54 protein-coding genes and 3 pseudogenes are annotated in these 57414 nt (G+C 42.7%); 31 read left to right on the top strand and 26 right to left on the bottom strand.

The genetic code is table 11. From position 1 onward, the window contains the following. The 8 genes and pseudogenes from Q384_RS13880 to Q384_RS12515 form a co-directional block, all read left to right on the top strand. Positions 1 to 326, top strand: a pseudogene (locus Q384_RS13880) (IS5/IS1182 family transposase); the annotation flags it as partial. A gap of 162 nt (positions 327 to 488) precedes the next feature. Then, positions 489 to 1553 (top strand): class II fructose-bisphosphate aldolase, encoded by a 1065-nt coding sequence (gene fba / locus Q384_RS02065; protein ID WP_037585643.1) that lies wholly within the window; start codon positions 489 to 491, stop codon positions 1551 to 1553. A gap of 316 nt (positions 1554 to 1869) precedes the next feature. Further along, positions 1870 to 2571, top strand: a complete 702-nt coding sequence (locus tag Q384_RS02060; protein WP_084224359.1) for a Bax inhibitor-1 family protein — start codon at positions 1870 to 1872, stop codon at positions 2569 to 2571. Between the two features lie 154 nt (positions 2572 to 2725). After that, positions 2726 to 3838: a methyltransferase gene (locus Q384_RS02055; protein ID WP_037585662.1), complete on the top strand. Its 1113-nt coding sequence runs from the start codon at positions 2726 to 2728 to the stop codon at positions 3836 to 3838. Positions 3839 to 3855: 17 nt separating this feature from the next. After that, the gene (ribBA, locus tag Q384_RS02050; RefSeq protein WP_156956400.1) at positions 3856 to 4959 is read left to right on the top strand and encodes a bifunctional 3,4-dihydroxy-2-butanone-4-phosphate synthase/GTP cyclohydrolase II; all 1104 of its coding nucleotides are present in this window, start codon (positions 3856 to 3858) and stop codon (positions 4957 to 4959) included. A gap of 357 nt (positions 4960 to 5316) precedes the next feature. Beyond that, positions 5317 to 5487, top strand: a complete 171-nt coding sequence (locus tag Q384_RS13095; RefSeq protein WP_156956398.1) for a hypothetical protein — start codon at positions 5317 to 5319, stop codon at positions 5485 to 5487. Positions 5488 to 5518: 31 nt separating this feature from the next. Further along, positions 5519 to 6115, top strand: a complete 597-nt coding sequence (locus Q384_RS12520) for a hypothetical protein (protein WP_211251065.1) — start codon at positions 5519 to 5521, stop codon at positions 6113 to 6115. Positions 6116 to 6546: 431 nt separating this feature from the next. Next, positions 6547 to 7131, top strand: a complete 585-nt coding sequence (locus tag Q384_RS12515) for a hypothetical protein (protein WP_051940302.1) — start codon at positions 6547 to 6549, stop codon at positions 7129 to 7131. 228 nt (positions 7132 to 7359) lie between these two features. On the opposite strand, the gene mutS is transcribed toward Q384_RS12515, so the two are convergent. The 3 genes from mutS to ruvB all read right to left on the bottom strand — a co-directional run bounded on the left by mutS (position 7360) and on the right by ruvB (position 11551). Further along, positions 7360 to 9972 carry a DNA mismatch repair protein MutS gene (mutS, locus tag Q384_RS02035; protein ID WP_037585642.1) on the bottom strand — a complete coding sequence of 871 codons (2613 nt, stop codon included), beginning with the start codon at positions 9970 to 9972 and terminating at the stop codon, positions 7360 to 7362. A 64-nt stretch (positions 9973 to 10036) separates the two neighbouring features. Next, positions 10037 to 10429 (bottom strand): hypothetical protein, encoded by a 393-nt coding sequence (locus tag Q384_RS02030; protein WP_156956396.1) that lies wholly within the window; start codon positions 10427 to 10429, stop codon positions 10037 to 10039. 78 nt (positions 10430 to 10507) lie between these two features. Next, positions 10508 to 11551 carry a Holliday junction branch migration DNA helicase RuvB gene (ruvB, locus tag Q384_RS02025; protein ID WP_037585641.1) on the bottom strand — a complete coding sequence of 348 codons (1044 nt, stop codon included), beginning with the start codon at positions 11549 to 11551 and terminating at the stop codon, positions 10508 to 10510. A gap of 271 nt (positions 11552 to 11822) precedes the next feature. Between ruvB and Q384_RS02020 the strand changes: the two genes are divergently transcribed. Next, positions 11823 to 13208 (top strand): SLC13 family permease, encoded by a 1386-nt coding sequence (locus Q384_RS02020; protein WP_037585640.1) that lies wholly within the window; start codon positions 11823 to 11825, stop codon positions 13206 to 13208. A 245-nt stretch (positions 13209 to 13453) separates the two neighbouring features. On the opposite strand, the gene metF is transcribed toward Q384_RS02020, so the two are convergent. The 6 genes from metF to Q384_RS01990 all read right to left on the bottom strand — a co-directional run bounded on the left by metF (position 13454) and on the right by Q384_RS01990 (position 18324). Next, positions 13454 to 14287, bottom strand: a complete 834-nt coding sequence (metF, locus tag Q384_RS02015; RefSeq protein WP_037585639.1) for a methylenetetrahydrofolate reductase [NAD(P)H] — start codon at positions 14285 to 14287, stop codon at positions 13454 to 13456. A gap of 258 nt (positions 14288 to 14545) precedes the next feature. Next, the gene (locus Q384_RS02010; RefSeq protein ID WP_245608490.1) at positions 14546 to 14917 is read right to left on the bottom strand and encodes a DMT family protein; all 372 of its coding nucleotides are present in this window, start codon (positions 14915 to 14917) and stop codon (positions 14546 to 14548) included. Positions 14918 to 14921: 4 nt separating this feature from the next. Then, entirely contained in the window at positions 14922 to 16139 is a 1218-nt protein-coding gene (argJ, locus tag Q384_RS02005) for a bifunctional glutamate N-acetyltransferase/amino-acid acetyltransferase ArgJ (protein WP_037585637.1), read from the bottom strand. A 299-nt stretch (positions 16140 to 16438) separates the two neighbouring features. Next, positions 16439 to 16951, bottom strand: a complete 513-nt coding sequence (locus tag Q384_RS02000) for an FKBP-type peptidyl-prolyl cis-trans isomerase (RefSeq protein ID WP_051940298.1) — start codon at positions 16949 to 16951, stop codon at positions 16439 to 16441. A gap of 48 nt (positions 16952 to 16999) precedes the next feature. Continuing rightward, on the bottom strand, positions 17000 to 17737 hold the full coding sequence (locus Q384_RS01995) for an SAM-dependent methyltransferase (RefSeq protein ID WP_037585636.1): 738 nt from the start codon (positions 17735 to 17737) through the stop codon (positions 17000 to 17002). Beyond that, positions 17734 to 18324 carry a Maf family protein gene (locus Q384_RS01990; protein ID WP_037585634.1) on the bottom strand — a complete coding sequence of 197 codons (591 nt, stop codon included), beginning with the start codon at positions 18322 to 18324 and terminating at the stop codon, positions 17734 to 17736. The genes Q384_RS01995 and Q384_RS01990 overlap by 4 nt, the downstream gene beginning before the upstream one ends. 51 nt (positions 18325 to 18375) lie before the next feature. Between Q384_RS01990 and Q384_RS01985 the strand changes: the two genes are divergently transcribed. From Q384_RS01985 to plsX, 3 genes are all read left to right on the top strand, one after another. Beyond that, positions 18376 to 18879, top strand: a complete 504-nt coding sequence (locus Q384_RS01985) for a YceD family protein (RefSeq protein ID WP_051940296.1) — start codon at positions 18376 to 18378, stop codon at positions 18877 to 18879. A gap of 54 nt (positions 18880 to 18933) precedes the next feature. Then, entirely contained in the window at positions 18934 to 19113 is a 180-nt protein-coding gene (rpmF, locus tag Q384_RS01980) for a 50S ribosomal protein L32 (protein WP_037585632.1), read from the top strand. A gap of 456 nt (positions 19114 to 19569) precedes the next feature. Then, positions 19570 to 20601 carry a phosphate acyltransferase PlsX gene (plsX, locus tag Q384_RS01975; protein ID WP_037585653.1) on the top strand — a complete coding sequence of 344 codons (1032 nt, stop codon included), beginning with the start codon at positions 19570 to 19572 and terminating at the stop codon, positions 20599 to 20601. 304 nt (positions 20602 to 20905) lie between these two features. Here the strand turns inward: plsX and Q384_RS01970 are convergent, their stop codons facing one another. The 4 genes from Q384_RS01970 to Q384_RS01955 all read right to left on the bottom strand — a co-directional run bounded on the left by Q384_RS01970 (position 20906) and on the right by Q384_RS01955 (position 26809). Continuing rightward, a complete protein-coding gene (locus Q384_RS01970) occupies positions 20906 to 22363 on the bottom strand; it encodes a M20 family metallopeptidase (RefSeq protein ID WP_037585630.1) in 1458 nt (485 codons plus the stop codon). Positions 22364 to 22480: 117 nt separating this feature from the next. Then, positions 22481 to 24013, bottom strand: coding sequence for an amidase (locus Q384_RS01965; RefSeq protein WP_051940294.1), 1533 nt, complete (start codon positions 24011 to 24013; stop codon positions 22481 to 22483). 52 nt (positions 24014 to 24065) lie between these two features. Then, positions 24066 to 25211, bottom strand: coding sequence for a porin (locus Q384_RS01960; protein WP_084224360.1), 1146 nt, complete (start codon positions 25209 to 25211; stop codon positions 24066 to 24068). A 278-nt stretch (positions 25212 to 25489) separates the two neighbouring features. Continuing rightward, positions 25490 to 26809, bottom strand: coding sequence for an anaerobic C4-dicarboxylate transporter family protein (locus tag Q384_RS01955; protein ID WP_037585629.1), 1320 nt, complete (start codon positions 26807 to 26809; stop codon positions 25490 to 25492). 356 nt (positions 26810 to 27165) lie between these two features. On the opposite strand from Q384_RS01955, the gene Q384_RS01950 reads away from it, so the two are divergent. From Q384_RS01950 to Q384_RS01925, 6 genes are all read left to right on the top strand, one after another. Next, positions 27166 to 28086 carry a LysR substrate-binding domain-containing protein gene (locus tag Q384_RS01950; RefSeq protein ID WP_037585626.1) on the top strand — a complete coding sequence of 307 codons (921 nt, stop codon included), beginning with the start codon at positions 27166 to 27168 and terminating at the stop codon, positions 28084 to 28086. A 599-nt stretch (positions 28087 to 28685) separates the two neighbouring features. Continuing rightward, a complete protein-coding gene (locus Q384_RS01945) occupies positions 28686 to 28955 on the top strand; it encodes an oxidative damage protection protein (RefSeq protein WP_037585625.1) in 270 nt (89 codons plus the stop codon). Between the two features lie 93 nt (positions 28956 to 29048). After that, positions 29049 to 31313 (top strand): polyphosphate kinase 1, encoded by a 2265-nt coding sequence (gene ppk1 / locus Q384_RS01940; RefSeq protein ID WP_084224357.1) that lies wholly within the window; start codon positions 29049 to 29051, stop codon positions 31311 to 31313. Between the two features lie 263 nt (positions 31314 to 31576). Next, positions 31577 to 31795: a SlyX family protein gene (locus tag Q384_RS01935; RefSeq protein WP_037585624.1), complete on the top strand. Its 219-nt coding sequence runs from the start codon at positions 31577 to 31579 to the stop codon at positions 31793 to 31795. Positions 31796 to 31987: 192 nt separating this feature from the next. After that, positions 31988 to 32869, top strand: a complete 882-nt coding sequence (gene ygfZ, locus Q384_RS01930; RefSeq protein ID WP_037585623.1) for a CAF17-like 4Fe-4S cluster assembly/insertion protein YgfZ — start codon at positions 31988 to 31990, stop codon at positions 32867 to 32869. Further along, positions 32866 to 33372: a DUF4442 domain-containing protein gene (locus Q384_RS01925; protein WP_037585622.1), complete on the top strand. Its 507-nt coding sequence runs from the start codon at positions 32866 to 32868 to the stop codon at positions 33370 to 33372. Before ygfZ ends, Q384_RS01925 begins: the two co-directional genes overlap by 4 nt. Positions 33373 to 33456: 84 nt before the next feature. On the opposite strand, the gene Q384_RS01920 is transcribed toward Q384_RS01925, so the two are convergent. After that, a complete protein-coding gene (locus tag Q384_RS01920; RefSeq protein WP_037585621.1) occupies positions 33457 to 34398 on the bottom strand; it encodes a formate dehydrogenase accessory protein FdhE in 942 nt (313 codons plus the stop codon). Between the two features lie 4 nt (positions 34399 to 34402). Further along, positions 34403 to 35215 carry a formate dehydrogenase accessory sulfurtransferase FdhD gene (gene fdhD / locus Q384_RS01915; RefSeq protein ID WP_084224356.1) on the bottom strand — a complete coding sequence of 271 codons (813 nt, stop codon included), beginning with the start codon at positions 35213 to 35215 and terminating at the stop codon, positions 34403 to 34405. Between the two features lie 298 nt (positions 35216 to 35513). Between fdhD and Q384_RS14465 the strand changes: the two are divergent. From Q384_RS14465 to Q384_RS01905, 3 genes and pseudogenes are all read left to right on the top strand, one after another. Then, positions 35514 to 35600, top strand: a pseudogene (locus tag Q384_RS14465) (hypothetical protein); the annotation flags it as partial. A gap of 3 nt (positions 35601 to 35603) precedes the next feature. After that, a complete protein-coding gene (locus Q384_RS01910; RefSeq protein ID WP_051940291.1) occupies positions 35604 to 35909 on the top strand; it encodes a DUF6980 family protein in 306 nt (101 codons plus the stop codon). Positions 35910 to 36142: 233 nt separating this feature from the next. Then, positions 36143 to 36418 (top strand): annotated as a pseudogene (locus tag Q384_RS01905) (transposase); the annotation flags it as partial. 101 nt (positions 36419 to 36519) lie between these two features. Here the strand turns inward: Q384_RS01905 and Q384_RS01900 are convergent. Both Q384_RS01900 and Q384_RS01895 read right to left on the bottom strand, forming a co-directional pair. Next, positions 36520 to 36897 carry a hypothetical protein gene (locus Q384_RS01900; protein ID WP_037585619.1) on the bottom strand — a complete coding sequence of 126 codons (378 nt, stop codon included), beginning with the start codon at positions 36895 to 36897 and terminating at the stop codon, positions 36520 to 36522. A 94-nt stretch (positions 36898 to 36991) separates the two neighbouring features. Then, on the bottom strand, positions 36992 to 37375 hold the full coding sequence (locus Q384_RS01895; protein WP_037585618.1) for a hypothetical protein: 384 nt from the start codon (positions 37373 to 37375) through the stop codon (positions 36992 to 36994). An 857-nt stretch (positions 37376 to 38232) separates the two neighbouring features. Between Q384_RS01895 and Q384_RS01890 the strand changes: the two genes are divergently transcribed. The 8 genes from Q384_RS01890 (at position 38233) to Q384_RS01855 (ending at position 46093) form a co-directional block, all read left to right on the top strand. Next, positions 38233 to 38682, top strand: coding sequence for a hypothetical protein (locus tag Q384_RS01890; RefSeq protein WP_156956395.1), 450 nt, complete (start codon positions 38233 to 38235; stop codon positions 38680 to 38682). 83 nt (positions 38683 to 38765) lie between these two features. Next, on the top strand, positions 38766 to 39023 hold the full coding sequence (locus Q384_RS01885; RefSeq protein WP_037585615.1) for a hypothetical protein: 258 nt from the start codon (positions 38766 to 38768) through the stop codon (positions 39021 to 39023). 150 nt (positions 39024 to 39173) lie between these two features. After that, positions 39174 to 39611: a hypothetical protein gene (locus Q384_RS01880; protein WP_037585612.1), complete on the top strand. Its 438-nt coding sequence runs from the start codon at positions 39174 to 39176 to the stop codon at positions 39609 to 39611. A gap of 169 nt (positions 39612 to 39780) precedes the next feature. Further along, positions 39781 to 40263, top strand: a complete 483-nt coding sequence (locus tag Q384_RS01875; RefSeq protein WP_037585611.1) for a hypothetical protein — start codon at positions 39781 to 39783, stop codon at positions 40261 to 40263. Between the two features lie 420 nt (positions 40264 to 40683). Then, positions 40684 to 41730: a threonine aldolase family protein gene (locus Q384_RS01870; protein ID WP_037585610.1), complete on the top strand. Its 1047-nt coding sequence runs from the start codon at positions 40684 to 40686 to the stop codon at positions 41728 to 41730. 239 nt (positions 41731 to 41969) lie between these two features. After that, positions 41970 to 43694, top strand: coding sequence for a biotin--[acetyl-CoA-carboxylase] ligase (locus Q384_RS01865; protein WP_037585609.1), 1725 nt, complete (start codon positions 41970 to 41972; stop codon positions 43692 to 43694). After that, positions 43691 to 44446, top strand: a complete 756-nt coding sequence (locus Q384_RS01860; RefSeq protein WP_037585608.1) for a hypothetical protein — start codon at positions 43691 to 43693, stop codon at positions 44444 to 44446. Before Q384_RS01865 ends, Q384_RS01860 begins: the two co-directional genes overlap by 4 nt. 588 nt (positions 44447 to 45034) lie before the next feature. Further along, positions 45035 to 46093, top strand: coding sequence for an Ldh family oxidoreductase (locus tag Q384_RS01855; protein WP_211251064.1), 1059 nt, complete (start codon positions 45035 to 45037; stop codon positions 46091 to 46093). Positions 46094 to 46351: 258 nt separating this feature from the next. Here Q384_RS01855 and Q384_RS12510 read toward each other — a convergent pair whose 3' ends face one another. From Q384_RS12510 to Q384_RS01815, 8 genes are all read right to left on the bottom strand, one after another. Beyond that, positions 46352 to 46741 carry a tautomerase family protein gene (locus tag Q384_RS12510; RefSeq protein WP_051940281.1) on the bottom strand — a complete coding sequence of 130 codons (390 nt, stop codon included), beginning with the start codon at positions 46739 to 46741 and terminating at the stop codon, positions 46352 to 46354. Between the two features lie 34 nt (positions 46742 to 46775). Further along, the gene (gene zapE / locus Q384_RS01845; RefSeq protein WP_037585607.1) at positions 46776 to 47819 is read right to left on the bottom strand and encodes a cell division protein ZapE; all 1044 of its coding nucleotides are present in this window, start codon (positions 47817 to 47819) and stop codon (positions 46776 to 46778) included. After that, positions 47816 to 48421, bottom strand: coding sequence for an FMN-binding negative transcriptional regulator (locus Q384_RS01840; RefSeq protein ID WP_037585606.1), 606 nt, complete (start codon positions 48419 to 48421; stop codon positions 47816 to 47818). The genes zapE and Q384_RS01840 overlap by 4 nt, the downstream gene beginning before the upstream one ends. A 181-nt stretch (positions 48422 to 48602) precedes the next feature. Continuing rightward, positions 48603 to 49883 carry a SidA/IucD/PvdA family monooxygenase gene (locus Q384_RS01835; protein WP_037585604.1) on the bottom strand — a complete coding sequence of 427 codons (1281 nt, stop codon included), beginning with the start codon at positions 49881 to 49883 and terminating at the stop codon, positions 48603 to 48605. A gap of 11 nt (positions 49884 to 49894) precedes the next feature. Then, a complete protein-coding gene (locus Q384_RS01830; RefSeq protein ID WP_037585602.1) occupies positions 49895 to 51229 on the bottom strand; it encodes a diaminobutyrate--2-oxoglutarate transaminase family protein in 1335 nt (444 codons plus the stop codon). Positions 51230 to 51269: 40 nt separating this feature from the next. Beyond that, positions 51270 to 52274, bottom strand: coding sequence for an aromatic ring-hydroxylating dioxygenase subunit alpha (locus Q384_RS01825; RefSeq protein ID WP_037585600.1), 1005 nt, complete (start codon positions 52272 to 52274; stop codon positions 51270 to 51272). Positions 52275 to 52300: 26 nt separating this feature from the next. Further along, positions 52301 to 53827: a 4-hydroxyphenylacetate 3-hydroxylase family protein gene (locus tag Q384_RS01820; protein ID WP_037585599.1), complete on the bottom strand. Its 1527-nt coding sequence runs from the start codon at positions 53825 to 53827 to the stop codon at positions 52301 to 52303. Between the two features lie 29 nt (positions 53828 to 53856). Then, complete coding sequence (locus tag Q384_RS01815; protein ID WP_037585598.1) at positions 53857 to 54618, bottom strand: sulfite exporter TauE/SafE family protein; 762 nt, start codon at positions 54616 to 54618, stop codon at positions 53857 to 53859. Positions 54619 to 54886: 268 nt separating this feature from the next. Here Q384_RS01815 and Q384_RS13085 point away from each other — a divergent pair, with 268 nt between their 5' ends. Further along, positions 54887 to 55054 (top strand): hypothetical protein, encoded by a 168-nt coding sequence (locus tag Q384_RS13085; RefSeq protein WP_156956394.1) that lies wholly within the window; start codon positions 54887 to 54889, stop codon positions 55052 to 55054. 98 nt (positions 55055 to 55152) lie between these two features. Here the strand turns inward: Q384_RS13085 and Q384_RS13080 are convergent, their stop codons facing one another. Next, positions 55153 to 55311, bottom strand: a complete 159-nt coding sequence (locus tag Q384_RS13080) for a hypothetical protein (protein ID WP_156956393.1) — start codon at positions 55309 to 55311, stop codon at positions 55153 to 55155. Positions 55312 to 55461: 150 nt separating this feature from the next. On the opposite strand from Q384_RS13080, the gene ettA reads away from it, so the two are divergent. Beyond that, positions 55462 to 57129, top strand: coding sequence for an energy-dependent translational throttle protein EttA (gene ettA, locus Q384_RS01805; protein WP_037585596.1), 1668 nt, complete (start codon positions 55462 to 55464; stop codon positions 57127 to 57129). Positions 57130 to 57414 lie beyond the last annotated feature (285 nt).

Here is a 57414-nt window from a genome sequence, read left to right as displayed (position 1 = left end):
ATTGTGATCAAGGTTATAAAGGACATGGATTAAAAGGAAAAGCAGAGGCTGATATTTATTTGGTTGGAAGAATACCTAAAGCAGCCGGTCAATTGATGAAAAAGATGATGAAGCGGCGCAGTGCAATAGAACCCATTATCGGTCATTTGAAAAAAGATAACCGTATGGGCATCAATTATTTAAAAGGCAAGATTGGTAATGAAATCAATCCGATTTTGGCTGCCGCTGCTTACAATTTCCGTAAATTGTTGACATGGTTGTTTTTTTGTCGAGAAAATTTAATTTTATTTAGGTTTTTAAGACAAGATTTTTGGCAAGTTGTTTGAATATTTTAGATCAGGTTCTTCAGGGACGACTACTTATTCAGGCAGCCTGCGCTGTGTCATAAAAATGCTATAATCAGTACAAATTTTTGCACGGTGCGGGTGTTTTTTATTGAAATATTTTGTGTTGCCTGCGCCAATATTTTCCCGATTTTGGAGATTCTTATGGCTTTGGTTTCCTTGCGCCAATTATTGGACCACGCTGCTGAACACAGTTATGGCTTGCCGGCGTTTAATGTAAATAATTTAGAACAAATGCGCGCCATTATGGAAGCGGCAGATGAAATGAATGCCCCCGTGATTGTGCAAGCCAGCGCGGGTGCGCGCAAATATGCGGGTGCACCGTTTCTGCGTCATTTGATTTTAGCGGCGGTGGAAGAGTTTCCGCATATCCCAGTGGTGATGCACCAAGACCACGGTACTTCACCCGATGTTTGCCAGCGTTCGATTCAACTGGGCTTTTCATCGGTGATGATGGACGGTTCGCTGAAAAGCGACGGCAAAACACCCGCTGATTATGCCTACAACGTTAATGTTACCCGAAATGTAGTCCAATTTTCCCATGCCTGCGGCGTGTCTGTAGAAGGTGAAATCGGCTGTTTGGGTAATTTGGAAACCGGTGATGCAGGCGAAGAAGACGGCATCGGTGCAGACGTAAAACTGGCGCATGACCAAATGCTCACAGATGTCGAAGAAGCGGCGCAATTTGTTAAAGACACGGGTGTGGACGCGCTGGCAATCGCCATCGGCACCAGTCACGGCGCATATAAATTCAGCCGAAAACCCACGGGTGATGTGTTGCGGATTGACCGCATTAAAGAAATTCACGAGCGTTTACCCAATACCCATTTGGTGATGCACGGTTCAAGCTCCGTGCCGCAAGAATGGCTGCGCATCATCAATGAATACGGCGGCAATATCGGCGAAACCTATGGTGTGCCGGTTGAAGAAATTGTTGAGGGCATTAAGTACGGCGTGCGCAAAGTTAATATTGATACCGACCTGCGTTTGGCAAGCACCGGTGCAATCCGCCGTTTTATGGCGCAAAATCCCGCTGAATTCGATCCGCGCAAATATCTGGCTGAAAGCGTTAAAGCAATGAAGCAAATATGTATTGATCGCTACCAAGCCTTTGGCGCGGTGGGGCAGGCAGATAAAATCAAGCCCATTTCTTTGGAGAAAATGGCAGATCGCTATTCACGCGGCGAATTGATTCAGATTGTGAAATAATAAACACAATCAATATGAGAACCTTTGCTTGGGGTTGTCAGGCAGTGAAACAGAACATCGGCAATTGGATTGCTTTAAGGGCGTTAAGATGTCGTGTGCTTATCTGTCTGCTAACGCCGTCAGCTGTAAATAATAGATTGCCGCGCCTGTGTTTACGATGGCAAAGCCTATGATTTTATAATGATAAAGATGCTTTTTATTTGGGCAGGTTTTGTGTTTCAGCAATATAGAGAGTTGTTATTTTTTAATAAACCCTTATTTGGGCGATAATCACACAGATTGTTTCAGGCAGCCCTAACATTTTCAGGAGAAAATCATGAATCAACCGCAGCGAGATGCCTACGACTATACCCATTTAGGGCAGGGCGTGGCACAAACCGATCAAAACGTTGTTTTGCGCAAAACCTATGGCTTATTGGGCTTGAGTTTTATTCCGTGCCTTGCGGGTGCTTTTGTCGGCATGCAATTTAATTTCGTCTCTTTATTCAGCAATTATTGGCTCAGTATCATCGCCTTTTTTGCCTTTTTCTACGGCATGTGTTTTGCGATTGAGAAAAACCGCTACAGCAATGTGGGTGCGGCTTTACTTATGGTATTTACCTTTGGTTTGGGCTTTATGCTGGGACCGATTCTGCAGCTGAGCAGCACATTCAGCAATGGCGGACAATTGGTTGCCTTAGCGGCAGCGATGACAGCCGGTGTGTTTCTGGTTATGGCAGTTGTTGCGCGGCGCACCAATGTCAATATGAATGGTTTGGGGCGTTTCCTAATGGTGGGCGCGGTGGTGCTGATGGTGGGCGTGGTGGCAAATTTATTTTTAAAACTGCCGGTGTTGTCGCTCACTTTGGCTGCTGCATTTGTCATTTTCAGCTCTTTGCTGATTATGTGGCAAATCCGCACAGTGATTGATGGCGGCGAGACCAGCCACATCAGTGCCGCACTGACCATTTTTATTTCACTCTACAATATTTTCACCAGTTTGCTGCAAATTTTGTTGGCTTTAAGCGGCAGAGAATAGCAAAACGACAGCGGCTGCAATTATGGGTTAGCCGCTCGCATGAAAATAAAATGCCTGTTGTTTAACAGGCATTTTCTGCGCAGTAAAGAATTGTTTTTATTATTTGTTTTCAGGCAGCCTGAAAGAATGCTGATTAAAGCGTACAATGCAGAGCATGAATACATGGCTTACTTGGACGGAAAACGGGCAAACACGGCAAGCGCGCTGGCATCAGGGCAATGGCGCGGCAATACCCAAAAAAATTGTATCGGTTGATGCCGTCGGTGCTGATAAAGCCTTGACTTTAATGCACGCACAAACGGCATTGCTGTGGCGCGGTGATTATCATCAGGCGAAGCAATTACTGGCGGCGATTAAAAAACGCGTTCGCGGTAAAAACCGTGTGCAAAATGATTTTCATCGCTATCGAATGCAGCAGGCGCAGCAAAGCCGCTTGTTCCAATTATTGTTGCTGGAAGTGAACGGTGAGGCGAAGTTAAGTAACCCGCGCGCACCGAGTATCGCCGATGCTTTGCGTGATGCCGGTTTGAATTTGCCGAATGAACCATTTTTACTGCCGTTGCACTTATTGCTGGGTTATATTGGTGCATACGAATGGCACAAGCAGGGCATTGCGGTTGCTGCTTTGGATCAACAAACCATTCATGTGCCGTTTGGCGTATTTTCACCGATTCGCGGCGAATACATTGATTTGACAGCACAAGCTGTGCTGCCGAATCCTTGCCGAACAGCGTGGGACATCGGCACAGGCAGTGGTGTGCTGGCGGCTGTGCTGGTTCGGCGCGGTGTACAAAAGATTATAGCAACCGATATTAATCCGCGTGCGTTGGCAGCGGCAAACGCCAATATTGAGCGATTGGGTTTAACCGGACAAGTGGCTGTTCAAGCCGCTGATTTATTTCCGGTAGCGGCAGCCAAAGCCGATTTAATTGTGTGCAATCCGCCGTGGCTGCCTGCCAAACCCGCCGCTGATATAGAAACCGCGCTTTATGATCCGCAGCATGCCATGCTGCAAGCTTTTTTAAACGGCGCGAGCGGGCATTTAACAGAAAGCGGACAAGTGTGGCTGATTATGTCTGATTTAGCGGAACACTTGGGCTTGCGATCACCCGATGCACTGCAACAATGGTTTCAGGCAGCCGGTTTGCAGGTGATTGCCCGCAGCAGTATCCGTCCAAGCCACCCCAAAACGCAGCAAACCGATAATCCGCTGCATGCGGCACGAATGCAGGAAACCACCACATTGTGGCAATTAACTCGGATTTAACCATTTTGGAAGAACACATAATGAGCATTTCTGCCATTCCTGAAATTCTTGCTGACATTAAAGCCGGCAAAATGGTGATTCTCACTGACGCGGAAGACCGTGAAAATGAGGGTGATTTAATCATGGCGGCGCAGTTTGTTACGCCCGAATCCATTAATTTTATGATTAAACACGCCAGAGGTTTGGTGTGTTTGCCTATGGAAGAGAGCATGGTGGACAGGTTGCATCTGCCGCTGATGACACAAAAAAACGGTGCGCAATACGGAACGAATTTCACGGTTTCCATTGAAGCGGCACACGGTATTTCGACGGGTATTTCTGCCGCAGACCGCGCACTCACCGTTCAAACCGCTGTTTCGCCCACCGCGAAAGCGGAAGACATTGTTCAGCCCGGGCATATTTTTCCGTTGCGCGCACAAAAAGGCGGTGTGTTGGTGCGCGCAGGACACACCGAAGCCAGTGTGGATTTGGCGCAAATGTGCGGCTTGATTGGTGCGGCGGTGATTTGTGAAATCATCAATGATGACGGCACGATGGCGCGGATGCCCCAGTTGCAGGCTTTTGCTCAGCAGCACGGCATCAAAATTGCCACCATTGCGGATTTAATTGAATACCGCAGCCGCACCGAAAATCTGCTGGAAGAAATGGGCGACAACCTTGTTATCACACCTTGGGGTGAGTTCAGACAGCATGTTTATGTGGATAAACTTTCCGGAGAGACCCATTTGGCTTTGGTGAAAGGCAATCTTAATCAGGAAAAAGAAGTGCTGGTGCGTGTGCATGAACCGTTTAGTGTTATGGATTTTATCAGCCCCAATCCGCAGCACACATGGAGCTTGCCCGCCGCTTTGCAGCATATTCAGGCAGCCGATGCGGGCGTGGTGATTTTATTGCACCGCACCGAAAATGGTGCTGCTTTGCTTGACCGTACTTTGCCGCAGGGTGTTCATCAAGGCAGACGTTGGGACAGAAAAACCTATGGTATTGGTGCGCAAATTTTGGCGGGATTGAATGTAAAAAAAATGCGGGTAATGGGTAAACCGTCTTCATTCAGCGGTTTAACCGGATTTGGGTTGGAAATTGTCGGCTTTGAAGAAGCCGATGACAGCGTTAAAAATTAACGGCTGTTTCCGGTATTGGCAGTACGGGTGCAGCAGGTATTACAAATCATATTTATTTTTTGCCTAAGGGTTTCGGCAAGATACCATTTATAAAATCTGAGACAATGATTTATTTTGAGGCAAGAGCTGCCGGATTTACTTGTCAGCAGTAGCCTGATTTTGCCAATAAAATTCACGAATTAAGTAATAGACAATAAAGGCTGTGCTTTTTTATCGATGATTACCTTAGTCTTGCTCTGCCCCAGTTTTTTCGGAGACTGAACATTCTGAAAAAATTCAGTCATAAACAAAAAAATTATTCCTCCTAAGAAAAAAGACATCAATAGAAAAGTCTTTTACTTATTGCTGGCATATAAAATGAATGGAGAAACAGGCAAAGTAACAGAATACGATGATAAAGGAAATCCTAAAAAAGTCACCGTGCCATTTATAAAACCATTAAATTATGAAAATAATACCGATTATTCTACTTGTTTTGCTGTTGAGCTCATGCAGCGGACAAGAAAAAAAAGATACATTAACCCCTAAAAAAAATAATGTCATGACAGAAAAAAGTGTCATGATAGAAAAATTTGACTTTGATATCTATAATAAAACCCATAATGGTTCCGAGGAATATACCCTGCCTAACGGGAATACTGTATATTTAATGGATTTTGACAAAAATGGAGGATTCCAATATGAGAGACTGCCCAGTCCGAGTTTTTACACCGTGTATAAAGAATTTTATGCTAATGGAAATATAAAGAAAAAGGAGACCTTTATAGGCAGTCATGTAAAAGTAAGGACATCTTATTATTACGATAGAGATGGCGGCTTGGTAAAACAGGTAGATGAAGACCAAAAATTTGGAAAAATCAAGCCCCTGCAGGTGTTGGAATTTCTTCAGGAAAAAGGTTATATTGATTTAAAAACAGGAAAAGGAAGAGTAGATGAAGACGGAATGCAGGTTTTCTGGTTGGATTTTAACATAATGGAACGGAAAAAAATATGGACAATAGGAATTGTTAAAGGAAGATCCAATGATGGCCCGGCCAACTTTCCCGATATAGGCGAACCTTCTGCATATATTCCTATATGTTATTATATGGATGGTGAAACCGGAAAGATTTCGGAAACTTCGCCGTTGCAGGAATGCAGGGAGATGGGAATTTAATCAACAGTCTTAAAAAATCTCCGAGTACGCCATATTCTTTTCTAAAAGACCTTTCCCAAAATACTTATCAAGTGTTCAAGGGCAGAGTCTATGCCAAAGAGCAGTGGCAAGCGTTCCGCCAAAGCGATGGTACATTAGCACATGAAATATGACACACAATGAGCCTTTGTCACACTTTTGACAACGACAGTGCCTTTACTTTTCCACGGAAAATTACGGAAAATATTATGGATTACACCGATACCCATTATGGCATATAAAAATAGCAATGGGATATCATAAGGGAAAATAGTTTAGTTATCAAGGAAAAAATAAATTATGAAAAAACCAATATTATATTTATGTCTGGGATTGCTCATGGTTTCATGCAGCGGGCAAAATAAAGAAATAGAAAAAACAATAAATAATCAACAAAAAATAATTAAAAAAATATGATTATAGAGAGATTTGATATAGAAGAGTTTAATAAACATCAGAAAAATAGAGAATGGAATTTTACAGATAAAGAGGAAAATAGAATCCGCCAAATCAAACACGGGGAAGAGGGTTATATTGTAGAAATAACAAACAATAAAGAGATTTTTACAATGGGAAAATACTTTTACCCAAATGGAATTCTGGCACAAAAAGGATTATATTTTTGGAGTGGTGGGTTTAATAAGGGCATTTGGACGGACTATGATGAAAGGGGAAATATAGTAGAACAGACCGATTATGATGCGCCCTATAAAAACTACCCTTGGGAAAAAATCAAAGCCCATATGGAAAGCAAGGGTGCAGATTTATTAGATCCTTTCACTCATGTTTCCAGAGAAAACGAAAATAACCACCCTATGTGGTATATAAGTTGGCTTACCCAAGGATTTGACAAAAGCGGCAACCAAATGATACGCAATGAGGAAATAGACGGCAACACAGGAAAAGTATTACTGATATATAATGTCTATTATTATGAACCAACCGATGGAATACCGCCTCCTGAAAAAGAAATCATCTATGATGCCAACGAGAGATAGAGTATTTCAGTGATAAAAAAACAGATAATCATGAAATAATTTATTGGTTTTTATTGCTATTCCATTAATAAGTACATTATTTATTCATGAAATTTTAAAAACAAGATCAAAATTGGTTTTAGCGGAAAAAGAATTATCATCATTAAATTTATTTCCGATATTCTCGGGGCGAATACCCATATACTTCTTGATGTTTTATATTAAGTAAGTGTATGGGTATTTTTATGTTCAGTCTGTGTGCTGTTGTCCATTTTGCCAGCATTCTTTGAGCCGATACACATAATCCAATGCTGTTTTTGGCGTCAGTTCATCGGGTGTACATTTACTCAGCAGTTGTGCCAATTCATCAGATATTGTTTGACCGGGCACATCATTGTCTGTTGCGGCTGCCTGAAAAACCGGAGCAGATGAGGTGAAAATATCCAGTTGAGTTTGTGTTGCGGCAGCGTGTTGTTCCAAGTCATGCAGATGCTTGCGGGCGGCAGTGAGGGCGCGGGCGGGCAAACCTGCCAGTTTGGCAACGGCGATGCCGTAGCTTTTGCTGGCAGGACCCGGTTCAATGCGGTGTAAGAAAACGATGTCATGCCCTTGTTCCAATGCGGCAAGGTGCATGTTTACGGCGGCGGCGTGCTGTTCGGGTAATCGGGTTAATTCAAAATAATGGGTGGCAAACAGGGTGAAACTGCGGTTTTTTTGCAGCAGATGCTCGGCAATTGCTTGTGCCAATGCCAAGCCGTCAAACGTGGATGTGCCGCGGCCGACTTCGTCCATTAAAACCAGCGATTGCTCGGTGGCATGGCGCAGAATGTAGGCGGTTTCTGACATTTCCACCATAAATGTGGAACGGTTGCCAGCCAAGTCGTCAGACGCACCAATGCGGGTGAAAATGTGGTCAATCGCACCCAGCGTGCAGGATTGCGCAGGAACGGGTGCGCCGATGTGGGCGAGCAATACAATCAGCGCGGTTTGACGCATATAGGTGGACTTGCCACCCATATTCGGACCGGTAATCAGCATCAGCCGGCGTTTGTCGTCCAATCGGGTGTGATTGGGTGTGAATGCCGCCGTTTGTGCGGCAACCACGGGGTGGCGACCATGGTTGATGTGAATGCAGGGATAGTCCACCCATTGCGGTAAGCAATAATCCGCTTCATGCAGATTGGCTGCCAAGCAGCTGAGTACGTCCAATTGGGCGGTGGCTTTGGCACATTGCTGTAAAACAGGTAAATGGGTTTGTAGCTGAACGATGAAAGCATCATACAGCCGTTTTTCCAAGGCAAGTGAATTTTCCTGCGCATTTAATACCTTGTCTTCAAAAATTTTGAGTTCAGGCGTGATGTAGCGCTCGGCATTTTTCAGGGTTTGGCGGCGCTGGTAGTCAGCAGGGGCGTTTTCGGCTTGGGCTTTACTCAGCTCAATGTAAAAACCGTGGACGCGGTTGAATTCCACTTTTAAGGTGCTGATGCCGGTGCGTGTCCGTTCTCTTGCTTCCAATTGCTGTAAAAATTCGTCGCCGTGATTTTGAATGCGGCGCAGATCGTCCAATTCGGCGTGATAGCCATCATTGATAACACCGCCGTCGCGCAGCCACACGGCAGGCTCGGGCAGAATGGCAGCGGTAATGAGGTCGGCAATGGCTTGTCCTTGCGGAAAAACAGACAGCAAGGTGGCCACCAAACTGCTGTTGTTCAGCGCATCGTTTTCAGGCAGCCTGAAAGCGGCAAGGATATTTAAACTGTTGCTCAGGGCGGATAAATCACGCGGGCGGACACTGCCCACGGCAATGCGGGCGGCAATCCGTTCAATGTCCGATACGCCGTTCAGCATGTCATGAATGATGTGCCAATGAGGTGCGAGCGATTGCACCGCATGTTGCCGCGTTTCGATGTGTGTTCTGCGGCGCAAAGGGTGGTGCAGCCACAATGCCAATAAGCGGCTGCCCATGTGGGTGGCACAATGGTCTAAAACCGATAATAAAGTGGGTGATTTTTGACCGCTTAAGGTTTGGGTTAATTCCAGATTGCGGCGGGTGGCGGCGTCCATGTCAAGGTATTGCCCGCCGTCGTCTAGGCTGAGGTTGTCTAAGTGATGCGGAATTTGGCTTTGGGTTTGGCGGGCATAATTCAATAATGCCGCCGCCGCACCGATGGCGGCGTCATCGTCTTTCGGTGTTAAACCAAATGCGCGTAAATCTTGGCTGCCAAAGTGCCGCTGAATCAACTCCGTGCCGCTGTCGGCGGCAAATTGCCAATGATTTAGGCGGGTGAGGCGTTGATTGGGCAAGGTTAAGTCATCGGCAACGTTGTCGGGTACTAAGATTTCAGCGGCTTGAAGCCGTGCCAATTCGTGCGGTAAGGCTTCTGCGGTGGTGTGTTTGGTTTTGAATTCACCGCTTTGTAACGACAGCCATGCCAGCCCGATGCGTTTTTTCAGGGGGTAAATGGCGGCGATGCGGTTGGTTTCTTTATCTTCCAGAAGGGCGTTGTCGGTGAGTGTACCGGGCGTAACAATACGGGTTACTTTGCGTTCTACCGGTCCTTTACCCGCGCCCACTTCGCCCACTTGTTCGCAAATAGCAACGCTTTTGCCGAGTTTGATGAGTTTGGCAAGGTATTGTTCGGCGGCGTGATACGGAACACCCGCCATTTTAATGGGTTCACCATTCATTTGCCCGCGGGCGGTGAGAGTGATGTCCAGCAAACGGGCGGCTTCTTCCGCATCGGTCAGAAACAACTCGTAAAAATCACCCATGCGGTAAAACAACAGTTTGTCGGTGTGTTCGGCTTTTACGGCAAGGTATTGCGCCATCATGGGAGTGAGTGGTTTGACGGTGTTGCTCATGTGATGCCTTATGCTGCAAGTTGGGGGTTATGGGCTGTTTTATATATTGCCCTGAAAAAACGGTTTACCGACAGTGGAATCGACCGCAACGCCAGCGCGGAAACAGCCAATCATCATCGTACATCTGCTGCCGCCATGCCCAATCTTCTGCTTGCTGCAAACGGGTTTGATTCAAGTAATTATTCCATGCCAATTGGTAGCAGCTTTGAAACAAAGGATTGCTGATTTTTTCGCGGTAGCGTTCAGCGTCTTTTTGTGTTTCTTTGGCTGTGAGGAAAGCAGGATTCTCTGCTTGGCGGCGCATTAAATCGGCGGTTTCCTGATCGCATTGCGCCGCCAAACGCAAGCCTAATTCTTGCTGGGCGCGTCGTTCACGTTCTTGCTGTGCCGCGATTTGTTCGGGTGTGGCACAGGCGGATAAGGCAAGAATTGTCAATGTGCTGTACAAAAAAGCCATTTTTTTCATTATGTTGTACTCCGGCTGCCTGAAAACAGGTGAATGAATGGTTTGAAAATGATGATTGTAACGAGGAATCTAAGGTTCAGCGGCAACCACAGGTAAACCGAAATGACGGTAACTGCGTTCAGTCGCCATGCGCCCGCGCGGGGTACGCTGTAAAAAGCCTTGCTGAATTAAATAAGGCTCAATAACATCTTCTATGGTGTCGGCAGATTCGCTGATGGCGGCGGCAACATTATCCAAGCCCACGGGGCCGCCATTAAATTTATATAAAACGGCTTCTAAAAAGCGGCGGTCCATCGTGTCTAAGCCGCAAGTGTCCACGTCCAGCATCAATAAGGCGGCATCGGCGATGGCGGCATCAATTTCGCCTTGGTGTTTGACTTCGGCATAATCGCGCACTCGGCGCAGCAAGCGATTGGCAATGCGCGGTGTGCCTCGGCTGCGTTTGGCGATTTCTGCCGCACCTTCTGCGGAGATGTTTAACTGCAATAATTGTGCGGAGCGCGCCACAATGGTGGTTAAATCTGTATGGTTATAAAACTCCAGCCGTGCCACAATGCCGAAACGGTCGCGTAGCGGATTGGTGAGCATGCCCGCCCGTGTGGTTGCCCCCACTAAGGTAAACGGCGGCAAATCAATTTTTACCGAACGCGCCGCCGGACCTTCGCCAATCATGATGTCGAGTTGGTAGTCTTCCAGTGCGGGATACAAAATTTCTTCCACCACCGGACTTAGGCGGTGAATTTCATCAATAAATAAAACATCGTGTGCTTCCAGATTGGTGAGCAGCGCCGCTAAATCCCCGGCGCGTTCCAACACGGGTCCTGATGTTTGGCGCAGATTAACACCCAATTCCCGTGAAATAATGTGCGCCAGAGTGGTTTTACCCAAACCCGGCGGACCAAACAATAAGGTGTGATCTAAGGCTTCGCCGCGTTTTTTGGCTGCCTGAATAAAAATAGACAGCTGCTCTTTGGCTTTGTGCTGCCCGATATAATCTGCCAAAGTTTTCGGGCGTAGCGCACGTTCGAGTAAATCTTCTTGGGCAGAAGCGGATTGAGCATTGATTAAACGCGGCGGGGTATCGGCGGCGGAAAGATTGTCGGTGTGCAGCATGTGTGTGCTTAGAAAAATAATTTTTTGTATGATACCGCAGTTACAGGACAGACGGCAGTTGTTTGATTTGGCATAATACTGCGTAAACTATATAAAAGCATGATAACACCGTGCCGATATGTGTGGTTTTATTATCGTGATTAGCATTGATTTCCAAAATATTTGCCAAAAGGCGATGTTTTTGATGAAATATCACTGCTTTTTAATATGCCCATTATTATTTTCAGCCCACCTCAATAATAATGGTTTCTTTTTTCAATCGGAGAATCTTATGGAAGCAAATGACCAGCTCAGTGAACACATGCCGCGCGGCAATCTGAAAGGATTGGTGATTGTGGCAATTGCTGCTTTGGCGGCTTATATTTTGTATTTAATATTACCGTATGATACTAACGCCAACAAAGGGCTGGCAATTTTGCTGTTTGTGGCGATTTTGTGGTTTACCGAAGCGGTGCACATCACCATTACTGCATTATTGGTGCCGATTTTGGCGGCTGTGGTGGGTATTCCCGAGATGGACACCAAAAAAGCCTTAACCGGTTTTGCCGATCCCACTATTTATATTTTCTTTGGCGGTTTTGCTTTGGCAACCGCACTGCACATTCAAAAACTCGACCGAAAAATTGCTTTATGGCTGATTTCATTGTCTAAAGGCAATCTCATGGTGGCGGTGTTGCTGATATTTGGCGTAACCGCTTTTTTGTCAATGTGGATTAGCAACACGGCAACGGCGGCGATGATGCTGCCCTTGGCTATGGGTATGATGAGCCATTTGGACAAAAACAAGGATCGTAAAATTTTTGTGTTTGTGTTGTTGGGTATTGCTTATTGCGCCAGTATCGGCGGGCTGGGTACGGTTGTCGGTTCTCCGCCCAATGCCATTGCCGCCAAAGCCTTGGGCTTGGATTTTGCCGGCTGGATGAAACACGGTTTGCCGATGATGTTGGTGTTGCTGCCGATGATGCTGGTGTCTTTGTATCTGGTATTGCGTCCGAAATTCAGCCAAAGCGATGCGGTGTTGAGCAGCGAAAATATTCCGTGGACGCGTTCGCGCATTGTTGCTTTAATTTTGTTTGTGTGTACTGCACTGGCGTGGATTTTCAGCAGCAAACTCAAAGCCGCTTTTGGCTTAACTGATCAAGATGCCCTTATCGCGCTGACTGCGGCGGTGTTGGTGGTTATGCTTGGGCTGGCAACTTGGCACGAAGTGGCAGAAAATACCGATTGGGGCGTGCTGCTGTTGTTTGGCGGCGGCATTGCTTTGAGTAATTTGCTGAAAAATTCCGGTGCATCGAAAGTGTTGGGTGAACAAATGGCATCGACTTTTGCACTGGCACATCCGTTTATCGTGATTCTTGCGGTGGCAGCATTTATTATTATCTTAACGGAATTTACCAGCAACACCGCTTCTGCCGCTTTGCTTGTTCCGATTTTTGCCAGTGTTGCCGACCAAATGGGCTTGCCCAAAGAAGTGATGGTATTGATTATCGGCATTGGTGCATCTTGTGCATTTATGTTGCCGGTGGCAACGCCGCCCAACGCGATTGTGTTTGGTACCGGTTTGATTCGGCAGCGAGACATGATGACTGTGGGCGGTGTATTGAATGCGTTGTGTATTGCGGTGGTATCGCTGTGGGCGTACTTCTTTTTGATGTAAGCAAATCAAGCCAACACCGATATTTTGGATTTGGCTGAAATACAAACCGCGCCGTTGCGAGTATTCGTCAGCGGCGCGGTTTATTTCTGTTTCGATGTTCGCAACGGGTTTACACAACAGGCAATTGTTTGCAAAAATTTGAAATGGAACCCCAATGCCTGAAAGCGGTTTTCAGAGTTTACAAACCTGCTGACTAAATGCGCTTATGGTGATTGAAGTAAATCAAGGTTGCTTCCAAAACATTCTTAATATCCCAGCCGCTGGCAAATAGTGGATACCAATCCGGCTTGATTCAGGGTATAAAAATGCAGGCTGGGTGCGCCGTTTTGTAACAGGCGGCTGCACATCTCAGTAACCACATCTAATCCCAAAGCCTTAATTGATGCGGTGTCATCGGCGTAAGACTGTAATTTCAAGCGCAGCCAACGGGGAATTTCCGCACCGCAGGTTTCGGAAAACCGTGCCAGTTTGGAGAAGCTGGCTATCGGCATGATGCCGGGAATGATTGGAATATTCACGCCGCGGCTTTGTACGTCATCAACAAAACGAAAATAACTGTCGGTATTGAAAAAATACTGGGTAATGGCGGAATCCGCACCGGCTTTGCATTTGCGCACAAAATGATTGATGTCATCTTCCGCACTGCGTGCTTGCGGGTGAAACTCGGGATAGGCGGCTACCTCAATGTGAAAGGCATTGCCGAATGTTTCTTTAATCAGGCTGACAAGCTCGTTGGCGTAGCGCAAACCACGGCTGCCTGAACCCACACCGGACGGAATATCGCCGCGCAAGGCGACAATATGACGAATACCCATGTTTTGGTAGTCTTGTAAAATTTCTGTCATTTCTTCTTGGGACGCACCCACACAAGCCAGATGCGGCGCGGCGGTTAAACCTTCTGTCATGATGTCGGTGATGGTTTGCAGCGTGCCTTCACGGGTGGTGCCGCCCGCGCCGTAGGTGCAGGAGAAAAAAGCGGGGTTGTATTGGCGCAATTGTTTGCGGGTAATCGCCAGTTTTCGCCTGCTTTCTTCAGTGCGGGTGGGAAAGAATTCAAAACTTAAGGGTCTGAGGTTCATGGCTTAATCCAACTGAATCGGGAAAGTAATGGGTTGTTAATGTCTTGCTGCTGTCGGCAATTAGTAATCAAATCAAAAATGCCATATGGGCAATCAAAATTCAAGCTACTGCTGAGCAGATATGTAATCTGTTTTTCTGATGTTCAATTATTTAATCGGTGGATTGCTGTATTGGCGGCATTTTGCCGAAATAATTATTTTTGCTGAAAGTATATTTTCAGGCAGCCTGAATATTTTAATATTGATTTTCAATGGCGGTTAATGTTTAAACGCAAAATACACTGCACCCAGTATTAAAACAAAGCTGACGGCGTAATTCCATTTGAAACTGTCTTGCAGATAAAACACGGCAAACAGAACAAATACGGTAAGGGTAATGGCTTCCTGCATGATTTTGAGCTGAAACGGTTTGATGTGCCAAGCCGCGCCGAAGTGATTGGCAGGCACAACAAAGCAATATTCAAGCAGGGCGATGCCCCAACTGATTAACACAATTTGCCATAAGGGAAAAGCGGTTTGCCCGGGCTTGATGTGCCAATACCAAGCAAAAGTCATGACGAAATTGGAAACCGCCAAAAGTGCGGCAACGGTTAGATAGTGCATATTGAGCCGATAAAAGTAGCAATACAAACAATCAACTGCGGTAATCGGCGTTAATCGCCACGTATTCTTTGGATAAATCGCAAGTATAAATTTCAGCAGCGGCGATACCGCGATTCAAATCAACGGTGATGGTGATTTCCGCTTCATTCATTACTGCTTGTCCTGCCTCTTCGGTGTAGCCGGCTGCGCGTCCGCCGTTTTCGGCAACCAATACACTGCCCAAATACACCTTTAATTTATCTGTGTCTAAATCAGCAATGCCTGCATAGCCGATGGCACATAAGATTCGTCCCAAATTGGGGTCTGAGGCATAAAATGCGGTTTTTACCAAAGGTGAACGGGCAATGGCGTAGCCCACTTGGCGTGCTTCGGCAACCGTGTGTGCATTTTTTACAGATACGGTAATCAATTTGCTTGCGCCTTCACCGTCGCGGACAATGGCTTGTGCTAATTCCAGTGCCAAATCGGATAAAGCGGCGGCAACGGCGGCGCAATTGGCATCGTCAAACGATTGAATTTTGGTCATGCCGCTTTTGCCTGTTGCTACTGCTACAAAACTGTCGTTGGTGCTGGTGTCGCCGTCAACAGTAATGGCATTGAACGAAGTTTGTGCCGCATCACGGACCAATTGCTGCCATACGGGTTGAGCAATGGCGGCATCAGTGAAGATAAAGCCGAGCATGGTTGCCATATTGGGGTGTATCATGCCCGCGCCCTTGGCAATGCCGGTGAACCGAACGGGTTTGCCGTCAATGATTACTTGGCGGCTGGCGGCTTTCGGCACGGTATCGGTAGTCATAATCGCCGCTGCCGCTTGTGTCCAATGAACGGGTTTGACTTTGGGCAGAGCGGCAATAATTTTTTCGGCGGGCAAGGGCTCTAAAATCACGCCCGTTGAAAAGGGCAATACCTGTCCGGGTGCACAAGAGAGCTGTTTGGCAACGGATTGGCACACCAACAGCGCATCATCACGCCCTTTTTTTCCTGTGCCGGCGTTGGCATTACCTGTATTGATGATGAGCGCACGAATGGGATAATGCCCTGCTAAATGCTGCTTGGCAATTTGCACCGGTGCGGCGCAAAAACGATTTTGAGTGAACACCGCACCAACACTGTTGGCGGAATTCAAGACAATCAATGTGATGTCATCACGCCCTGTTTTTTTGATGCCCGCTTGTCCGACATAAACCTGCACGCCATCAATGCTGAGAATGTCTTTATCAGCGGCTGCCTGAAGATTGACTGCCATAATCGTTACCTTCAATAACTCAGAAAATTGCTTGCTTGTTATAATGCCGTTAATTACCGAAGCTGGCAAGCAGTTATTGGGCTTGGATTATGTGTTGTTTTTTTGTTCATATCGTATTGCGGCGTGAGCAAGCGATACTTGCCATGCGGTAACCTTATTCAGAGCAGGGCTTGCCCGCAGTATCTGTGAAATGAATTGTACAGTCAGGCAACCAGCGGCAGAAACCCACCGAAGTGAATCGGCAGAATACCGCAGGGCACCAGTAAAAATCCCCTGCCTTTAGACAGGGGAGGAAGAGGTTAATTGCCCACTTTCAGTAATTCCACTTCAAATATCAATGGGCTGTTCGGCGGAATGGCTCCGGGTACGCCGCGTTCGCCGTATCCTAACTCCGGCGGAATGAATAAAGTAACCGCGCCGCCTTCCTGCACCAATTGCAAGCCTTCTGTCCAGCCCGCAATCACTTGATTGAGCGCGAAACTGACGGGTTGTCCGCCGTGTTTATCGGTGCTGTCAAACACAGTGCCGTCAGGCAGACGACCAATGTATTTCACGGTAACCATGTCATCGGCTTTCGGGGTTTTGCCGCTGCCGGCTTTGGTGATGCTGTATTGTAAACCGGAGGCAGTGGTTTGTATGTTTTCAGGTTGAACGGGTGCAACAGGTGTAGCAGGTGCAGCGGTTGAAGAAGCAATCATGGGCGGATTTTCAGGTGTATTGGCTTGAAAGCCGTTGTTGTTATTGTGGCAGGCACTCAGCAATGAAGCCGCGCAAACGGCAAAGCTGAACCAAAGTAAGCGTGGGTGTTTCATGAGGTATCCATTCGGCTGTGTGGAAAATGGCATTACTATAACCGATATTTAATGATTTTGCGTAGGGTGTGCATACAACACAAATAAGCAAGGGCGTTTTTTCAGTATGGGCAATGCGGGCATTTTTCTCCAGTCTGCCACCGATTGGCTGATGATGGTTTGGGTGGGCAGGGTTAAGTCGGTGGCAATGCACAAACGGGTTTGCGGGTGCAGTGTTGCTACGGCATCATTTAATAAAGCATCGTTTCGGTATGGGGTTTCAATGAAAAGCTGGGTTTCATCGGCAAGGCGGGCGCGTTTTTCCAAGTCTTTCAGACAGCTTTGCCGTTCGATTTTGTCGGCGGGTAAATAGCCTTTGAAAGCAAAGCATTGCCCGTTCGCACCGGAAGCCATTAACGCCATAATAATGCTGGAAGGTCCTACCAGCGGCATTACCGTGAAACCGTGTTGATGCGCCAGAGCCACCAATTGTGCACCCGGATCGGCAACGGCAGGGCAGCCGGCTTCGCTGAGTAAACCCATGCTGCGCCCTTGCTGCAAAGGTGTCAGCAGGGCGGGAATGTCGCGCTCGGCGGTGTGTTCATTGAGTGTGCTGAGACGAAGTTCACGAATGGGTGTGCTGATGCCGAATGCTTTCAGGTGAGCGCGGGCGGTTTTTTCGGCTTCGACCACAAAGTCGGTTAAGCCGATGATTTTTGCTTGCTCGTGCGGCAGCAGACAAGGGGTGTCGGCATTGCCCAAGGGCGTGGGAATCAGATAGAGCGTTGGTGTGTTGGTTTGGGTCATAACAGGGGAAAACCTTCTGCCAGTAAAAAATCAATTAGTCGGAAAAGGGGTAAACCAATTAAGGCGTTGGGGTCGGTGCTGTTGATGTGTTCAATCAGCAGTGTTCCCAATCCCTCGCTTTTTGCCGCGCCGGCACAATGCACTGCATCGGGTTCTTGTGCCAGATAACGCATGATTTGGTTTTCACTTAAAGTGCGCATGGTAACGGCGGTGGTGTCTGTGTGCCGATGAATGCGGTTGGCGGCAGTGTTGAGCAATACCACGCTGCTGTAGAAATACACGGTTTTGCCGCTGAGAAAAGACAGCATTTGTTGTGCTTTGTCCGTGGTTAACGGTTTACCCAATTGTTGATTGCCGCAGAAAGCCACTTGATCTGCGCCGATGATTAAAGCATTTGGGTAATCTGCCGCCAATGAGCGCGCTTTGCCCTCAGCCAGACGCAATGCCGTTTGTGGCGCGGTTTCGTGTGCCAGCGGTGTTTCGTCAAATATTGGTTTGGCTGCCTGAAAAGGAATATTTAAACGCTCAAGTTGTTGCTGGCGAAAACGGGAAGTTGATGCCAAAACCAAGGTGCTTGGGCAAGACATGGCGGTAAACTCATTGACAAAAAAGATAAAAAATTATACCATGCTCCGTTTATGCTAAGCCTTAATTTAATTGGGATTGATGCCGATTTGTTTACGCAGTCGCGTCAGCAGCTGGCGGGCGAACTTGTTTTGAGTGAGTTGGACAGCCGTGTCAGCGGGCATGAGCTTTTGCTTGATGCCAATGATCGGTTGGCTTATCGCTTAACGGGCGGTGTGGACAGATGGCAGCGTCCGTTTGTGGATATTGAAGTGAGCGGGCAAGTGCATTTGCAGTGCCAGCGGTGTTTGCGGGCAATGACACAAACGTTAAACGAAAGTGCGCACATGGTGTTGTTTGCCGACGAACAGGCATTGGATGAAGCCATGCTGGCAGATGATGCTTTGGACGGTGCGGTTTTTGAAGCACAAATAAACGCGCAAACCCTGTTGGAAGACCAGATTTTAATGGCACTGCCGTTTTCTCCCAAGCACGATGAGTGCAGCGAAGACATGCCTGCCCAATCGGATAAAACGCATCCCTTTGCGGCTTTGGCAGCATTAACCGACAAGCAGTAAAACATCAATCCCATTTGTATTTATTTTATTCAGACTGATTTCAGGAGCAATGACATGGCAGTTCAACAAAACAAAAAATCGCCCTCGCGTCGCGGCATGCACCGTTCACACGATGCGTTAAGCACCATTCATTTGGCAACCGATGCCAATACCGGTGAAGTGCATTTGCGCCACCACATTTCGCCCAACGGCATGTACCGCGGCCGCAAAGTGGTTAAAACCAAAGGTGAATGATTGTACTCGGGTAACACCCGAATAACCATTATCGTTGGGTAATAAATAAAGCCAGCATTGTTGATGCAATTACTGGCTTTTTTGTGTTGCACAGTTATTATTTTAAGATTTGATACGCTTGATTTAATTATTTCTGTCATTGAGGGGGTATCTGCGGAGCCGTTGTGAATTGAATCGCGATAAACAAAAAATACACGGCATCGCTCAGAATACAGTCAAGCAACAATGAAATACGCGCATACAGGCACATTATTGCAAGAACGTATGCCGGCAGGATAATCCTTCGCCAAGAGACCGAGTTGCAAACAATGAATTGTCTGCTGTGTTTCGCAGCAATGGCGGTGCGTGAATATTTTTGTATTTTGGCTGTAACGGAATTAAGAACGAATTTGGCATGCGAATAAAGCAGAATGTCAAAATGGTTCTCATCAATGAAACGGAAAATTGGAAATGAGTATTAAAACCATAGCAGTTGATGTCATGGGCGGCGATGTGGGCTTGGCAGTTACCCTGCCGGGCGTATCGCTGTTTTTAAAACAGCAATCTGACGTGTATGTGATTTTGGTTGGCGATGAATCCAAAATTCAGGCAGCCTTGTCGGTCAATAATGAGTTAAACAATCCACGCATCAGCGTTCAGCATGCCAGTGAAGTTGTGGATATGGACGAAATGCCGCAATCGGCGTTGAAAAACAAAAAAGACTCATCAATGCGTGTGGCGATTAACCAAGTAAAAGCGGGTAAAGCGCAAGCGGCAGTATCGGCGGGCAATACCGGCGCACTTATGGCAACGGCGCGGTTTGTGTTAAAAACCATTGACGGTATTGACCGTCCTGCCATCGCCAAATTTCTACCCGGTAAGAACAATCAATTAACGTTGGTGTTGGATTTGGGTGCAAACGTAGATTGCAGTGGTGATCAGCTGATGCAGTTTGCGGTAATGGGCAGTGAGCTGGTGTCTGCCATGTTCCCTGAAAAAAGCCGTCCGCGCGTAGGTTTGCTGAATGTCGGTACGGAAGACATTAAGGGCAATGAAGCGGCAAAACAGGCATTTCAACAGCTTTCAGGCAGCGGGCTGAATTTTGTCGGTAATGTGGAAGGCGATGCGGTATTCAGTGGTGAAGTTGATGTGATTGTTGCTGATGGTTTTGTCGGCAACATTGTCTTAAAAACCATTGAAGGTGCGGTGAAATTTATGGGCGGTGCGATTAAAGAAGAATTTACCCGTACTTTATTTGCCCAAGCGGCGGCTTTGCTTGCTTTGCCGATATTAAAAGGATTTAAAACCCGATTAGATCCCCGTCGGTTTAATGGTGCAATTTTTCTGGGTTTGCGCGGTGTGGTGATTAAAAGCCACGGCGGTACTGATGCTGAGGGCTTTTGCTACGCGCTTCAGGAAGCCTATCACGAAATTAAAATGGATTCTTTGGAAAAAATTCAGGCAGGTATTGCCGAACAATTGGCTGTAATGGCAAAAGCCGACAGTTAAGCATTGGGCAGCATTGTCTGCAGCGGTTGTGAAGTGAATTGTGCAGTAAGACCGTCAGCAACAGAAACCCACCGAAGTGAGTTGGCGGAACATTGTCAAATACAGTAGAAATTCCTGCTTAAATAGAGGAATAAACATCAAATTTTGATATATTGTGCTGAAAAATATTTACAAAATCATTAAATCTCTGTTTTTAAATGCCAAAAAATGTTGCTACGAGTAAACCGTAGCAACATAAATCGGCAAATTTCATATTGGCTGTTAAGCGAAGCCGCAAATTCCAGATAATAACATCAACAAACTATCATTTCTGGTTATTTGGGTCAACACCGACAGGAATCGGGTTTTGGTAAGGCATTTGCTGTGTTTTGTTGTCTAACTCTGCTTTTGCAGCGGTGATGAGTTCCGGTTCAACAAAGAGTTTCAAACCTGTTGCACCCATGATTTTTGCAGCATGACGCATACCTTTAAGACCGATAGATGTTTTACCGGTTGTGGTCCATTGCCATGTGTGGGCTGCTGTTTGACGGGTGTGTGATGCGACTAAACATTGTACCGTTGGGACTTTCCAGCTGACATCACCAACATCAGTTGACCCGGATAAGATGAGGTTAGCAGCTTCCGGACCATAAGGATAGATGAAGTCGGACAAATCTTTGTCTTTGGCTGCGAGTTCCATGGCTTTGCCCTCTGCCGTGAGCATTTCTGAAACAAATTCACGTTGGCGATTGACTTCCGGAATGGACTTGCGGATTTCCTTAGCCAGAGCGATTTCTTCAGCGTTAAAGGCCGGAGCGCCGAGTTCATGGAAAATATCGTCCATGGTGCTGGCCAGTATGTGATTTGGCAAGTAGTTTGAACAAGCCTTGTCAAATCTGATGGTAACTTCTGTCCCAGTCATTAGGGCAGCACCTTTGGCAATATTAGAAATTCGAGCGTAAACATCATTGACCGTAGCGATCTGTGGTGCACGAATCAGATACAAGACTTTGGCATCGGCTTGGACGACATTCGGTGATTTACCGCCTGTATCTGTAATCGCATAGTGAAAACGCACATCGCTCGGCACGTGTTCGCGCAAGTAGTTAGCACCAACATTCATCAATTCAACGGCATCAAGGGCACTTCGCCCAACTTCCGGGGCAGCCGCCGCGTGCGAGCTAATGCCTTTGAAAGCATACTCGGCTTGGATATTGGCAAGGGTGCTAACGCCCCAAATGATATTATCAGGTGCAGGGTGCCAGCAGATAGCGGTATCGACATAATCGAAAACGCCGTCTCGAACCATAAAGGTTTTACCGGAACCGCCCTCTTCAGCAGGACAGCCGTAGTAGCGAACGCTGCCTGAAAGATCGAACTTGAGTAAGGCTTCCTTGACTGCCAAGGCTGCCCCAAGTGAGGCAGTACCAAGGAGGTTGTGACCGCAGCCGTGACCGCTTCCGTCAGGGATTTCAGCTTGTTGCTGCGCCAAACCAGGGATTTGGCTAAGATTTGGCAAAGCATCGTATTCACCTAAAAAAGCAACGACAGGTTTGTTGGCTTTGTTTGAAAATTCAGCGATAAATGCTGTGTCAAGTTTACCGACACCACGACGGATCGAAAAACCGGCATCTTCCAGGACTTGACTGATGAGAGCAGAAGATTTGTATTCTTCAAAACGGACTTCAGCAAAATCGAAAATCTGTTTGGCAATATCATCTAATTTTTCTTGATTGGCTTCAATGTAGTCAGTGATGAAGGTAATCAGTTGTGTTTGATTCATGGAAAGTACTCCTATAAGGTTATCTCTAAGAACCCATATTCAATAATGTCTAAGGGTATTTTTGTTAATGAATATACCGCAGAAATATTCTACCCAGGCGGTATATATGTACATTTATTAGGGTAGTTCGGGTGCCTGATCTGGGGCGACACGAACCGGGTGAACCATTTCGTATCCCCTAACAAGATTAATCAGCAATGGTTCTGAAAATGCTCGCCCCAAAAATTCGAGTGCAACAGGCTGAGGCTCTTTTCCTCCGGCCATTCCTGCCATGAAGGAAACTGCCGGCAATCCTGAAAATGAGCTCAAACTGACATTTTTTCGGCCTTCAGTATTATTCCCAAGGGGAACATTCAGCTGTGTTAATGTAGGATACAGGAGTGCATCATAAGAAACCTTTCCATCCATTACCTTGCTGATTTGTTTTCGGACAAATACCTGCCGCCCTTGCGTATTCTTTTTCCAGTCTGGGTCGTTGAGTCTGTTTTCACTTTTCTCTTTATATAAAACCAGCCATTTTTCTATTTCTGGCGTATACCCCTTACTCGTAAGTAATTCGTCATAGCTCCGCAGATGTTTATCTTGATCAGAAGGCCAGCTTTGGAGATACATATCCAGACCAGACTTGATTTCATAACGTGAGAGACTCATATATTTATTCAGAATCTCATCCTGTTCAGGTAATTCAACCACATCAACTGTTGCACCAGCCTGCTTGATGGCATCAATAGCTTCATCAATGACTTCCCAGTATTCCTGATTCTCCTTTGTTCTTGAGGGGAACATCCCTGATACCATCGCAAGACGGGCACCTTTCAATCCGGAACTGTTCAGTGCATTCATAATATTCTTCTGCCGTTCCGCCGTTGAATTTAATTCAGTAAAGCGAAGAATATTTGCACAGTCTTTTACCTGACGGCACATAGGACCAACCGTATCCTGGGTAATTGACAGCGGGGCTACTCCATTCAAATCTGCCAGTGCACGAGTTGGACGTATTCCGGTCAGGCCTGCAAGGGCAGAGGGAATTCGGATTGAACCACCTGTATCAGTGCCCAGTCCAACCATTGCGAAACTTGCTGATACCGCAGTAGCCGTACCTCCGCTTGATCCCCCAGGGCCATTTGACAAAACATAAGCATTAAGGGTCTGCCCGCCAGAGGATGAAAGCCCAAGCATAGAAATCGCGAGCTCATCCATATTGGCTTTGCCGAGTATTATTGCGCCCTCTTTTTTGAGTTTTTTTACAATATCTGCATCTTCTGGTGGTCGGCTGTTTTTCAGTGCTTTCATCCCCAGAGTGGTGGGCATATCTGCTGTATTGATGTTGTCTTTCACAATGACAGGTACACACCAGAGTGGAATACTTTTATCTTTTTGCCGATCCAGTTCCGCAGCTCTGTTCAGAGCATCAGGATTTAGGGTTATGATGCTGTTAAATCCCGGACCTTTTTTATCCAGAGCATCAATACGACGAATATAGCCTTCGACGACTTCACGACAATTGATATTCCCACGAGAAAATGCCTGATGCAGTTCATCAATAGTGGATTCTGACCACTTGAATGGCTGTTTCTGTTTAGATGCACAGCCGGTAAGTCCGACACATGATGTCATTATTGCCACCATAGCCAAAGTTATTTTTTTCATTTACATCTCCTGTATCAAATAAATAAATTTATATTGAATCAAACAGCAATCATCAGAAGAAATGTCTCAGCCCCACAGCTGAACCAACGGTACGCGCTTTGCCCAAGGATTTTCCGGTATAACCTTTACTCAAACCCAATCCTTCTTCTAAATAAGCAACGTGTCCATACAACCAGGTTCGTTTTGAGAAGAGATACTGTGCACCAACAATAACTTTGCTGTAAGAGGTGTTTTTAATGGCGCTGCCTTTTTCTAAACCACCGCAGTCGGCAGTGTTTGAGCAAGTCGTTTTCACATCCCAGCCATGTGCATAAGTTACGGTTGGTACGATGTTGCCTATTCTGTATGCGGCGGTTACAGCCACTTCTTGGGTGCTGATGCCGGAAGCTGCGCCTTTACCTGCTTTGCTGAACAGGTATCGCGCGTAGGGAGATGCCGGATTAAATGCTTTATCAAAGTTTTTGGCGCGTTGATAAGCGCCCACCAATAATAAATTATTGGCATCGTAGCCGATTTCCGCACGATGAATTTGACCATCAGCACCGCTGTCAACTGGGCTGTTATTTTTCAAATAATCAATACCGTAACGGATAAAATAGCCTGAATTTTGATAATTCATACCACCGGCAAGGACTTCAGAAGTTTTGCCTTTGTGATTATTGACGCGGCTATCCAGGGTATCGTCGCGATTATCACGCGGCGAATATTGCAAAGTTCCGCTGAAACCGGACAGATCCGGCGAATCATAACGAATCGAGTGATAACGCGCCTCACCGCGTACAAATCGACCAATGGACAATACCGAGTTGATACTGCTGGATAAAAATTGATTGGGGCTGTTTTTGCCGCCCATCGGTGCGAGGTGGTAGTTGCTGACATAACCGGCTTTGAATGTACCATAAGGACTTTGTAAGCCGATAAAGCTGTCGCGTGGTGAAGTGCCGGATCCGGTTACAGGGGTTCTGGTTTCATACTGCCAAATGGCTTTCAAGCCATTATTCAAATCTTCTTCTCCCTTGAAACCAATGCGGGAATTCCAGTCTGCTACACCATTGTGGTAGCTTTTGTCTGTATCTGTACTTTTACTGAACTTTGTGGCGTTCACTTCATAACCGGCGCGGATTTGACCATATAAAACCACTTCAGCCGAAGCAATCATCGGCAAGAGGCTCAAGGAAGTAATTATTAATTTTTTCATTTTAAAATCTTTCATTAAAATAATTGTTTCTTACGCAGATAGCATATAAATCACATCGCTTAAATAAAACATGATGAATGGATTATTTGTTTATGGATTTTTGAGCATTTCTGTGTTTATGTTTTAAAAATAAGCAGATCGAACAACCTCATTGTTAGAAATCATAACCAATATTAATTGATGGACCATTTATTCCCACCTAATTCAAAGGTTGTCTGAGCTTTCTGTATTACATTGTTTTACAACACTAAATTCAAAACTTTATTGCTTCTATTTCATTACAGGAACAATTTCCAAATCAACAAACCCGCTGCAATAGAAACAATTAAGGAAAATACACCCGGCAGCCAGAAACGGTATTTTTGTGTGGTACCGGTAATATCAATTTCCTCAGCAAACAATAAAGTGGGTTGTGCGGGAATAAAGTAGTTCACGTTAACTGCTTGAATCATGGCAGCCAAGAAAGGAGCAGGTACGCCTAAACCCAATGCCAAGGGATACACGATGGTGATGATGGCGGTTTGAGACATCACGAATGTTGCCACAATGCCGCAAATCACAACGGTAATCCAAGGATAGGCTTGAATGATATGGCCCAGGCTCTCTTTTAATACGGCGGCATTTTCAGGTGCATTGAAAATGGTGGCACCCAACCAACCCGGGCCTAATACGGCAACGGCGGCGGCAACAGCGGCGGTGAAAATTTTGGTTTTGAACACCGCATTGGGGCTGATTTTGGTCAAGAACATGATCCCGCCGGCAGCCATAAACATGAAAATAATCACGATTTGAGCAGAAGGAATGTATTTGCCGTTGGCCAAGGGTGCGGTAATGGCATGCAATAACGGTGCATATAAACCCAAGGTAAGAATACAGGCAATAGCACCCATAAACACAGCAACAGACAGAATTTGGTTTTTGGTGAACACCGGTTTTTCTTGCGCATTGCCGACATTCACTTCCAATTTACCTTCTTTCAGCAATTCTTGGTATTTTGGTTCATCGGTCAGTTTTTTACCCACAAAGCACATGAAAACAGACAGTGCGATGGTGGCGATAACACCGGACGGCAAGACAATGGCCATGTATTGACCAATGGTAAAGTTATGACCGCCCAATAAAGCAATCGCAGTCAAGGCACTGGATGCGGCAGGAGAAGCCAGCAAGCCCATATTGGCCGCAGTAACAGTGGCCACCAAGGGGCGTTCAGGACGGACCCGTGCACGCAATGCAGTGCGCGCAATCACCGGCTCTAACGCCAAGGCGATGTTGGCCGTGCCGACACCGAATACGAAGAAAAATACCACCAAAGGTGCTACAAAAGTAATGGCTTCCGGTTTTGCTTGAATCAGACGGCCGGCTTGGTAAACCAAATAATCTAAACCTCCTGATGCCTCCAATAAACCACCTGCAATCGCGATGGATAAAATGATAATAATGGCTGTCCAAGGAATCCCGCCGGGAGGCAATTTAAAGACAAAAATCATCACAAACAATGCCAACATGGAAAAAATACCCACGCCCATGGCACCACCGGCTTTTAAACCGTAGATAACAAAGAAGGCCATGATGGCAACTTGTATTAATAGCATTAACATATAAAAACTCCGTAATTAAATTTCAGGCCACCTGAAAGCTCTTCAAACCATGTGTTGATTTCTTCATACATCGGCTAATACTCCTACGTTATTGATATAGAAATTAACAAAGCACGTGTGTGCTTATGGTGTGAAAATTAACGCTATGCACGATAGGTAACAAGATGACAAAATTAAGTGATATTATTATTTCTAATATCACCCTAAAACATAACGAACACGCTGATTTGCATTGATTTGTTAATTAACTAACTGAAATATATAAATTATTTAAAATAAAGCAACAGGGAAATGCAATATCAAGGTGAAACAATATCCCTGTCCGACAAACCACTGTTTTTTGGATTTCTTGACTTATGACAATAAAAATAGCCTACCTCAAAACCTTTCATGCCATCGTAGAATGCGGCAGCATCCGCTCTGCCAGTAAGTTATTGAATGTTGCTCAACCGGTTTTGACGCGCAATATCCAAAATTTAGAAGCGTCCTTAGGTGTGCAATTATTTTCTCGAGCAGCTTCAGGCATGAGCTTAACGGCACAGGGTAGAAAATTCTCTCGGCATATATCGATTATCTTGAAAGAGCTAAGTCTTGCGGAGGAAGAGATCAAACAAGAAATTGAAAAATATAAAGGTCATATCAGCATTGGCATTGGCTCCAGTTTCTACCAAAGTATTGTGTCCAAGGCCTTATCGCGTTTTCTGAAAGATTACCCGCAATCAACGGTGTCTCTTTACGAGGGGCAGTCCAGTGCTATGCTCAATCAGCTGAAAGAAGGTTATCTGGATTTTTGTATCAGTACCATCAATCCTGCTAAACACAAATTAGAATTTAATTTTGAAAAATTGATGTCCTTGCAATATTCCATATTCGCCCGAAAAAATCACCCTGCATTAACCGCTCAATCCATGGACGAACTTAAAGAACAACAATGGATTTTTCCAATGTCTCAAATTGGTTGGCATCAAGAATTTTATGAAAAAATGTTGCATTCGGGTATCACACTCAAAGTGTCTTGCTACACCGGTTCATTAGGGCATGCGGCTGATTTGGTGAGTACAACCGATTGTTTATCCTGCTTTTTTAGCGACATTACTCAATTTTTACATTACGGCGATAAAATCCAAGCACTCCAAAATCTACCACCCATACCAAGTGTTCCGTACTATTTGGTGAGCATGAAAAATACCCCTTTTTTACCGCTGACAAAAATACTGATTCGTTATATTCAACAAGAAATCGGCGTGCGCCGTAACCTTGAGAATGCGCATTCATGACTTCCCGCGTTTAGCTAATTGTGGAAGCAGGGTTTTCTGCCAAAACCACCGGATTGTTGAAATATTCAGGAAGCCTTCACCCTAAGCCCACTCCCCAATGACGCTCTCACGCATGGGAAATGTTTTTCAATACATGGATCAGATGCAAATTTTCTAAATTCATTACAATGGTGATCGCTTAAACCGTTCTATCTAATGATTACAATACAAGGAAACTTCACCAATTTCTTACATAGAGCAACATCGTATGAGGTATGAGAACGCTATTTTTATTTTGATGATAAAGTGTAAATAACGAGGTGATTTTTTACATGGATGGTTTTTCTTTCGTATTAATCAACTGGATACACCCTTATCTTGTGCAAATCGTCAGCGTTTGTGAAGTGAATTGCGCAGTAGGGCAATCAGCAGCAGAAACCCGTTAAAGTGAGTTAGCTAAACGCCGCAGGAATCCACGCCTTTAGACAAGGGGAGAAGGTCAAGACTGCTTGAAATACAGGGGAAATTGCTTGCCGGCGTGAGCGGTATTTGGCTGGATTTTCGTTTTTTTACGCTATACAATGCTTCAATTATCACGCTACATTAAGAAAGTTTATTCCATGAGCCGTATGGTGCAATGTGTCAAACTGGGCAAAGAAGCCCCGGGCATGAAATTTCCGCCTTTACCCAATGCTTTGGGCAAACGTATTTTTGATAATGTGTCGCAAGAAGCGTGGGATGGTTGGCTGCGTTACCAAACCATGCTGATTAACGAAAACCGCTTAAGTCTGGCAGATGTGCGGGCGCGTGAATACATCGCCCAGCAAATGGAAAATTATTTTTTCGGCGAAGGTGCTGCGTCAATTGGCGGCTATACACCGCCGCAATAGTGGCTGTTATTAAACCGCGATACGCGCTTGATACTTGGTTGACGCATCATTAATGCTATTGTCATCGGTGTTTAATCCACAGGAAATCGGAACATGAACGAATCAGAATCTCCTTTAGTCTTGCAGCCGGACCCTTTGAGTGATGCGTATGCACGGCAAGTAAAAGCAGAAAGTGTGTCTGCATTGTTTATTCCGTCTGTGCCAAGTTCGGAAAACAGCGAAGCCGATGCTGCGGAAACCGAATCGGTATTGGCGGCTGAAATTTCTGCGCCGGTGCCGGCAGCTGCCGTTGATTTTGGCAGTATTGAGCAGCCGTTGCTGTGCCGGGAATTAAGTTTATTGGCGTTTAACAGCCGTGTATTGGCACAAGCGCAAGACAGCAGTATTCCGCTTTTGGAGCGTTTGCGGTTTTTGTGCATTGTATCGTCCAATCTTGATGAGTTTTTTGAAGTGCGCATGGCGTGGCTCAGACAAACCCAAAGGTTGCATCCGAAAACACCGCTGGCAAACGGTGATTTACCCTCGGAAGTCATCAGCAAAGTGTCTGCTGAAGCGCATAAAATCATTGCCGAACAATACCGCTTGTTTAATGAAGACTTAATTCCGGCACTTCAGGAAAAGGGTATTTATTTTTATCCGCGCCGTTCTTGGAGCGAGGCGCAGCGGCAATGGGTGGCGGATTATTTTCAATCGGAATTGCTGGCAATACTCACGCCGCTGGGCTTAGATCCATCACACCCGTTTCCGCGTCTTTTGAATAAATCACTTAACTTTGCGGTGGAGTTAGACGGCAAAGATGCGTTTGGACGAATCGGCGGTATGGCAATTGTGCAAGCACCGCGTATTTTGCCGCGCGTGGTGAAACTGCCGCCTGAAATTTGCGATGGCAACGACGGTTTTGTGTTTTTGTCTTCCATTTTACATGCGCATGTCCATACTTTGTTTACCGGCATGGTGGTGAAAGGGTGTTATCAATTCCGCATTACCCGCAACAGTGATTTGAATGTGGGCGAAGAAAACATTGAAAACTTAAGCACGGCCATTCAAGATGAGCTGCGCGACCGTCAATACGGTGAAGGTGTGCGTTTGGAAGTGGCAGAAAATTGTCCGCCGCGCATTTATCAATTTTTATTGCAGCAATTCCAATTGGGACAAGAAGCCCTGTATCGAGTGAATGGACCGGTGAATTTGGTGCGGTTAATGTCGGTTCCGGACATGATAAACCGCCCCGAGTTGAAATTCCTGCCCTTTGCCGCCGGTACACCATTGGAATTGACGCATAATCGCGCCTTATGTGAAGTGATTCGCCGCCAAGATGTCTTGCTGCACCACCCTTACCAATCATTTGAACCCACTGTGCGCCTGATTCAGCAAGCTGCCGTTGATCCGCAAGTGGTCGCCATTAAAATGACGATTTACCGCACCGGCAGCAATTCCGATTTAATTGCCGCCTTAATGGCAGCCGCTTCTTCCGGCAAGCAGGTAACGGTGGTGGTGGAACTCATGGCGCGGTTTGATGAAGAAACCAATGTGGCTTGGGCAAGTAAACTGGAAGCAGTGGGTGCGCATGTGGTGTATGGTGTGTTCGGTTATAAAGTGCACGCCAAAATGGCTTTAATCGTGCGCCGCGAAAACGGGCAGTTTAAACGCTATGCCCATTTGGGTACGGGCAATTATCATCAAGGCACTTCGCGTATCTATACCGATTTCGGTTTCATGACCGCCGATGAAGACCTTACCGCTGATGTCAATACTATTTTTATGGAAATCACCGGTTTGGGGCAGCCGAGCCATTTGCGTAAAATTACCCAAAGCCCGTTTACCTTGTATCCCATGCTGATTGACAGTATCCGCAATGAGCAAGCCGCCGCCAAAGCCGGTAAACCCGCCCGAATTATGGCGAAGATGAATTCCTTGGTTGAGCCAAGCATGATTCATGCTTTGTATGAGGCCAGTCAAGCAGGCGTATCCATTGATTTGGTGGTACGCGGCATGTGCGTGTTGCGCCCGGGCGTGAAAGGGCTGTCTGAAAATATTCGTGTGCGTTCAATTATTGGTCGTTTATTGGAGCATTCACGCGTATTTTATTTTGAAAATCAAGGTAATATTAAGCTATGGATTGCCAGTGCCGATTGGATGGGGCGCAATCTGTTCCGACGCATCGAAACCTGTGTGCCGATTGAAAATCGTGATTTACAAGCACGCATTATTCGTGAAGCGTTTACTCTGGCATTGTCCGACAATCAGCGTGCTTGGCAAATGCAGGCAGACGGCAGCTATCAGCGCGTTGCTTTGTCAGACGGTGATGCGCCTTTAAATATGCAGGAACAGTTGTTATCGGAATATCAGCAGTTGTAGCGGCATTGTGCCTGTGCGGCGGCTTTTCAGACAGCCTGAAACAGCATTCTGTTGTTTTGCAGTAACGGATTGATTGTTTCGGCTGTATTGTATTGAATGATTGAAGCCATTGTGTCAGCCGCTGAATGGTAAACGCTATACCGATAAACACTGAATAAGAAACTCGTTGTATGTGCCGCGTTGCCCATCGGATTGGGTGTTTGATTTTTGAAATGCGATTCATGCAGCGGGTTTATTGTTTTTAAAAGAATTGAGTAGGAAAAATGAGTAATCAGCATGAACACCGCCGTTTGGAAGAATTGGAAATCCGTGTTGCTTGGCAAGAAGATTTATTGGAAAGTTTGAGCGATACCGTTGCACGATTGCAAGAAACACTGTCTTTGCAACAAGCCCAGCTGCGTTTGCTGTATCAGCGGCTGCCTGAAAAAAACGAATGGGCAAATCCCGCGCGCGCCGAAGACGAAATTCCGCCGCATTACTGATATTTGTTTGGTGTAACCCTTATTTAAATAGATTGAAAAAATATAAATTGGCTGTGCGGTATTGCGTGGTTTGGGCGAGCGGTTTGCTTTTAAAACAAAACCGTATATTTTTTAAGATACACACAATTCCGACAGCGTCATTTTCAAAAATGAGCCGCTGTATTTTGATTAAGGCAGAAAGAAAATACCGTTATGAATGCTTTTTCAGGTAGCCTGTTGCCGTTTTTCGGTACGGTTTGTGTCAGCGGTGAAGACCGCCATGTTTTTTTACACAACCAGTTGTCCAATGACATCAATCATTTGGCAGAAAATCAAGCCTGCTATGCCACATATAACACCCCAAAAGGGCGGGTGCTGGCAAATATGGTGGTGCTCAACAGAGGCGATGATTTATTACTGATTATGGCAAAAGATTTAATCGAAGCCATGATTAAGCGGTTAAAAATGTATGTACTGCGCAGTAAAGTGGTTTTGACGGCAGATTCTGATACAGCGGTGGCGGGTGAATGGGTTGGTAATAAGATTGCAGATTTGCCGGATACGCCCGCTTTGGTATTGCCTGTTGAATACCGTCATGCGGTATGGCGTATTGCTTTGCCGCACGGCGGGACAATGCTGGCAGGCGCGGCGGCGGATTTGCCCGATTTTGACGAATCTGCCGAAAAAGCGTGGCAGCTACATGAACTGCAATGCGGCTATGCGTGGATCAGCGCAGCCACCACAGAAACCTGTGTCGCGCAAATGCTCAATCAGCATCTGATCGGCGGTGTGCATTTTCGCAAGGGCTGCTACCCAGGTCAGGAAATCATTGCCCGCGCCCAATACCGAGGGCAGGTAAAACGCGGCTTGGTGCTGTTGAACGCATCATCGGCATTGGCAGCGGGAGAAACCGTATGGAACGGCGGCGGCGAAGAAGTAGGCTTATTGATTAACTGCGTTAATGTTGGTGGGGATAATCAGGCTTTGGCGGTGATTAAATTTACTGCCGCCGCGCAGGGTTTACACACAAAAAGCGGCATTAATCTTCAGATACAGCACCTATTTTTTCACAAAGAGGCGGCAGGGGAAGCATGAAAATGTGGTTGTTTGAACGTCCGTGGCTGGTGCGTTTTATTTTGAATATTTGGCCGCCGTTTTTATTCAGCGGCATCAAAATTGAACAATTAAGTGCGGATTTTCGGTATTGCAAAGTGGTATTAAAAGATTGGCCGGGAACAAAAAATGCCAACGGAACACAATTTGGCGGCAGCCTGTTTGCCATGATTGATCCGATTTATTCTTTGATGCTGCTGGGTATTATGGGCAAGCGGTATTTTGTTTGGGATAAAGAGGCGCACATTGATTTCAAAAAACCGGGTGTGGGCAAAGTATTTGTTGAATGCCGTTTGGACGATGATTTTTTAAAAGCCGTGCGCGAACACACGCAAAACGGCGAGAAATACTTGCCGCAAGTTGCAAACGACATTAAAGATCGACACGGCAATGTGGTGGCAACCGTTACTAAAACCATGTATATCCGCCTGAAACCTGCTTTTCGCCCAAAGGCGGAAAACAGGGAAGATGGATTTAATCAATAATAACGCAGTTGATGCCGTTGCTGTTTCTGCGGTATATCCGAAAAACGCAATGAAGCCAATCCATTTGATTATGCGGTGAACTTTTTATTTACCGGCTGTTCCCGTCAATAAAAACGGATTGCCGCCGCCGCGCAAATAGCCGTTTTCAACCAGCAGCATATCCAATATCAAGCTTGCCAAATCATCGGCAATGGGGTCAGCGTTCGTTTGTTTTCCGAGCCGATAGCCTTTGCGGTAGCCGTGGCATGATTCGCAGCATTCACCGTAAGCGGCAGACAAAGCCGTTCCATTTTGTGCGTCTTCGATACTTTGTAAACTCATGTCTTTGGTGTTGCCGCAAAAGGTGCATTTGGCACGCAGTGCATTCCAACGGCTATTGCATAAAGCGCAGTGCAAATAGCGCAGATTGTCCCATTCACCGCCGCTGATAATTACCGAACCGACGGCATCATTGCCGCAGCAAGGGCAAACACTGCGCTCTTCACGCGGCAATACCGCATTTTCAGGCAGCTCATTTTCAGCCAGTCGCATTGCCGAATGTGTCCACACCACTTGTAAAACCGCATGTACCCATAAACCGACATCATCATCGGTTTCAGCGGTTTTTTGACGCAATACACGCAATGCCAAAGCCAAACGTTCATTGCTGTTCATTGCCAATAATCGCTGCCACGCATTTTCGGCAGCAGGCGGTAAATCTGCTGCCACCCGTGTGTGTAATAACGTGAACAAGGATTCGATTGACTGCCAAAAATCAGCTGATATGGTTTCAGGCAGCCTGAAATGGTTTGGATCTGAATTCGCAGAGGGCACAGCAGGGCATTCTGCCAGCAAAGATTGCTGTGCATCGCAGACTTGAGCGAGCAAGGCGAGGTAGCTTTTCCACTCGCTTGGTTCTTGTGCCGCCAGTTCACGCAAACGCTCGGCGCGGCGGGCAAAGACATCGGCAGCGGGTGCTTGCCAAAACGGAATGTGGAAAAAGGGTTTATTTTGAACGGCTTCTGAGGATTTATGAATTCGGGTCATGGATTTAATCGTTGAGTAATAAATATTCGGGATGGCTGTACACGACTTGACGCTTGGTGCGGGCAAAGCCGATGAGTGTTATTCCTGCTTCTTCTGCTAAATCAATGGCATATGCGGTTGGTGCAGACACGGCAACCACACAGCCGATACCGGCAGTAGCGGCTTTTACCACCATTTCAAAGCCGGCGCGGCTGGAGATTAACACAAATCCGAGTTGGCAGTTGTCGTTGCGGCGCACCAGATGGCCGATGAGTTTATCCAAAGCATTGTGCCGCCCCACGTCTTCAAATGCGGCTTGAATATTTCCCAAATGATCAACCCACGCGGCGGCGTGCACCGAACCCGTTTGCGCACGCAAAGGCTGGCAATCATCAAATTGCAGCAAAGCACGGCGCACGGCAGACAACGAAACGGGTGCTCCTCGCGTTAATTTCGGCAATGCGGGTTTCACTGCCGCCAAACTTTCCAAGCCGCACAACCCGCATCCGCTACGTCCGCCCATATTGCGGCGGCGGTTTTTCAACCGACTGAATGCTTCTGCTGCCAATTCAATATTGATCACCAAGCCATTTTCTTCTTCAACAACATTGATGTCATAAATCTGGCTGCCTGAAACCACAATGCCTTCACTTAAGCTGAAACCCAATGCCAATTCGGGTAAGTGCTGCGGCGTTGCCATCAGCACCGCATGGGCAATGCCGTTGTAAACCAACGCCACCGGTATTTCGGTGCTGATGTTATCAACCGCCGAGCAAATTTGATTGGTTTCGGCAATCCAAACGGGTTGTTCTGAGCGAAAAATGGCAAATGGAGGCATGAAAAATAAATTCTTGAGGTGTCTTAGAAAGACGAAAATTGATAATTCTACCTTAATTATTTGTTTCGGGCTAAAACGTTCTTTCAGATAATAGAAAATGGCGTTCAGGCAGCCTGAAATAAGAAACATGCCATTACAAACGAGAATGCGGCAATTTATTGTTTACTGTTTTTGTTGCTGGTGTTTTAAGCGGTCGTTCATAATACGCAACTGTACCCTATAGCAACTGTGACTCCTTGGAAAGATTTGAAACCATACAAAGGAAAAACAAAAAACAGATGGCAATAAACGCTATGATAAACGTGGAAGTCATTTAGGGTTGGCTGACAGGATAACTGGTGAAATGACAAGATCACCAGTCTCGGAACGCGAAATTCGGAGATGAGTTATGGGTGTAGAGAAAAAACACTTTTGCTGTGAAGAAATGAGATTTTTTGTTGATCAGAACGAGATTGGGTTAATTTATTTAGCTAAATATCGAGAATTCGGATTTGAATATAGAGATGGGGGCAATTCATTGCAGCTTATCCGATTTTGTCCTTGGTGTGGATCAAACTTACCAAGTTCACTTAGGGATGAGTGGTTTGATCGCTTAAATGATTTGGGAATCGATGATTGTGTCGATTCGAGAATTCCTGAATTGTATCAAACATCTGGCTGGTGGGAAAACGATCCGGATCTTTATACAAAATAAAGTGCCCAGAAAAGCAGACAGTGGATAGAAATGTTTGTGGATAAATTGATAGGAAAAGAAAGGTATATGGATAGGAGACAATACATGAACAAACCCATATTCCAACTTTAAAACAGCACTCAAACAACGCTAATCAGGCCAAGCACTGACGGGCAAAAACGGCAACTCACCCCGCCAAACAACTGACCGAAGTTGCTTATTCACGGGCTGGTGGTTTCGGCTGGTGTGATTACCAACATTACCAACCGTTAATTTACACCACCAATGCAGTGGAAGCTGTACACCGTCAATTCCGTAAGTTGACCAAAACCAAAGGTGCGTTTCCCAATGAGGGCAGTCTGCTGAAACTTTTGTATGTCGGCATCAATAAGGCATCAGAAAAATGGACGATGCCCATACAGAATTGGGGGCAGGCGGTCAGCCAACTTGCCATTTATTTCGAGGGTAGACTCAATGATATAACAAACCATAGGATTTATCCGAGACGCAGAATTTTGAACGCTTTTTAGATAGATTAAAATTAACAAACACTCAATAATACGCGGATACGCGCTGCAAAAAAGCACCCTGAAACAATATTCAGAGTACTTTTCAGTGCAACAAATACTTATTAATCCACTGCGGCACCCAAGGCTTCTATTGCTGTTATGGCTTGATTGGCAACTTCCGGCAGCTCTTGTTTAATTACTATAACTGCATTTAAAAATAAGGCTTTTTCACGAAATTTTACTATTTTGTTGTAAATAGTATTAATACTGACAACTTTCTTTATCATTTCTTCATAAACCGGCAATCCTTTGTATTTTTCAACATTGTCTTTTGCCCATGTGAGAATTGCCAAAGATAGAATAAAGGAGTGGTGGCATGGTCGCCGTTTCATCAACGAACGACTGTTTGACAGAGTAATGGCATCCAATATTTGCTGATGATGTATTTTCGCTGATTCTGCCATTTCTTTAGCAGACAGCCCAGTGAAATTAAGTTTCATGTTATATTCCTTTTGTCAATACTTCCAGCCGTGTTTCTACATCAGTTGGCAGTTTTTTCTTCATTCAAATACAATTTCAGCCACAACAGCCTCTTTAAACCAATGTACTTTGGTATTGTGTATCTAAATTTTGCAAAATCCGGCGTGCCAAAGCCAACGGGCTGCTATTGCGTTGTAATACCAAATATAAAAATAAAGGGTATCCGGAAGCATCGTTGCTTTTCTTTAAGATACGCGTGATGTGGTATTGATCGCCAAGCGTAACCAAAATATCATCAATTTCAGCTTTTATATCTAATAATAACAAAGATTTAGATTGAGCATTCACAATAGAGGCTGCACCGGCGGTAGCAAAATCAATATCCAAATTAGATTGCGATTCACCCGCAACAACCAATCCTGTCTCATAATCAACGATACTGGCTAAAATAGTACCATTTATCTTCATCATCTCAGAGATAATGTGTTTGTACGACATATACATTCCTTAAACTAGTTACAACATACTACAGAGACTGTATAGAAGATTTATTCAGCTTCATCTATATCTTTAATATTGCTAATAAATTGAATCATTATTACAATCTATATCAAAATTTTCAATACAGCCACTACCTAATTTACCGAACTATTTCAAATAAGCATTAAGCATTAAGCATTAAGCATTAAGCATTAAGCATTCTTTCAATTTTCTTCGATACGTTTCATAAAAATTACTGCACGATCATACTAACAGTATTATTGTTTAACAGTGATTTAGTTTTTATATAATTTGAAAAATATATATTAAATTTTGAAAATATATACTAAAATGTTTAGTATATAACATTAGATATTATCACTTTATAAACTATTATCGAATGTATTTCAAAACAATAAAATATATTAAAGGTATTTGAATCTATGGATTATTGTTAATATAATATATAATAAACAAATAGATAGATTAAAACTAACCAATGCTTAATGGAAAAATAGAGCCTTCAATGGCGACATTTGGTTGAAAATTACTTTAAAGCGATGTGAAATTGAAAATGCCAGATTCCACTAACTTTGAACAATAAAGGCAAAATTATGAATCAACAAAAGGTGTCAAAGATATTATTTGGAATAATGTAATTGAACCTTCAATAGGGCATGTCCGAGATCTACAAATTGGTCGTTTCATGTGTAAGCAATGAGACATAGAACATAAACCATTTGCATTTTTACTGTGTCCTTGTAATCTTGGTATGCAAGGTTTTGTATATTTTTTTGTCTCACTGACGAAAGGTATGTTTTTGCGTTGTATCAACCACGCTTAAATAACAAAGATCATGAGTATTACTATTATCCTTGACCGCTATGAATATAACTGCTATTAACGATAAGGCAATTCCTTTCTTGAGTAAGGAATACTATGAGAGTGCTTTTGTAAATAACTTTATAGTAAAACAGAGGCGGAAACGAGTATTGTTTGAATTATCTTCAAAAAAGAAGAGGGGACATATTTTGCATAAATTATGGAGTGCAACGGATCTATATATTACGGACTATATGATCCCATTTCCAGAAATTCATTCCAATGAAGAAATCAAGTGTTTTCTTTATAAATATGGCGCAAAGAGTACTTGTTATGTTATGTCTCATGAACTTTCAGGCTTTGATAAAAGTATCATGCCTATAGACAAAGGAATAACTGTTGCCCAAGAGTCCTGTCCAACTATTTTGATATTTTCTGATAAGATGGTATTTTTAGGTGAAAATGAATTTTATAAAAGATATTTGTTGTTTCGCAATTGTTAAAATCTTGTACCTGACCATGATAGCAGTAAAGGCAATCATCCAGTAAATAATCACCATTGTTGGTAAATATTGGAGAGAATATAATGAGACTTGGTGATAAATATCAAATATGGGATAGTGCGGAAGATGCGCCAAGGGAAATTATTGAGAATTTTGTTGCCCGTATAGTTGACTTTTCTGAAAAATGTGATTTTTTAGAGAAAAATTTTGATAATTGTTGTTGTTTCTATGATTTTTATGATGAATTAAAAATTATTTCAACGAGAAATTCTATTATTTTCTCCGAGAGGGAAAATGCAATTTTTTGGGATATGAAAGATGACATAGTTTATGCATCTTAGCATGAGGGAGGCGTGTATCGGTTGTAAAAGTCAGAACAACACTCTTAAGCAACCCAACTTCCATGATCATTACTATTTTCTAAATGAAAAAATAAGGTGGTAAGAAGGTTTGTGATATGTTCATAAGCATCATGAAAGAGGAGATTTAAGATGAAAAAAGTATCAACTATTTTGAAGCATGCTCAATTTGCAGCGCGCAAAAAAGATTATGAAAAAGCAGTGTATTTACTCGAAACAATCAAGGATGCTGAATATCTTCCAAGTATCTATTATGTAATGAAATATGTGTATATATCCTTAACTGACATTACTCGCTATTCATTCTTGGATATGAGGCACTTATTAGAAAATGCTTTAAAAGAAGAGTCTAATAACATAGATGCTCTGATCGAACTTGGGTATTTCTACTCAACAATCATGAATGATGATGAAAAAGGGCTTCCTTTTTTCATCAAAGCATGTAAGCTAATTAAGAAAAAATATGCGGAAGCACTGGTTGGAATTTGCGAGATGGATAAAAAAGATTACGCTGATTTTCTAGAAATAGAAATAGCTGATCTACGCAAAATTGTTCAATCTAATCTCTGAGAAATACTTGAAATAATGTATAAATAAAAGCTGGTTTTCCTACACCTAAAAATATGGAAGGAAAATTCAGACTAGGAACAGGTAGTGGATATTTTAAAAGAATGTGTTTTAAACCAAGTCTGGTTTTCGGCTTGTCGGGTTTTGGTTGGCTGTATCGAAAGGAAATATTATGTCTGGCTGGATTTACGAACCAAGGATTAGGGTTGGCTTGCTGAATTTTAATAGTTCAATTGATGAGATTTCTGCTAAATTTCATCTCCGGTTTGCAGGAGATTTAAATGAGTTATATAAAGAAACCTTTGATGATAGTGAAAGATTTTGTGAAGATGGGGTCGGGGAGTCATGGGGTTTGGAAGATTATTTAGATGACTTCGGATTTTTTAAAGTAAAGCTTGAATTTAATGAAAATGGATTACTTGAAACAATCTGTGATGCAGAAAGTTTTGTATTCCTTGGATCTGAGATTATAGGACTGCCAGAGTCTGATCTATCTGTCTGCTTTGGAAAACCAGAAGAGATAGTGAAAATACCACATTTTAATGCGTTTTCATTATATGTATTTAATGATGATATTATGGTTTCCATTCTTAATGGACGTGTTGATCGTATTACGGTTAGCTCGTATTCAATTCCTTCAGATTTCTCTTTCTAAGTAAAATGTTTATAAAATGGAGATATTTGTGGATAAATGGATAGAAAAGAAAAAATATATGAAGTTAATCTCAAATGCATGTAATTTGCGCGATCTTGATATGCAAGATTTTGCATAAATTTATTTTCTTGTCTTGCTGATAAAGAATATGTTTTTGCGTTGCTTGCTCTTGGTTAAATTGAAAAAATCACGCATTATCTTGCTTATAAAGGAGAAGTATATATAGAAGAAGCATGAGATTAGCCGTGATTTCGATGATAATTATTCATGAATTTGGCGGTGTATTGAGGCCTGTTTTTAAAATAATGATTGCCGTATTATTGATATAATTGCTTTATCTCAGCATACTGATTTACCGCGTTTTATTTTTAGTAATCCTTTACCAACCAGTGTATTCAAAGACAAAAATAAATCAACACCATGAAAATCAGACACAATCCACAATCTCATTCTTTTGCTTCCGACAACTATTCCGGTATTCACCCCAAAGTGCTTGAAGCCATTGCTGCTGCCAACGGAGGACATGAAGCGGCGTATGGCAGCGATGTTTACAGCCATGCTTTGCGTCAAAAGATTCAATCTTTATTCGGTGATGCCGCCAACTGTTTTCCTGTATTTAACGGCACGGGTGCAAATGTATTGGCGTTGCAAGCCTTGCTGCCGCGCTGGGGCGCGGTGATTTGCGCTCAAAGTGCGCACATACAGTGTGATGAAGGCGTTGCACCCGAATACATTGGCGGCATTAAATTATTGGCGGTGGAAACAGCCGATGGCAAGCTCACGCCTGAATTGATTGACCGTGAAGCATGGGGCTGGGGTGTGGAACATCGTGCCCAGCCTTTGGCGGTGTACATCAGCCAAAGCACGGAGTTGGGAACGTGTTATACGGCAGCCGAAATCCGCGCCATTGCCGAACACTGCCGCCGATTGGGTATGAAGTTATATATGGACGGGGCGCGTTTGGCGAATGCGGCGGCGTTTTTGCAAACAGACATCAAAGCCATCACCACCGACGCAGGCGTGGATATGCTGAGCCTCGGCGGCACAAAAAACGGCATGATGATTGGCGAGTGTTTGATTACACTTCAGCCCGATTTAGCAGAAGCCATGCCGTATTTGCGTAAAATTAATATGCAATTGGGTTCAAAATCTCGGTTTATTGCGGCGCAATTTTTGGCTTTGCTGGAAAATGATTTGTGGTTGCAGCTGGCACAACACAGCAACCGCATGGCGCAGCGTTTACGTCATGCCATTGAAGGCGTCAATGGTGTGGAAATCACCCAAGAAACCCAAGCAAACGCGGTATTTGCTCGTTTACCGATTGCCGCGCGCCGTGCTTTGCATGAAGAATTCCATTTTTATGATTGGCATGAACCCAGCGGAGAGGTGCGCTGGATGACAAGTTTCGATACTTTGCCTGAACACATTGATGTATTTGTCAATGCCATTGTTCAAGCCTGCCGATAATGTGGTTAAAATAACAGAAACAGCCGCGCAGTAAAATTATTGTTATCGGTAAATCCATTCATTAAATGGATTCAGCCGTAAACAGCGAATTGCCAATTGTGTAATGGTTTTTGCAATAACCGCCGATGCAGTGCCGGCATACCGGCAGGCTGCCTGTATGGTGTTTGATTGTTTGTTGATGCGGGATATTTGTCAAAACAGTATCCAATCATTTTTTAATTCACATTCAAATTGTTCTTATGTCTGATTTACATTGGGTTCTGCTTCCTTTGCTTGCTGATGGTTTGCCGCACAGCGAAAACCGTTTGGCGCAAGCCTTGCAAGTGAAAACGCATGAATTGTTTGCGATTTGGCAGCAAGTGCCGCCACATATTCGCGGTTTACTGCGCCGTCAAGGCGGTGTGTGGCATTTGGTTCGCCCCTTGGCAATATTATCGGAACACGATGTTAAAACCATTGCCGCGCAGCACGGTTTTCAGGCAGCCCTTTTGACGGAAACCACATCGACCAATACTGTATTATTGAATTTTGCCAAACAAAATTTCGCCGATGCCCATGCACAAGTGCGTGTGGCTTATCAGCAAAGTGAGGGGCGAGGGCGGCAGGGAAAAGCATGGGAGGCAAGAAGCGGTGAATGCTTGATGATGAGCTTGTCTTGGCTGTTTAATCGTCCGCAAGCTGATTTGAGCGGCTTGGCGGCGGCAGTGGCATTGGCGGCTTGCCGCGCCTTGCGCAACAATGGTGTGAACGCACAAATCAAATGGCCCAATGATTTGGTTTTGGGGCAAAGCAAACTTGGCGGTATTTTGATTGAAACCGTGCGCCTGCAAAGCAACAGCATTGCCGTTATCGGCATCGGGCTGAATTTTGTCTTGCCCAAACAAGTAGATGCTGCAACCGCCATCCAAACCGTATTGCCAAAAGTGCAGGCGGTAAACGTGTATCACAGCTTATTGTCGCATCTGGCAGAAATTTTGCCGCAATTTAATCAACACGGTTTAGCGCCTTTTCTTGATGATTATCATCGTTTCCACCGCGATCAAAATCAAGCCGTGCGTTTATTGCAGCAGATGCAAATCATTGCCCAAGGCAAGGCTTTGGGTATTAACGAAAACGGCATGCTGAGGCTGCACACTGCGAGCGGCGAAAAAACTTTTGCCAACGGCGACATCAGCCTGCGGACACAAATTAATGCGGATAATCAACACAGGCTGCCTGAATATTATCTGCTGCTTGACAGCGGCAACAGCAAATTAAAATGGGCGTGGGCGCAAAATGGGCGGATTTTGTGCAAAGGTGCAGCCGCTTATCATGAATTGTATTTGCTGCGGCAAGATTGGCAAAAATACGGCAATGCACAAACCCGTATTATCGGCTGCGCCGTCAGCGGAGAAAGCAAACAAAGTGCCGTTGAACACGCATTGCCGCAACCGATTGAGTGGTTATCATCGGAACGGGAAGTTGTGGGCATACGCAACCACTACCGCGATATTCAAGAACACGGTGCAGATCGCTGGTTTAATGTTTTGGGCAGCCGCCGTACCACAGCCAACGCCTGCGTCATCGTCAGCTGCGGCACAGCCGTTACTGTGGACGCGCTCACCGATGATAATCAATACTTAGGCGGCAGCATTTTGCCGGGTTTTCATCTGATGACAGAAGCATTGGCTTTGCATACCGCCAAACTCAATCGCATCATCGGCAAGCAATATCCTTTTGCCACCACCACCGCCAACGCATTGGCAAGCGGCATTGCCGATGCTGTTTGCGGCGCGGTATTATTGATGCATCAACGTCTGCAAGACAGAGTGGGTGCGGCAAAATCGGTGGACGTATTAATCACCGGCGGCGGCGGCATAAAACTTTATCGTGCCTTGCCTGCTGCATTTGTTTTAGACAACCGCACGGAAGTTGTGGATAATCTGGCTATTCAAGGTTTGCTTTACTGGGTGGAAAACGAATGAAATGGTTATTCACCATATTGGTTGCTTTAAATATTGTGGTTTTTGCCGGTATGGTTGCCGGCAGAGCCGTGCGTGCTCCTGAATCCAAACAGGAAAGCGTTACCGTACCGCAATCATTGAGTAAACCCAATATCAGCGTTGAATCTGTGGATACATCAATTGTATCTGCTCCGAAATCTGCTGCTGCGCCTGCTGCTCATTCAGCTGCTGCCAATAAACCGCAAACGACACCCGCTGCTTCATCTGCCAAGATTCAAAATACCGCCGCTGCCGATAAAAACGGTTTGTGCGCCGCTGCCGTATTGAATGCCGACGACTACTACCGCATTCGCGGTTTGTTGGGTAAATGGCAGCATCTTGCCACACGCTTTGTGGAAGCCAACACCAACACCAATGCCAAAAAGAAAACCGCGGCGGCGCGTTATCGCGTTATCTTGTCCGGCGGCGATGAAATACGGCAGCGTTTGCAGCAGCAGGGCTTTTCATTTTCGATGTTCGAAGGCAAATTCAGCTTAGGTGTATTTAACCGCCACGGTGATGCCGAATCTTTATTGGTGCGTGCCAAATTAAACGGTTTTGACAACGCCTATATTGAAACGGCAAATGCGGGCAGCTCTGATGAAGCCAACTTGAGTGTTGCCAAAATGCGCTTACTGTTTTCTCGGCTCAGTACACAAGACAGACAAGATGTTAATGCAGTGATTAAAAACTACAGTCAGCTGCAATCTGTGGAATGTCAGAAAAATAATTGATTTCAATTGAAATTTGTAGGTTAAAGAAGGGTATATCCATTTTTCGGAGCAAGCAATTCGGTATTGACTGCCAATATGTAAACTGACTCAATAAATTGCCGAGTTTTTCAAAATTCTATTAAATATTCTGTCAAAATAACGTGCCGTAAAACAAATAATGTTTGGGTACGGAAATGTTCGTAATCAAAAATTGACCAAAATCGATATGGTAACTTCCGTGATTTAATATGTTACGACCAATGGCTTTGTTGTATTAATCATTGCTTCCGTACCGTCAATATGGTTAAGTTTTTTAAAACACACCGTCTCACTCAACACAGCTTATGCACGCCATTGATACAACACGCATCAGCAATGTACTGAATCTGTTGCCGTGTTTTTTTTCATTCTTCATACTTGATATTTGTCTTGTAAAGTTGTACGGTACTGTGTCTCGTGCTTCAAACACGAGGATTTTTTTGTTGCCGGAAATAGAAAGTATTGATAATGGATAAACACTCAGTTTCTCTTGTTGCTTATCATAATGATGTCAAAACGATTTATTTTATTAACTATTATTCTTGATATAAATAGAAATTGGAATTGGAAATGATTAAAATTAATAATAATACTGCTGAACAATTTATTCGTGCCGTATTGTTAAGTAAAAATGTGCCGGAATCTGTTGCAACTGATGTTGCCGAGCATTTAATTGCTTCAGATAAAGCCGGTTATGCCAGCCATGGCTTATCCATTCTGCCAAGCTATGTAAAAGCCATTAAGCAAGGTACATTAAAAGCCGATGCCATGCCTGAGTGCATCAAACGCGATGGCGTGTTGTTGGGCTACGATGCGCATTTGGGATTTGGGCAGCATGCCGCCAAAGTGGCGTTTCACGATGCCATTGAGCAGGCAAAAGAAAATGGTTTGTGCGCATTAACCTTGCGCCATGCACATCACATCGGGCGCACCGGATTTTTTGGTGAAATGGCGTGCAAAGAAGGCCTGGCATTGTTTGCGTTTACCAACATCATTAAACGCGTACCCACAGTTGCCCCTTTTGGCGGCGGCAAGGCAAAATTAACCACCAATCCATTGTGTTTTGCATGGCCATTGCCGCACGGCGGAGATTCTCCCTTTTTATTGGATTTGGCCACCAGCACCATCGCCTTAAATCGGGCGCGTATTTTAGCAGCCCGCGGTGAACCCGCTCCTGCAGACAGTTTAATTGACGAAGCAGGCTATCCCACCAGCAACCCCAATGTGATGTGGAAAGATGCCAACGGCGCATTGCTTACTTTCGGTGCACACAAAGGCTATGGTTTGGGATTGGCAGTGGAGTTGTTTGCGGGCATATTGAGCGGCGGCGGCACAATATACAGCGAACACGAAGGCAATGGCATGGCTGTGAATAATATTTTTGCCATTGTACTGGACATCAAACGCTTTGTTGATGAAGATTGGGCGACAACGGAAGCGGAAAATTTTATTCAGTATCTCAAAGATACACCGCCGCAGCCCGGGTTTAAATCGGTGCAATATCCCGGTGAATACGAAGCCAACAACCGCAAGAAATACGCAGAGCATATCGAAATGGACGATATTTCTTGGCAAACACTGGTTGATTTATCTGCTGATACGGGCATTGCTTTGCCGGAGGCGAAATAAACCGTTATTGTAAAGTTGCCATTGACCGCACGAGGGGCAAGCCCGTAATGTGGTCAAATGACTTTCTTTTTCATCACGCTGCAATCCGAAACAATCAAGCCCAATGCGACAGAAATCGGATTGCCGCGCTTCATTTTGTTATGATGGATATTTTTGATTTTGAACCAATGTGATGAACAGCCGTATTCGTGTGCAAAAAAATAGTTGTTCAGCGATAAAGCTGCTTTTCGGCACTCATCAAGAAGCGGCTTTTTTTATTTAGATAAAAATGTTATATCCAAAATCAATTTCATCAGCAGATAATCCCCCGTGCATCCCCCAATTTTCACTTACTTGTTCATTTAGCAGTATCAAAATATCTTTTGGCAAAATATTTAATAAGCTAGCTAAATCAATAGTTATTTGTTTATATAATTTCCTTTTTGCATTTAAACTACGCCCTTTAAACAGAATAATTTCTATATGAATATAATTTGAGTTATTTGATGGTGAGTAAAATGTATCTGCTGAAAAATATTGATATCTTGCTTGTAACTCTTCATCAGCTACACCAAATATATTTTTTAAATTTTTAAATATACAGCTAATAATTTCTTGTTGCTCAGTAATAGAGCGAATAGTAGATTCTTCAACTTTAACAATGGGCATGTCAACTCCTTTTATTTAGATGAAATTCTCAAGTTTATGTATATTTATTGATAGTAAATATGGCTGATTTCATTTCATGTAACCTGCTTATGGTACGAGAAATATCAATAGTTTCTTCTAATTTAGACAGCATGGTTTCTATAGGTTCTTCAGAAGAAATAAATAAATGTTTTTTTTGATCATATAAAATATCTACCAACCAAATAAAGCGACGTAACCCATCTGCATTTTTTAAACCATAATAGCTAATGTTAGATACAACGATTACCTCCCACTTTTCAGAAATCTCTAAATAATCTAAATGAGAATAAAACCCTAAGCAAATTGTATCAAAATCAAACCAAATGCAATATTTTCCTATTGCATAGGGTGTTATTTTTCTTTTTTGAATTAAAATAGGTTGAAAATTTTGGTATATATCCAGTCCAGTACTATTTAAATAATTTAGTAATGCTGTTTCAGATTCTTTATTATAAGGATAAATATATTGGTTTGATAAATTGCAAGTATTATATCGATAATCTTTATTATAATAATTATCTAATTGAAAAACAAATAATTCTTTTTCAATCATATTTATAATCCCTTGAGCATGATGATGCATTTTTGAATCAGGTAATAAAGATTTTGGAACATAGTTAGAAGTTAAAATAACAAATACTTTTTTCTTAAATAATATATTAAAAAAACGTTCCATCATTATGGTGTCTGCGATATCGTGTAAATGAAATTCATCTAGGCAAAACAGTTTGTAGTTATCAGCAATCTTATTAGCAAAAATAGTCAATGAATCTAAGGATGTATAGTTTTTTATAATTAAGTTTTTGTGTAATTCCCTTAAGAAATGATGATAATGAATGCGTATGGTTGTTGATTTTGCACATTCAGAAAAAGCATCCATAATCATGGTTTTTCCTCTCCCTGGCTTTCCCCATAAATAACAACCTGTTATTTTTCTATTGCTTTTTTTTATTTTCCAAAATACATCTAAATTATTAATTATTTTAATTTGTTCTTCATTAAGAATAATCCCTTTATTAGAAAAATAACTTGACAATTTAATATTATTAATACTCATATTTTTAATATCTCCTTTAAAACCATATAATTGACATCATCCTTATTTTTAATCATATATTGTATTGCAGCATTTCGATCAATAATATCTTTCTCTTGTGATAGCTTAAAACGTCCTTCTTCATAAAATGTATTTATTTTTAAAGTTGAAATTTCTGAAATATTATTAATGTTTCGAGTATCTTCTGAATGATATTGAAATGCAGTGGAAATGTGCTGTAAATGATTACATGTTTTTTTAAGAGTATCGTGGTTTATTGCAATATCATTAATAACAGACAAATGTCCTTGTGCATGTACAGAAATATAATTCCATGTTGGTAGTGCATTGTCATGATAAATATCTGGGGAAATATAGCTTTGACAACCCATAAATACGATATATACATTGCTAATTTCATTTTCTTGAAATTGAGGATTATTTTTATCAGCATGTCCAAATAAGCTGCGATCATTTGCTCTAAACAATGGAATATGGCTAGTTATTATTTTCCCATTTCGTTCATTAATAATTAGAGCGAGAGGGTAATTTTTAATAACCAGATCAATTAAATAAGGATTTGAATATAAATATTTTTCATAATGAAACTTGTAAGAGCTCATGTTAATAAATCTCCATAAAAATTTAATGAATAACCTCACAACAGAGTAGTATCTGTTAAAATAATTTAAGTTAAAAATCATCAATTATACTTTTTATACAGCAACTATAGGTATATACTCATTTTGGAATGATGTTCCGTAGAGTGGTGAGTAGTATAACCTAAAGAGATTTAATTAAAATTTATAGTATATTAATTATAGAATTAACAATTTGTTCAGAACGTAATGCTAAAAGGCTAAATGATCCCGCATCTCCCATTCCATGTGAAGACTCGCAAAGCCCATTTAAATATAAAGGAGTCTTAAAATTATTTGGTATATTAAGGCAGACTTGGTAATCACGACTAATTTTAATTATACCGTTTTCATATTCCAAAAAATGAGATAATTTTTCTAATATTTTTGGATAAGTTTCTTTTTTTACACCTTGTCCTAAATCTAAAAAACCTGTCGCTAAAACAACTAAATCTACATTTCGTTCTACTATTTTCTTGCTGATAATATTTTTTAATTTTATTGTTATTGATTCTTGACTAGGAATACAATCTAATATTTCAGTGCATGTTAATAGCTCAAGACGATTAATTTTTTGTAACCGATAAGAATAATTTTTAATGTATAATTGATTAATAACATCTATATCAGCAGAAGAATAGTTAGTGAAAATTAGCTCATCACGTAATTTTCTTTTAATTTCTTGTTGAGCATGAAAAAAAGTATCAGCAAAACTGGGAAAATAAACTTCATCAGAAAAAGGACTGGTATCTTTTTGTCGATAAGCAAAATTACGCGTAATCCCACAAATATAATTTAACTTTGATTGAGAGCAGGCGTGTAATAAAATTTCTACAGCACTTTGGCTTCCACCAATTACTGCAATACGGTTCTGTTTCTCTATTGGCAATTGTTCCAGTGTTGGTAAGTAATTCGTTAGATGAATAATTCTATTATCAGAAAATTGGTTAAAAGGCTCTGGAATATTAGGTGTTCTGCCAGGTGCTAGAACAATACTTCGAGCATAATATTCCTCATTATTCAAACAAAATACTTTGTAGCATAATTTTCCATCGTTATGCTCTATTAGCTGAATATCAGTAACCTTGCATTGGTACTTTACCTGTTCATGGAAGTGATTAGCTACCCAAATAACATACTGAGCATATTCAATACGAAGTGGGTAATGTAAAGGTAAATTTAAATGTTCATATAGCCGATTATGTTCATGCAAAAAATTTGTAAATGTGTAACGGCTTCTAGGGTTACGAGGAGTAACCAAATCACGTAAAGGGTGATTTTGAATATCAGAATCTTCCAATAGCATACCTGGTTGCCATAAGGCATTATCACGCTGTTCCATAAAAAGAACAGAATAATTGGGTGCTAACTCTTCCAATGCGATTGCTAATGCAATGTTAGCAGGCCCAAAACCTATTCCAATAATATCATAAATATTTTCTTTCATATGTATTCCTTTTAATTTTTCCAAATTTTTGACAATGCTGACTCAAATCGATAAATTATTTCATTTACATCTGATTCAGTAATAATTAGAGGAGGCAAAAATCGTATAACAGATTTATTTCGTCCACCTGTCTCCAGAATTAGCCCATTTTCTAAACAAGCTAGTTTAAGAGATTTTGCTAATTCTTTATTATTTGCAGGATGCCCTAATGGATTCTCTTTTATTCCTGGTTTAATCAATTCAACGCCTATCATTAAGCCTTGACCACGAACTTCACCAATACAATCAAATTTTCCTTGTAAAATTTGTAATTTTTGTTTAAGTAATAACCCTATTTTATTAATATTTTCTAGAATACTAGGTTGTGATAAGTATGCTAATGTTGCTGTCCCACTAACTAGGGCAATTTGATTCCCTCGGAAAGTTCCTGTGTGTGATCCAGGTAACCAAGAATCATATTTATCATGATAAAGCATGACAGTTAGAGGGTAACCACCACCAATGGCTTTTGATAAGATAATAGCATCAGGTACAATACCAGAATATTCATAAGCAAACATATTTCCACTTCGTCCGCAGCCACACTGTATTTCATCTAAAACTAAAGGAACATCATAACGTTCTGTTATTTCACGTAATCCCCTCAACCATTCTTTACTTGCCGGAATACACCCACCTTCACCTTGAATAGTTTCTACCAATACCATTGCAGGTTTAGTCAATCCACTTTCAGGATCAGTTAATAAATTTTCTAGATAATTTAGTGATATTTTTTCTATATCATATGTATCTACACCGAATGGGTTACGGTATGTATAAGGAAAAGGTAAAAAATGAACATCTGAGGTATAACCATGAATTGATTGCTTTGGAAGCAAGTTTCCCATCATACTTAAAGACCCCATAGTCATTCCATGATAAGCTCCTTGAAAAACAAATATGGAACTACGTCCTGTAACTATCTTAAATAATTTGAGAGCAGCCTCTACACCATCAGAACCTGATGGGCTACAAAATTGAATTTTTGCATGCTTTGCAAAACTAGCAGGTAATATTTGATATAATTGTTCAATGAAATTAATTCTGGCTGGTGTCATTATATCTAAGGCTTGTTGTAACTGATCAGATTTTAAAAAATCAATTACTTTTTCTTGAATAATAGGGTTGTTATGCCCTAAAGCCAATGCACCAGCACAAGATAAACAATCAAAATATTCATTTCCTGAACTATCATAAACTCTCGCCAACTTACCTTTGGTAATAATTTTATCAATACTTCGCGAATAAGTACGCGCATTTGACTCTAAGTAAAGAATTGAATCTTTAGTTTTTTTATTATAATTCATGTTATTTCCTCCTCTTTAGGAATTATATGTATAAAATATTTTATGATTTTATCGTTCCTAACTCTTTTATCCAGTATCTATACTCTATACTTAATTTATCGCTTTTAACATGCATTTCTTGTTTTATATCTAAAGGCAATCTTATTGGACGCTGTGATTCAACAATAAGACGATCTTGTTCAAATACTAAATCTTGTCTATATAATATTTTTTCTTCAGATAAATATTCTCCAAAATTAATAGCAACAATTAGCCAGATAATACATTCATCTTCATCTACAGGTGTTGCATTCAAAAAAGTACAAAATCTCTCAGTTTCACCAGTTTGTTTATTAAAATAAGCAGTAGTTGGATTTAAAACAGAATAAGTATATCTGGCAGTAACAGGAATTCCCCTGTGATCACCATATGGTTGATATACGGATATTTCTGAAGTTTTTAACCCCCTTTCATTTTTAAAAACTTGATAATTATCTAATATATCAGGAAAATTAGGATCTCCATTTAAATTAGCATGAACAAACGGAAAGTGAGAAGCATCTAAAAAATTTTCTACAGCACGCAATGCATTGCTTTTATAAAAATATGGTCCCGCATATATTTTACGAAAATTAGAATTTTCCCATTCTGAAAATAAAGGTATACTCCTATCAGGTTTATCTAAAGCAACCCAAATAAACCCATAACATTCCTTTGCATAATGGCTAAAAATTAAATTTTTTGAGGATGGCGGTGTTTGATTTGGATGTGCTGGAACCAGAGTGCACTCCCCTGCAGAATTGAATCTCCAACCATGATATGGGCATTCAATTTCATCATTTTTAATACAGCCATTTGAAAGTTTAGCTCCTCTATGTCCACAATAATCTTTCCAAGCATGGATAGTACCAGAACCATCTCTCCACAAAACAAGTTCCTCTCCTAATAGACGGATAGCTTTAGGTTTTCCAATTATTAGATCTTGTGATTTTAATACAACGTGCCATTGATTTTTTAATGCTTTATAATCAATTGATTCACGTTCCCATTTTCCTGTATATAACATAATATAAGATCCTTATTGTAAACATTTTATCTTTGATCATGACATATGCCATCAAAAGACCAACCTAAGTCATTCCAACCTGATAGTGAATAATCCAACATACACTTTTCAACTAGAGAATGACATTGTTCTAATACACCGCTATTTTTACATTGCTGTAACATATCTAAGCGAACCTGTTCATTATTGCCTGCATAATTGTATTCATAAATTTCATGGCGATTAGCAAATTCACTTCCAAGTGCGTCCCATAATAATTTAATTAATTTTAATCTATCATTTGATTTTTGATTATTCCCCTGAAAATATTGGTTAATTAGATTATTTAAATCTAAATTTTGTATATCTAACCAACTGGATGGTTGCATAATTGGAGAGCCGCCTAAAATAGTATTAAAAATGGGTTTAATCTGTGACATAACTTGTGTCCCAAAATAGCGAACAGTAGTGGCAATTTCTGAACGGGGTACTACAGATCCATCTTTACGTTTTTCTGGGTTAAAGCAAAGTGATTCTGTTAATGACCACATTAAATTTCGTAATGCAAAAATTTCAGCAAGTTTAACTTGTACACCTCGAAATGAAGCTGTGCCATTTGATAATAATACCTTTGATAATAAGCCACAGATAAAATCTAGTTTAACAGCTACACGAGTGCCTGACTGTAGTGGGTATCTATTGAGAAAGCCAGAATCAGAATAAAATTTTTTTGCTCTATCAATATCTCTATAAATTAATATATTTTCCCAAGGAACAAATACACCATCAAAAATTAAAACAGAATCGTTTTCATCAAATCTACTTGAAAGAGGATTATCGAAAGGACTTAATGCAGAAGATTCATATGAGCGGCGACAAATGATTTTTAAATTAGGTGCATTTATTGGTAAAATAAAACACAAAGCAAAATCTTCCTCTCTATTAGTTTGATATTGTGTGGCGCTGTTCTGTGCTACAAAAACTGCGTTGGAAAATACAGCACCAGTTGCCACCATTTTGACACCACGCACAATTATTCCTGAATCAATCTCTTTTTCAACATGTAAATAAATATCACGCATATCAGATATAGCCATGCCTCTGCCTATTGGCGGATTAACTAACACATGACTTAAAAACATAACATTGTGAGTTATTTTTCTATACCAATTTATTGCATTATCATGAAATGGATTATATAAGTTGGACTCTGACTGAAGTGTTGCAGTAAAACCTGCCTTATAATCAGGTGTTCGTCCCATAAAACCGTAAGTCAAACGAGACCAGTAGGCAATGGCTTCGCGAGCTTTTAGTAAATCATCATTAGAATAGCTTGGCATAAAAAAGCGATGAGTCCGGTAGCCATCTTTATCAATGCTTGTCATAATTTCTTTACTATCAGGAGTATGTAGAGCATCGTAAAGTTTTGAAATAGAGTGAACTCCATTTTTAAATGCTGAATGTGTGGTTATATCTGGTACTTTTTCCCCATAAATATACACCTCTCTATCATCTTTAAGGCTTTCTAAATAATTTTGAGAAGTCATCATTTCATTTATATCAGTTGATTTCATTTTTTTCTCCTTATATTAATTTAATTTTATTAAATAAAGTCTATCATTCCAAAATATTTGATAATTAAAGAAAATCCGGAAATTAAAATAATAATGTTTATTATCCTGGTAAATTGTTCTTTAGTTAGATGTAAATTGATATGACTACCCAAAAAATTACCGCATAACATAATAGGAATTAAAAAAATTATGATAATAATTAAAGATTTATCCGAATAAACCCCTAATAATATAAATAAAATAACCCGTGTCAATGTGCTAAAACCCAACAATGTTGTTTGAGTAATACGAAAAGTGCTTTTTGATTTAATTCTATTTGATAGGTAGATGGCATAAATGAAGCCACCACTGCCAAATAAAGCACTGCATAAGCCACCTGTTAAACCAAAAGGAATAACCATTGAAGGTGAAAATGAGTAATGATTATGCTTGGCTGATAAAGTATATAACCCATAGATTATTGCAAAAATACCCAGTGCTAATAATAATATATCTGGTTTTGTTTTGAATAAAACAGTAACGCCAATTAAACTGCCTATGACCATTAATGGAATCAATTTTTTTAGCTCACTATACTGCGCATTTTTTCCATCATGATAGATATTATTTAATGCTGCAAACATATCTAATAATGCCAATATGGGAATAATTTTGGATAAAGGCATAAATGTTACCAATATAGGGGAGGCAATCAATGACGTACCAAAGCCGACTATTCCAAAAATAATATATGATACAAAGATTGTACCCATAATTATTATAATTTGTTGTGCTTGAAAGTCTTCTGGCATTTTGAATTCTCCCTGATATTTAATCATTGTGGTATGTACAGTATATTTATTTTGTTACTTAAGCAATATTGAATTTATGAATTTACAATTTTATTTTTTGATTTCTATCATCATTTTTTTGAATGGTGTAAGCTAAATTTAATTATTATCAAAATGTTATCTGGATCAACTCTGGTTTTAACCTATTTATTCGGACAGCGTAAAGCATCGCCCATTGTGTTTACGGTTTATGCAAAGATCGCGCCGACAACGCCGAAAAAGGCAAAAGATGAGCATCATGGTTTCTGCGTATAAATTATTGTTGGTATTGCTGCTGTATCCACAGCCAGAATGGCTGGCGGCATTGAATGATATAAGCAGTGCAGCAGCAGTTACCCGAGCAGGCAGGCTCCCTGAAAACATTGGCGGACACCTTGCGGCAAGGCGATTTGATTGAATTGCAAGAGGTTTAAGTCAATACTTTTGACTGTTCGCCCGTGCATTCCTTGCATTTGCTTGAAGATCTGTACGGTGAAGATCGTGTATGCGGGCAAGCTACTGTGGATTGGCTGAAAGAATATTGGCAGCTGGTGTGTCCAAGGAAATACGGCAGAAATCGGATTGCCGCGCTTCATTTGCCATGACGGATATTTTTAATTTCGAGTCAATGTGATAAAAAGCCGTATCCATGTGCAAAAATAGTTGTTTAGCCACAGTATGGAATACCGTAATCTCGCATAAAAGAAGTAGAATAGAACAATGCGGCACGAAGCGGGTAATCACTGTGTTTCCTGTTTCAGGCTGCCTGAACAATAACAACAACCCATCAACCTCTATTAAATATTTAACTGCGAAAAAATACCCATGAGTCAATACGTTTATTCCATGCTGCGTGTCAGCAAGACCGTACCGCCCAAAAAACAAATTATCAAAGACATTTCCCTATCTTTTTTCCCCGGCGCCAAAATCGGCTTATTGGGCTTAAACGGCTCGGGTAAATCCACCGTGTTGCGCATTATGGCGGGAGTGGACAAAGAATTTGATGGCGAAGCCGTTCCTATGGGCGGCATCAAAATCGGCTACTTGCCGCAAGAGCCTGAATTAGACCCCGAAAAAACCGTACGCGAAGAAGTGGAATCGGGTTTGGGTGAGGCGGCAGACGCACAAAAACGTTTGGAAGCCGTTTATGCTGCCTACGCGGAAGCCGATGCCGATTTTGACGCGCTGGCAGAAGAGCAAGCTCGCTTGGAAGCCATTATTGCCGCCAGTGCGGGTGATAATATTGAACACCAATTGGAAATCGCCGCCGATGCACTGCGGCTGCCGGAGTGGAACGCCAAAATTGCCCATTTATCAGGTGGTGAAAAACGGCGTGTGGCATTGTGTCAATTACTGCTCAGTAAACCCGATATGCTGCTCTTGGACGAACCCACCAACCACTTAGACGCAGAATCGGTGGAATGGCTGGAACAATTTTTGGTGCGTTTTCCCGGCACAGTGGTTGCAGTAACCCATGACCGTTATTTTCTGGACAATGCCGCCGAATGGATTTTGGAATTAGACCGCGGTCATGGCATTCCGTGGCAAGGCAATTACAGCTCATGGCTGGAACAAAAAGAAAAACGTCTGGAAAATGAATCCAAAACCGAAGCCGCCCGCATCAAAGCCATGAAGCAAGAATTGGAATGGGTGCGTCAAAATCCGAAAGGGCGGCAAGCCAAATCCAAAGCGCGGTTAGCGCGTTTTGAAGAACTATCCGGCAGCGATTATCAAAAACGCAATGAAACGCAAGAAATCTTTATTCCTGTGGCGGAACGCTTGGGCAATGAAGTGATTGAATTTGAAAATGTCAGCAAAAGTTTTGGTGATAAATTGCTGATTGATGACTTGAGTTTTAAAATTTCGCCCGGCGCAATTGTCGGCATTATTGGTCCCAACGGCGCGGGTAAATCCACTTTATTTAAACTGATTACCGGCGCAGAACAAGCCGACAGCGGCACGGTTGCCATTGGGCAAACCGTTAAAATGTCGTTGGTGGATCAAAGCCGTGTTGGTTTGGGCAACACCAAAACCGTGTTTGATGAAATCGCCGAGGGACACGATATTTTACAAGTTGGGCAATTTGAAATTCCCGCGCGTGCTTATTTAGGGCGGTTTAACTTCAAAGGCAGCGACCAGAGCAAAATTGTCGGCAACCTCTCCGGCGGCGAACGCGGCCGCTTGCATTTGGCAAAAACATTGCTTGAAGGCGGCAATGTATTGCTGCTGGACGAACCTTCCAATGATTTAGATGTGGAAACCTTACGTGCGCTGGAAGAGGCGTTATTGGAATTTGCCGGCAGCGTGATGGTGATTTCGCATGACCGCTGGTTTCTCGACCGCATAGCCACCCATATTCTGGCGGCAGAAGGCGATTCAAAATGGGTATTTTTTGACGGCAACTATCAAGAATATGAAGCCGATAAAAAACGCCGTTTGGGCGAAGAGGGTGCCAAACCCAAACGCATTCGCTACAAACCGGTAACCCGCTGAGTTTGTTTTCAGGCAGCCTGAGCAGCATATACAGGCTGCCTGAAAAATATCACTTCTTCTGTACAATACAGTGAAACTCAAAGATTCAGTTCAATTGCATCAATACAATACATATTTTGGGCGTTTTTGATAAAGCCGCCCAAGCGTGTTATTCAAATTTGTCGGCTGAGTTTTTCAGATCGTTTGAAAAATTTCCTGCCCGCTTGTATCAATCCCGCTGTAAGAATTATCCGCGTTGTTTACACTTTTCATCAAAATAAAAATATTTCTCTAGTACCTCGTATG

Origin of the sequence: Stenoxybacter acetivorans DSM 19021 (genome assembly GCF_000745895.1) — a bacterium.
Lineage (GTDB): Bacteria > Pseudomonadota > Gammaproteobacteria > Burkholderiales > Neisseriaceae > Stenoxybacter > Stenoxybacter acetivorans.
This window is presented reverse-complemented; position numbering and strand designations above follow the sequence as displayed.

Bases quoted from the DNA above. Each gene is read 5' to 3' on its own strand.
- zapE (WP_037585607.1), bottom strand. From the start codon at position 47,819: ATGAGTATTAATAATATTAAATTGTCAAGTTATTTTTCTAATAAAGGG.
- Q384_RS01870 (WP_037585610.1), top strand. From the start codon at position 40,684: ATGAAAATCAGACACAATCCACAATCTCATTCTTTTGCTTCCGACAAC.
- Q384_RS12515 (WP_051940302.1), top strand. From the start codon at position 6,547: ATGATTATAGAGAGATTTGATATAGAAGAGTTTAATAAACATCAGAAA.
- Q384_RS01970 (WP_037585630.1), bottom strand. From the start codon at position 22,363: ATGAATCAAACACAACTGATTACCTTCATCACTGACTACATTGAAGCC.
- fdhD (WP_084224356.1), bottom strand. From the start codon at position 35,215: ATGCCTCCATTTGCCATTTTTCGCTCAGAACAACCCGTTTGGATTGCC.
- Q384_RS02020 (WP_037585640.1), top strand. From the start codon at position 11,823: ATGGAAGCAAATGACCAGCTCAGTGAACACATGCCGCGCGGCAATCTG.
- fba (WP_037585643.1), top strand. From the start codon at position 489: ATGGCTTTGGTTTCCTTGCGCCAATTATTGGACCACGCTGCTGAACAC.
- Q384_RS01860 (WP_037585608.1), top strand. From the start codon at position 43,691: ATGAAATGGTTATTCACCATATTGGTTGCTTTAAATATTGTGGTTTTT.
- Q384_RS01855 (WP_211251064.1), top strand. From the start codon at position 45,035: ATGATTAAAATTAATAATAATACTGCTGAACAATTTATTCGTGCCGTA.
- Q384_RS02060 (WP_084224359.1), top strand. From the start codon at position 1,870: ATGAATCAACCGCAGCGAGATGCCTACGACTATACCCATTTAGGGCAG.
- Q384_RS01910 (WP_051940291.1), top strand. From the start codon at position 35,604: ATGGGTGTAGAGAAAAAACACTTTTGCTGTGAAGAAATGAGATTTTTT.
- Q384_RS01820 (WP_037585599.1), bottom strand. From the start codon at position 53,827: ATGAAATCAACTGATATAAATGAAATGATGACTTCTCAAAATTATTTA.
- Q384_RS01960 (WP_084224360.1), bottom strand. From the start codon at position 25,211: ATGAAAAAATTAATAATTACTTCCTTGAGCCTCTTGCCGATGATTGCT.
- Q384_RS01995 (WP_037585636.1), bottom strand. From the start codon at position 17,737: ATGACCCAAACCAACACACCAACGCTCTATCTGATTCCCACGCCCTTG.
- ppk1 (WP_084224357.1), top strand. From the start codon at position 29,049: ATGAACGAATCAGAATCTCCTTTAGTCTTGCAGCCGGACCCTTTGAGT.
- Q384_RS01985 (WP_051940296.1), top strand. From the start codon at position 18,376: ATGCTAAGCCTTAATTTAATTGGGATTGATGCCGATTTGTTTACGCAG.
- ygfZ (WP_037585623.1), top strand. From the start codon at position 31,988: ATGAATGCTTTTTCAGGTAGCCTGTTGCCGTTTTTCGGTACGGTTTGT.
- Q384_RS02055 (WP_037585662.1), top strand. From the start codon at position 2,726: ATGAATACATGGCTTACTTGGACGGAAAACGGGCAAACACGGCAAGCG.
- Q384_RS01875 (WP_037585611.1), top strand. From the start codon at position 39,781: ATGTCTGGCTGGATTTACGAACCAAGGATTAGGGTTGGCTTGCTGAAT.
- Q384_RS01840 (WP_037585606.1), bottom strand. From the start codon at position 48,421: ATGAGCTCTTACAAGTTTCATTATGAAAAATATTTATATTCAAATCCT.
- Q384_RS13095 (WP_156956398.1), top strand. From the start codon at position 5,317: ATGAATGGAGAAACAGGCAAAGTAACAGAATACGATGATAAAGGAAAT.
- Q384_RS01955 (WP_037585629.1), bottom strand. From the start codon at position 26,809: ATGTTAATGCTATTAATACAAGTTGCCATCATGGCCTTCTTTGTTATC.
- Q384_RS01885 (WP_037585615.1), top strand. From the start codon at position 38,766: ATGAGACTTGGTGATAAATATCAAATATGGGATAGTGCGGAAGATGCG.
- Q384_RS13085 (WP_156956394.1), top strand. From the start codon at position 54,887: ATGAGCATCATGGTTTCTGCGTATAAATTATTGTTGGTATTGCTGCTG.
- Q384_RS01830 (WP_037585602.1), bottom strand. From the start codon at position 51,229: ATGAATTATAATAAAAAAACTAAAGATTCAATTCTTTACTTAGAGTCA.
- Q384_RS01950 (WP_037585626.1), top strand. From the start codon at position 27,166: ATGACAATAAAAATAGCCTACCTCAAAACCTTTCATGCCATCGTAGAA.
- Q384_RS01880 (WP_037585612.1), top strand. From the start codon at position 39,174: ATGAAAAAAGTATCAACTATTTTGAAGCATGCTCAATTTGCAGCGCGC.
- Q384_RS01990 (WP_037585634.1), bottom strand. From the start codon at position 18,324: ATGTCTTGCCCAAGCACCTTGGTTTTGGCATCAACTTCCCGTTTTCGC.
- rpmF (WP_037585632.1), top strand. From the start codon at position 18,934: ATGGCAGTTCAACAAAACAAAAAATCGCCCTCGCGTCGCGGCATGCAC.
- Q384_RS12510 (WP_051940281.1), bottom strand. From the start codon at position 46,741: ATGCCCATTGTTAAAGTTGAAGAATCTACTATTCGCTCTATTACTGAG.
- Q384_RS01945 (WP_037585625.1), top strand. From the start codon at position 28,686: ATGAGCCGTATGGTGCAATGTGTCAAACTGGGCAAAGAAGCCCCGGGC.
- Q384_RS01965 (WP_051940294.1), bottom strand. From the start codon at position 24,013: ATGAAAAAAATAACTTTGGCTATGGTGGCAATAATGACATCATGTGTC.
- Q384_RS01920 (WP_037585621.1), bottom strand. From the start codon at position 34,398: ATGACCCGAATTCATAAATCCTCAGAAGCCGTTCAAAATAAACCCTTT.
- Q384_RS01825 (WP_037585600.1), bottom strand. From the start codon at position 52,274: ATGTTATATACAGGAAAATGGGAACGTGAATCAATTGATTATAAAGCA.
- ettA (WP_037585596.1), top strand. From the start codon at position 55,462: ATGAGTCAATACGTTTATTCCATGCTGCGTGTCAGCAAGACCGTACCG.
- Q384_RS01865 (WP_037585609.1), top strand. From the start codon at position 41,970: ATGTCTGATTTACATTGGGTTCTGCTTCCTTTGCTTGCTGATGGTTTG.
- ruvB (WP_037585641.1), bottom strand. From the start codon at position 11,551: ATGCTGCACACCGACAATCTTTCCGCCGCCGATACCCCGCCGCGTTTA.
- Q384_RS01900 (WP_037585619.1), bottom strand. From the start codon at position 36,897: ATGAAACTTAATTTCACTGGGCTGTCTGCTAAAGAAATGGCAGAATCA.
- Q384_RS01815 (WP_037585598.1), bottom strand. From the start codon at position 54,618: ATGCCAGAAGACTTTCAAGCACAACAAATTATAATAATTATGGGTACA.
- metF (WP_037585639.1), bottom strand. From the start codon at position 14,287: ATGAACCTCAGACCCTTAAGTTTTGAATTCTTTCCCACCCGCACTGAA.
- Q384_RS01835 (WP_037585604.1), bottom strand. From the start codon at position 49,883: ATGAAAGAAAATATTTATGATATTATTGGAATAGGTTTTGGGCCTGCT.
- Q384_RS01925 (WP_037585622.1), top strand. From the start codon at position 32,866: ATGAAAATGTGGTTGTTTGAACGTCCGTGGCTGGTGCGTTTTATTTTG.
- Q384_RS02030 (WP_156956396.1), bottom strand. From the start codon at position 10,429: ATGGCTTTTTTGTACAGCACATTGACAATTCTTGCCTTATCCGCCTGT.
- Q384_RS12520 (WP_211251065.1), top strand. From the start codon at position 5,519: ATGATAGAAAAATTTGACTTTGATATCTATAATAAAACCCATAATGGT.
- Q384_RS01935 (WP_037585624.1), top strand. From the start codon at position 31,577: ATGAGTAATCAGCATGAACACCGCCGTTTGGAAGAATTGGAAATCCGT.
- Q384_RS02000 (WP_051940298.1), bottom strand. From the start codon at position 16,951: ATGAAACACCCACGCTTACTTTGGTTCAGCTTTGCCGTTTGCGCGGCT.
- argJ (WP_037585637.1), bottom strand. From the start codon at position 16,139: ATGGCAGTCAATCTTCAGGCAGCCGCTGATAAAGACATTCTCAGCATT.
- Q384_RS01895 (WP_037585618.1), bottom strand. From the start codon at position 37,375: ATGTCGTACAAACACATTATCTCTGAGATGATGAAGATAAATGGTACT.
- mutS (WP_037585642.1), bottom strand. From the start codon at position 9,972: ATGAGCAACACCGTCAAACCACTCACTCCCATGATGGCGCAATACCTT.